This is a genomic window from Ruegeria arenilitoris (assembly GCF_013035425.1).
GTDB classification, from domain to species: Bacteria; Pseudomonadota; Alphaproteobacteria; order Rhodobacterales; family Rhodobacteraceae; genus Ruegeria; species Ruegeria arenilitoris_A.
The window spans coordinates 344424-399045 of record NZ_WQHX01000001.1 but is presented as its reverse complement, the minus strand read 5'-3'; the positions used below and the strand labels follow the sequence as shown (position 1 = coordinate 399045).

Sequence of the window (54622 nt, the reverse complement as noted above, 5' to 3'; positions counted from 1 at the left end):
CGCCCGCAAGACCCCGAGGACTTTCCTAAAGCAATGACCGTTTCGGCCGTGGAACAACACGGGTTAGACGCGGCATGGAAAGAGATGCAATCCCTTGTTCAGTGGCGTCGCGATAACGGCCATTGGCAGGCAAACCGAGCCGCGCAAGCCAAATATTGGTTCGATCAGGAAGTCCGCCATACCCTGTTGGCCCGCCTGGACACGGCAAAGGCCAAGGCTGACATGGATCGGTTGAAGGACGAAGTGGCGAGCGGTCGGCTTAGTCCGACAACTGCTGCAGAAAAGATGTTGGCGATGCTGAATTGATCAAACAAAAGTTCTATTTCCAAATGAATACAGGCGAACCATTCGCGTGAAGTGCCGACACCAAACATTGCCGGAAAGCAAACTTAAAGAATTCGCACTGTCTGTCTTGACCCTTTCGGCGATTCCCACTACACGCATCCAACCAGTTTTCGGGCGCGACTTCGGGTTGTGCCCCTTGTGATTTGGCCGAGGGTCTTGAGCCTGGCCTTCAGATACAAAGGAAGAAACAATGTCGCGCCGCTGCGAACTGACCGGAAAAGGCCCGATGACTGGCAACAATGTCAGCCACGCCAAAAACAGAACTCGTCGTCGTTTTTTGCCAAATTTAAACGATGTTACACTGCAATCTGAAACCCTCGGACGCGGTGTTAAACTGCGTATATCGGCGGCTGCCCTGCGCTCGGTTGACCACCGTGGCGGGTTGGACGCTTTCCTAGCCAAGGCCAAAGACGAAGAATTGTCGGATAACGCGCTTAAAGTGAAGAAGGAAATCGCTAAGGCGCAAGCGTCGGCCTGATCACCGATCTTACCGGATTTAGTGAGCCCTGTACCGTTCGGTGCAGGGTTTCTTTTTTATTTAGAAAGCTGATGATTTCGAACAGACAAAAATTCCCTAAAACGTGATGTTCTTCACATAAAGATCCCTCGAATTGAGTTATGTTTGTGGTTATTCCAATGGCGGAGACACATCGATGCCCAGAAAGTCGTTTCAATTTCTTCTGCTTGTACCGGCGTTTTTCAGCAAAGCTATCAGCACCTGCAGCCGAATGCAGCGGCGTGTTAACCGCCAGCATATCAGCCTGACCGTCGAATTAGATAAACGTCCCGGAACAGACGGTTGACGCAATGCCGCGGAGGGGTCATTCACGCTTGAAGGCCGGGGTTTCCCCGGCCTATATCCAACGCCAATATGATGGCTCTGCGACACATATTTCTACCTATTGCCCTGTCCGTTCTAATTGGACTAGCAGGCGTTGCCATGGCGATGTCACGTGGGCTGGATCGGACGGCGGCGCAGATTGTTCTGTGTACCGGAACAGGGCCTGTGGTTGTTTATGTAGACGATCAGGGCCAACCAACGCGACCTCCGCACTACTGTCCTGATTACTCCCTTACCCTTTTAGCGGCTCTTTTCGCTGAGTTTCCTTTGTTGCCGGGACCACCAGCCCGATCCGGTGGCGAGCCGGAGCGGGGTGTGTCCAGTTTGATTGCATCGGCCATACCGCTTCGACCGGCGAGGGCGCCTCCTAATTTCTTGTGACGAACGATCTCTGGAACAAACTATGGAATTTTAGGAGAGCTTTTATGTCGCTCAAATCTAACTTGCTGACTGCGATGATCTTTTCTGCACTTGGATCAATCGCCGTTGCCGACAGTTCAATCAAAGTAGATGATGCCTATGCCCGATCATCAAACAAACACGCCAAAGCCGGGGCAGCTTTTATGATGATAATAAATACCGGCGAGGAAGATGATCGTTTGATTGGTGCGATCTCTGACGCGGCCGACCGAGTCGAATTGCATACTCACAAAGTTGACGAAAACGGCGTAGCCAAGATGTTTCATGTCAAGGAAGGCTTCGTCATTCCTGCTGGTGAGACGTATGTTTTGCGGCGGGGAGGTGATCACGTGATGTTCATGGGGTTGACCAAGCCTTTTGAGCAGGATGCGACTGTTCCTGTCACACTTGTTTTCGAGCAGGCAGGAGAAGTCGAAATCGAAGTGCCTGTCGACCTGAACCGAAAGGGTAATGGTGCCAATTCGCATTGAACTGCGACTGAACTAAGCCCGTTTCGCGGCTATAATCCTTGCTTAAGACCGGAGTTGCCCGGTCTTAAGCACTTGAGTTGTTGTTTACCGGTTTATTGTACGCATCGACAGGCGGTCCCCTGCGCGTTTGAAGTGTGCTGTCAACCAGAACATAACCGCCGCTACTGCGAGCGCAGAAAAGGCGATGACCCAACCCAAAGCGAACAAGCCGATTCCTGGAGAGAAAATTAGCACAAGACCAATAGCGAGCGCGACAAACCCTGAATTTCGCATCGCATTCCGTTGGGGATCGCGCTCATGCATCTGCCGCCACGCGGCCAAAGACCCGATGCCTACAATCAGAGCCCACGCACCAAGCAGGAAAAAGGCGAGTTTCGCTGTCCCTTCCGGCCAGACCAGTAGGATCACACCAATCAGCATCGCACCTATTCCGACCCCGCCGACCAACCCACGACGGCCAAATCCAAGCAGCGTCAGCCCGCCATCGAAGATTAAAAGTATTCCGACCAGACGCAAAAGCAAAGAGATGCTCCCGCTTGGCCAAAATAGCGCGGCAATGCCAACACAAGCGGCCAACACGCCGCGGATCAGGAAAGTCCACCAAAGGTCGGCGAGCTGTTTACTAAGTTTATCACGTCGGTCGAGCTCAATATCATCGAGAACTTCGCCGGTTTTTGGATCCTGATCTGTCATCCTTCATCCTTATGTAGATGCTGATACAGCATAACCGAGATTTTTGGGTCTTGTCGCGCGGCAATACGATCAGCGTCGTTTCAGCAAATCATCCACCCATTTGGGAACTGTTTGAGTGGCTGGACCTGTCAATATATTATCAAAGTGTAAAACCCCCGTAGAAGGCTCGAGGTTAAGCTCAAAGGTTTTTGCGCCCGCAGCAATGGCTTCATGCACAAAAGCTGCTGCCGGATAGACCTGACCAGATGTTCCTATGGCTGCAAAGATTCGCGCGCCGGATAAATGATCATAAATCTCATCCATGAAATATGGCATCTCTCCAAACCAAACGACATCTGGCCGCACAGTTGGGCGACCACATCTGGAGCAAGGATCGGCTGGTGTCATTTGTTCGGCAGACTTCCAGCGATGACTACAACTGGAACAAAGTGCTCCAGCCAAAGTTCCATGCATATGAATTACATCTTGTGATCCACCTGCCTCGTGCAGGCCGTCGACATTCTGTGTGACGACTATCACCTCGTCAGGCCAATCGCGTTGCAGCCGGGCCAATGCTTGATGTGCCGCATTGGGCTGTGCCTTAGCGGCCTGCACTCGGCGCACGTTATAAAAATTGTGAACCAGCGCCGGATTACGTGCAAAGCCTTCGGGGGTAGCGACGTCTTCGATCCTGTGCTGTGCCCACAGACCGCCTTCGTCCCGGAAAGTCCCAAGCCCGCTTTCAGCGGATATTCCAGCCCCGGTCAGGATGACGATCTTTTCCATGTCCTCTCCATATATTAGAACCGGTGCTATGACACGCCGTATTCTATTTGTCTGTTTGGGCAACATTTGCCGTTCTCCTGCGGCCCAAGGTGTATTTCGTACTATTGTGCCGACACATACCGTCGACAGCGCCGGAACTTCTGGATGGCATATCGGTCGTCCGCCATACGCTCCTATGCAAGAGGCTGCATTGGCCCGGGGAATTGATCTGAGCGACTTACGGGCCAGGCAATTCTTGGCCAGCGACTTTGAGCTTTTTGATCTGATCATTGGCATGGATCGGGATAACATTGCCGATATCGAAGCGTTACGGCCACCGGGTATGGGCACTCCGGTCAGGTTGCTTACGGATTTCTCACCGCATATCGGGAAAGATCATATCCCCGACCCTTACTACACAGGTGATTTCGAAGGAGCGTTTTACTTGATCGAAACGGCAACAAAAGGGTTGCACGATCATTTGACATCTTAATTGTCGATAACAACCAGTTTATCAGCCAACCAAGGGACCTGCGTTACCGCTGGGTCGATAATTTGACGTTTCATCAACCTTCGGATCATATCAGCCACATCGTTTGGAACCTGATCCGACCAATCCGATCTCGTAAAAAGGGAAATAGTACGAGAAACTTCCCCAAACGGGGCAGGGTGGACCTCTAGTCCGTCGTGGAATCTTGCCGCGCGCATATATCCCAGTGGGGTTGTTACAGCCCAACCCAGCCCACGGGCGACCATTGCCATCAAAGCCATGTGCGAACCTATCTCGAACCGTTCTTCGAACTCCATGGCGTGCCGGGCCAACTGGCCCTCTATTTGACGGCTGATCAGTTGTTCGCGCGCGTATCGCAAAAATGGCAGGTCTTTTAACACTGCTTCGGCACCGCCCGATCCTTTAGGCGCAACAAGGATAAAGGGGTCGCGGACCAAAGGGTATTCGATCACGCCTTCAAGCACTTCGCCACTGTGGGCGGAAACGGCAAGGTGCAGGCGTTGGGATTCAAGTTCCTCGAATATCTCCAGACTGGGCAGAGTTATTAGTTTGAATTTGGAGCGGGTTAAACTGTCAGCCAGCAAGGTAGCCAGACGCGGGGTCAGGTCGTTGTCAAAGTCGTCGATAAGCCCGATGGACAATGTGGTAAGATGTCCCAAGTCCATAACTGTCAGCTCGCTTTGAGCCATTTGAAGTTCCGCGAGTATGGCTTCTGCGCGCGCAAGAAAACTGCGCCCTGCCTGCGTCAGGCGCATAGGGCGGCGCCCATGATCCACCAGATCGGTGCCCAACGCCTTTTCCAGGTTGCGAAGTTGCTGGGAAACCGAAGGCTGGCTAAGCCCTGTGATCTCGGCAGCTTGCGCCACAGATCCCGTTCTTGCCAGTGCCTCGAATACCTCGAGTCCACGCAGGGTCAGCCCTTTCATCACCATGCATAATCCTTTTCGCTGCGCCTTTTCTGAGGGGCAGCGTGGATCAGGTCAAGCTTTCCCGCCAGGGATCAGCCGCACACAGCCTGCGCCATCTGGCCGAAGTTTTGATACCGATCCCACAGCGCATCGTCTTGCGCAGATTGCGACATCTTGAGTTCCTGAGCCTGATGGGGGTCGGTGAACCACTTGGCTACGGTCTTCTGGTCACTACTAGTCAGCGCCTGATTGGCCACTCGCTGGATGCAATTGCACCTGTCCCGCGTTGCAGCGGCCCGGTCCGATGCCAAACACGCTCGCTTGATTTGCGCAGCTTCCGTCAGTGTCGGGGATACCGCCGTCAGCGAAGTCGCACAGAATGCGATTAAGAGAAACTGTTTCATGCCCTTGCCTCGTCTTTGCCTGACCGGAGAGTTCTATCGACCCTCTCGGCTTGCGCGCAATTATGAATCAAACTGGATTCCGGATCAATAAATAACCCTCTGTAAAGTGAAAACGTTCTCAAAACACTGAGTGGGTACTTATAATCCCTGCCGTTTTTCGCTCGATTTGAGTTTTAAACATTTACAAAAACGCTGTGAATGTTGCCGCTTGCCTATTTCTTTAGCACAAAATCGAGCATTAAATTCTTCTGGAATTGTTAGTTGTCAGCGGGTTCAGTTCGAGCAAAAAGATGGAATGGCAGCGAAAACTGCGCCTACGTTTAGGAGACTTAATTTGACGGTTGCTGATACGTACCTTTTAATTCCCTCATTTCGGGTGAATTTCTGTCGGTCCAAACAGGTCGATTTGACTTTTTAGTCAACGTTTCACTGCTTGACGAGGCCCCAAACTACGGACATATCCCACTCCATGACAGACCTCGCTCATATCCGCAATTTCTCCATCGTCGCGCATATCGACCATGGCAAATCCACTCTTGCCGACCGGCTCATACAAGAGACGGGAACGGTCAAGGATCGCGATATGAAGGAACAGCTACTCGATAGCATGGATATCGAGCGTGAGCGGGGCATCACCATCAAGGCCAACACGGTCCGCATCGACTATACCGCTGATAATGGCGAGGCATACGTGCTGAACCTGATCGACACCCCCGGCCACGTGGACTTTGCCTACGAGGTTTCTCGGTCCATGCGCGCTGTCGAGGGATCTCTGCTGGTCGTGGATTCGACCCAAGGGGTCGAGGCGCAAACGCTGGCAAATGTGTATCAAGCCATCGACGCTGATCATGAGATCGTGCCGGTCCTGAACAAGATCGACTTGCCGGCGTCCGATTGCGACCGCGTTGCTGAACAGATCGAGGATGTGATTGGTATTGACGCCACCGACGCCATTCAGGTTTCGGCAAAGACGGGGCAGGGTATCCATGAAACGCTTGAGGCTATTGTTCACCAGCTGCCCGCGCCACAGGGAACCGTAGACGCGCCGCTCAAGGCGATGCTGGTGGATTCATGGTACGACGCCTACCTCGGCGTTATCGTTCTGGTACGTATCATGGACGGCACGCTGAAAAAGGGAATGCGGGTTAAGTTCATGTCGAACGGCACCCTGCACCACGTTGACCGCATCGGTGTTTTTCGGCCTGAGATGGAGATGGTAGACTCCTTGGGCCCCGGTGAGATCGGCTTCCTGACCGCCTCGATCAAACAGGTCCGCGACACCCGCGTCGGAGATACCATCACCAACGACCGCAATGGTGCTGAAGACGCTCTGCCCGGCTTCAAACCTGCGCAGCCTGTGGTTTTCTGCGGCCTCTTCCCGGTGGATTCTGCCGAATTCGAAGACCTGCGCGACGCGATTGAAAAACTGGCTCTGAACGACGCCTCGTTCTCATACGAAATGGAAACTTCGGCCGCGCTGGGCTTTGGCTTCCGCTGCGGCTTTCTCGGCCTGCTGCATCTTGAGGTTATCCGCGACCGCATCGAACGCGAATATGATATCGAGCTCATCACCACTGCACCAAGCGTGATCTACCACGTCTTTATGAAAGACGGCGAGATGATCGAGCTTCACAACCCCGCCGACATGCCTGACCTGTCCAAGGTCGACCACCTTGAAGAACCGCGCATCAAGGCGACCATTCTGGTGCCTGACGAATACCTCGGCGACGTGCTGAAACTCTGCCAGGACCGCCGCGGTATCCAGCTGGACCTGACTTATGCGGGCAGCCGGGCCATGGTCGTATATGACCTGCCGCTGAACGAGGTCGTCTTCGACTTCTATGATCGTCTGAAATCGGTGACCAAGGGCTATGCGTCCTTCGACTACCAAATGACCGGCTACACAGAGGATAATCTGGTCAAAATGTCGATCCTTGTGAATGATGAGCCAGTGGACGCGCTGTCGACCATGGTTCACCGCGACCGGGCCGAGATGCGGGGCCGGGCGATGTGCGAAAAGCTCAAAGACCTGATCCCGCGCCACATGTTCAAAATCCCGATCCAGGCCGCCATCGGAGGCAAGGTCATCGCGCGCGAGACCCTCTCGGCCCTGCGCAAGGACGTGACCGCGAAGTGTTACGGAGGCGACGCCACGCGGAAACGCAAACTGCTGGACAAGCAGAAAGCGGGGAAAAAGAAGATGCGTCAGTTCGGGAAAGTTGATATTCCGCAGGAGGCGTTTATTTCCGCACTTAAAATGGACTCTTAGTCCATTTTAGGTGCGAGTGCGCGAAGGCGTTTGGCAAAGCCAAATGCGTGCGGCACCCGGTGGTGGTTTGGAAGCAGATGGACAGCTAGTAGCTAGTCATTTTTACGGCGGGTGGCCGAACGCGGTTGGCGTAGCCAGCTGCGTTTCTATAATGGTGGTCGTTGAAGATGAGTAGATATGAATGAGTGTAATTTCTCTTGTTCTGAACAAAGCTAATGGTGATTTAGCATTTTGGGCGGATTGCCTGATAACTTCTGATGAAGCGGACGAGGGTCCCCGGTTGGAAACTCCGGTTTCATTCGGAAGTCGGCAAGAACCGTTAGATACGCTAGGCCATATCCAAACACGTTTGCAGTCAAAGATCATACAGCTTGGTGACGGAAGTCGATTGCTCTGGAGCGGAGAGCTATCGTTAGCTCGGACTTGCGCTAATGAAATCGAAACAATTATGGAGACGTATAAAGGACCCTTAGCCTTAGAACGCATAGCAAGAAATTTTGAATCATATGAAGATTCTTCATTCATATTGGTGCTACATTGGGAGTCGGGGATTTCAATAATTCACCACCGATGCAACGTGTACCAATTTCATGGGTTTGAAGTTGTCTTTGCCGGTTCGGGATCTGGGCTGTTAGATGATCCAATCAAATTTGTGCGTGAACCAAGTGCGGCTTCCGTTGACGTCTCCAGCGCTGCCCATCTCTCCATGAGTTTCATTACGTTCGGAATTTTGAACGAAAGGACCTATCGCGCGCATCCCACTTGGAGATACGGGGGCTGGTACGAGCTAATTGAAGCTAGAGAAGGTAAGTTTATTCCTAAGTATTTTGTTCTGAACAATTTTTCTGTGACCGAGGAACTCGAGATTTGTCACAACACAAGCTGTGTTCCTTTCTCGTCAGAACATGGCGAAACCGTTTTTAGATTTGCTGCAGAGCAAGATTCTTTTGACTTCCAAGGGAACTTTTGGATTGCCGAAAGTGTCAACAGACCGCTCTTGCTGAACGAAATTAATGGTGAGATCAAGCCGGAACTGTTTTGGGCATTTGCGCGCGACTATTCAATAAATTTATTCGCAGTTGGAAGGAGAATCGAGGTGCGCTGGTGTCCTGAGCCGTACCCCATGATCGAATTCAAGGAAGGTGGGTTTTTGAAATTTCCGGGACCTCTGGTGAAGAAGCAATTCAACGATCTATTGGATGAGATCAAGAAAGACAGACCAGCGTTCTTCGAAAGAACAAATTAAGGACTTGGCAGTTTAGGAATTGCGTTTGCTGTCATTTGACATACCCTCACCCGCCCGGCGGCATCGCCGGGCCGCGCCGACCCGTCCCCATGGGGCGGCGCGTTTGCGCCTCCCCTCGGGTCGGCACTGCCCTCGGTTTTATTGATCAGTTGTTGCAAACGCGTTTGCTCCTCAGGGTTCCACACGTTCAGTCCTAAAACGCTCCGAATTAACTAAAATTTCATCGATATGGAACTTGTGGCGTCGGGTAAGACTGTTAGCGTTTATTAACTTGCAGTTTTTTATGGAAAATAGGATTTTCAAATGCGACATTTGTTTCTGGCGACGGTCTTTGCATCGCTGACCGCAACCACGGCTTTTGCCCACGGTGGAGGCTGTAGAAGTGATTCACCTCCGGGCCAGTGCTGTCACGCGGGCTCAAAGCCCTATCACTGTCACTAACCGAGTTGGGGTGGGCTGGTTCCCGCCAAGTAAAAGCCATTTATGAAACACTGTAGCGCGAACTAAAGCCCGCATTACGGGTCAAAATGGCCATAAAACATGCCGCCAGTTAACGCTAATCTAAACCAATTATGAAGTTTCCCTTAGGTAAGTTGTAACCCGCCAGCTCTCTCCCAATCTGTTCAAAAGGCCAGCAACGGCCCCATGAGATGGAGAGAGCCAATGACCAGATACATGACTGCCGGAGCAGCCGCTCTGGCCACAACCCTCGCCCTTGGCACGGTGGCTGCCGCTGATACCACGCCCGACCTTCGCGGCACTTGGACGGCCAGCCAAACGACGGTGTCGCCTTCGAATTCAGCCACCGGGGATGCACCGCGTTTTAACCAATCGGAATGGGTGCTCGACATCCAGACGCAACAGGACAACGTGTTCTGGGGGCCCAGCATGTGGCGGCGCAATGCCATGGATGACTGGACACTCTACGAGGCCACGGGCTCGATCAGTCAGGATGGTTCAGGCAAGATCGGCATCGTCGAAAGCTCGTCCGAACCCGCGGTCGGGGTGAACGCTCTGATTGATGCGCGGTACGAGGGCGGCAGGATCTATGCAGATTTCCGTAGCCTGCGGACCGGAACGACCTACAGCACCGTTCTGGAACGCCAGGTGAACTGAAGCGTTTTCGGCCCGTCCCGGATTATGGGTAATTTTAGCAGTTGGAACCAGATTGCGGCATTGCGTGTCAAATAACGCGGACGGGTCGAGGCGCTTTGGGAAACAGCCAGGTCTCCACAGGGAGGAAGGCGGGCCGGATGACCGAGGCATTCGTTTCGGTAATGGGTCGGACCAGAAAGTGGTATTCCCCGCCGCGGCTTGGTTTGATCCTCGCGAAACTTTGGCGCGGTGCCTGCGGTGCGAAAACGGTCGTCCGGCCCAAGCGGTTCTTTGTTGACGTGTCTGGCGCATAACACGCCTGCCACCCGTGCCGCACGTCAAATGTGTGGAACCGGCCACTTCAAAGCAATCGAATCTGATGCTGTCCAGATCGGATGTTTAGTGATTCTGCTGCGCAGGTATTGGGGACTCGCTGCCGAGTCGCTTCAAAACGCCTTTGCAGTTGCAGAAACCGCCTGGAAACCGGGCTATCAAACAAGTTTTTACTTTTCCACTTTCAAACCCGCGCAAAGACGACAGTATCAGAGTTATCCACATCGTTCTCCCGGCGGATATCAACAGTTTATCCCCGTCTAATTTTCATGCTGCAGTGCTATTTTCTTGTCCGATCAGGACGGTGATGTAAGAGTCTCATTACCGCAGCGGATCTTCGGAAAAGCGGCGGGACGCAAAGGCCAAGGGGGCTGCGGCGTCAGAAACAGTCTTAGGATTTGTTTCTTGATGCAATAGCTTACCGGTGGTGGATCAGTTGATCTGGATTTCGCATTCGGATTGGGTGATTGGCCTCTTACAAGGTCGATGTGTAGCTGCGAAACGACATAGCGCGTTACGTAGCAGCCAGAGCCCCTTAGGGGGTGAGGCAACTGGATCGAGAAGCTTTAGGGTGGATCGAACCGGCAAGGCGTCAGGGGTGTCCGAAAGGATGCATGCAAAGACCGCGTCTGAGCACCTGACGCCTTTTCCTATTTCAGAACCAAAGGTTCGTACAGGCTACCGCATACCGCCAATATGGATACGGGGTTCTTTGGCATAGGCCGAAGAACCCCGTAGAAGTGTCAGAAATGCAGTGCCGCGTCTATGCACCTGTGTTCGCTACCTTAGACAACTTACGTATGGCAAGCAACTACATATCGCAGAAAAGCGTTGCAACAGCGCAACATGATGAGCAATTATAGACTTTGCTGAACATCCGTCGCTGCGTTCTGAATGGCGTCGCCTGCTTTCTCAATGTCTTTACCCGCCCCTTTCGCTGTCTCACAACCGGTCAGGGAAAAAAGGGCCAGCCCAATCAGAATTGCGCGGATCATCAGCATCTCCATAATTACATGCAACAGTGGGGTTAGCAGCTTTCACATAGTGGAGCCACAAGTTTGTAATGTATGTAAACCGAGGTCCACCGGTTTCAGATCAGAAATAGCGCTATTGAGTGATGATGGGTAACGAGCATTGGAATAACTTTCCGTTTTCCGGATCGCCATGCCTTTGATACGACCGCTGATTGACTACGCTGTATGCGCGTTGTCATCCCCATTTCAGCAAAACAATTCATGAACGACTTTGAGTAAACGACTTGGACGTTCGTCGGCAAGGCGATAAAATATTGCCTTACCTTCACGACGCGGAGTAACAAGGCCCTCCAACCTCAGGCGGGACAATTGTTGTGACACCGCTGCCTGACGCGCCGATAGCAACTCTTCCAACTCTGTCACTGATTTTTCACCCGAGGCAAGATGACAGAGGATCATAAGGCGGCCTTCGTGGCTGATTGCTTTTAGAAAATTTGAAGCCCGCGCCGCGTTAGCAACTAAATCAACCAAATCTTGAGAGGGCAACTCTTGTGAAAGCTGGGGAAGAGCCATTGTTTTCGATTCCTTAACTTGCTCGATATCGCATAAGTTGATCGCACTTGTGCAACTTCAGTATTAAGTTGTCCACACCATTCGAAGTATAGAAGTCAAATATTTCCATATGTCGGGCTCAAATCGGCGCGAAATTTAAAGAAATTTGATAAATGTCATGCCTGTCATGGGCCTGTCCACTTTTGAGTTCTTACCGGGTTCGATCTTTTTCGCCATGCATACGGTGAGAGTGGAAGTGTTAAGTTTCCGATCAATCGATCAAAACGGACCGCAAGGCGTCAGGCGACCCGCCGATCCGCTTAGCCCCCCTTGCAGCCCCCCGGCGGCGGCACTAAGACTCGGGTAACACATTTACGGGTAGTGTCCCGATCCACAGCAAAGCAGGCAGGTTCCGAATGTTCGATCCAGTAGATACCTATATGAATACGCTTGTTCCGATGGTTGTCGAGCAGACCAGCCGGGGTGAGCGCGCCTATGACATTTTTTCTCGTTTGCTGAAAGAACGGATCATCTTTATCAATGGTCCCATCCACGATGGGATGAGCCATCTTGTGGTGGCTCAGTTGCTGCATCTTGAGGCAGAAAATCCGAACAAAGAGATATCGATCTACATCAACTCGCCTGGTGGAGTTGTGACAAGCGGGCTGTCGATTTACGATACAATGCAATACATTAAGCCAAAATGTTCGACTTTGGTAATCGGTCAGGCGGCGTCGATGGGATCGGTTTTGCTGGCCGGTGGCGAAAAGGGCATGCGATTTTCGCTGCCCAACAGCCGGATTATGGTGCACCAACCCAGTGGCGGATACCAGGGCCAGGCAAGCGACATCATGATCCATGCGGCAGAGACGCAGAAACTTAAGGATCGCCTGTATGACATATATGTCCGTCATACCGGGCAGACAAAAAAGGCCGTTGAAAAGGCTTTGGACCGCGACAATTTCATGAGCCCTGAAGAAGCCAAAGAGTGGGGCCATATCGATGAGATTGTGGAAAACCGTGCCAAAATGGATGAGGACGAATCCTGAATTCTAAATCCCGCAGTCATTCGTAAAGTGTGATTTTGAGATTGTAGCCGCTACAACGCTGGCCTAAGCTACAACAACAGGCGGAAAGCGCGGCCCGGTCAGGGCCGCAGGGACGGAGCCCGAAAGGTACAAAATGGCGACGAATTCAGGCGGTGACGGTAAAAACACGCTCTACTGTAGTTTCTGCGGTAAAAGCCAGCATGAGGTACGTAAGCTGATCGCGGGGCCAACCGTTTTCATCTGCGATGAATGCGTTGAATTGTGCATGGATATTATCCGTGAGGAAACCAAAGCCAGCGGATTGAAGTCGTCGGATGGGGTGCCTACGCCCAAGGATATTTGCGAGGTTCTGGACGACTATGTGATTGGTCAGGCAACTGCCAAGAGGGTCTTGTCTGTAGCGGTGCACAATCACTACAAACGTCTGAATCACGCTCAAAAAGCCGGCAGTGATATTGAGCTGGCGAAGTCAAATATTCTGTTAATCGGCCCGACTGGGTGCGGTAAAACCTTGCTGGCCCAAACGCTCGCGAGGATTTTGGATGTGCCGTTTACGATGGCGGATGCGACTACCCTGACCGAAGCCGGTTATGTGGGAGAGGATGTCGAAAACATCATTCTCAAGTTGTTGCAGGCCAGCGAGTACAATGTTGAACGTGCACAACGCGGTATCGTCTATATTGACGAGGTCGACAAAATTACACGTAAGTCAGAAAACCCATCGATCACACGCGATGTATCGGGTGAGGGCGTTCAACAGGCTTTGCTTAAATTGATGGAAGGTACCGTTGCAAGCGTCCCGCCACAGGGCGGCCGTAAACATCCGCAACAGGAATTCCTGCAAGTTGACACGACCAACATCCTTTTCATCTGCGGTGGTGCCTTTGCCGGATTGGACAAGATCATTGCTCAACGGGGCAAGGGATCTGCAATGGGTTTTGGCGCAGATGTCCGTGACAATGACGAGCGTGGTGTGGGCGAAATCTTTAAAGAACTTGAGCCAGAAGATTTGTTGAAGTTCGGCCTGATCCCTGAATTTGTTGGCAGACTACCCGTTCTGGCCACATTGGAAGATCTTGATGAAGACGCTTTGGTTACGATCCTCACCAAGCCTAAGAATGCTTTGGTAAAGCAGTACCAACGTCTATTCGAACTGGAAGACTCCGAGCTGGCGTTTACGGACGACGCACTCAAAGCGATTGCCAAAAAGGCAATTGAACGAAAGACCGGTGCGCGCGGCCTAAGATCGATCCTCGAGGATATACTGCTGGACACAATGTTTGAATTGCCTGGGCTAAAGAACGTCGCTGAAGTTGTAGTAAATCTCGAGGCCGTGACTTCGGACGCTCAACCTTTGATTATATATGCTGATTCAGCGCAGGAATCCGCTTCGGCAGGTTAAAAACTAAACGATTTGATAGCTTCGGCGCGGTACATCCCGCGCCGTTTTTATGTGAGGGTAAATTGACGATTCAAAGAATATCTTCTGGCGGTGAATTCGAGGTCAAAGTCGGGTATTGTCGCGCCGTAGTTGCTGGCGGCTTTATTCACGTTTCTGGTACCGTCGGCCAGGGGGACGATGTTGTAGGGCAGTGTCTGTCTGCATTGGAAATTATCGAAGGTGCTCTTGCGAAAGCTGGCGCAAGCTTCGCTGATGTAGTGCGCGTGACATACATGCTGCCCGACAGAAAAGAGTTTGAACCTTGCTGGCCTGTTCTTGCGAAAACATTTGGCGACAACCCGCCTGCGGCTACAATGATTGAGTGCGGTTTGATCGATCCGAAATACCGCATCGAAATCGAAGTGACGGCGTTTCTACCGGAACAGAAGGCAACCTCGACGTGACACTGGACCTCCGCCCGCCTTTGGTTCATATCTGCAGGAACAAAATTGTCGGAGGTTACCGATGGGAATCCTGAACACTCTTTTGCGGGCCGTGACCTGGTGGAATGGGGCAACCTTGAACACTCAGATTTACACCGCACGCAAGGGCGTCAAGGTAGGCGAAGACGACGAAGGAAATGTGTTCTATCGCACGGCGGACGATAGCAAGCGCTGGGTCATATTCAATGGTGAAGCCGAGGCAAGCCGCATTGACCCTGATTGGCACGGATGGCTACATCGCACTTGGGATGAACCCCCGACAGATAAGCCACTGCCACATAAGTCCTGGGAAAAACCACATCAAGAAAACCTAACGGGTACAGCGTTAGCTTATACCCCAGCAGGTTCCTTGCGCCGCGTAGACCCTGTCGAACGCAAAGACTACGAGGCGTGGAGCCCGGAATAAGCGAGGCGAGCAATGTCGACTTACAATTTAACCGAAATTCTTGTCGGTGGGGTCGTTTTAGCAGGTGCCGTGGCGTTCGGTGTCTATGCTAGCCAGTCGACTGGTTTTTCGCAGAACCGAACTGGTTACGAGCTTGGGGCGTCGTTCCGGTCTTTGGAAGGTGTAGGCGTGGGTACCGATGTTCGTTTGGCCGGTGTCAAGATCGGCACGGTTACAAATGTTTCCCTGAACCCTGATACCTATCGCGCCGATACCAATTTTTCCGTGGCCGAAGGTGTTCTTATTCCGGACGACAGCGCTATAATCATCTCATCCGAAGGGCTTTTGGGCGGGAATTTTGTAGAAGTTATGCCCGGCGGATCACCATTCTACTTTGAAGCCGGGGATGAGATTGAGGATACGCAAGGTGCGGTAAGCCTGATCTCACTCTTGGTCAAGTTTGTGGCCGGAGACGATAGCGAATGACACGCGCATTGGCGGTATTATTCGCGTTAGCCGTGACGGGCGCATTTGCCCAGCAAAGGGCAGAATCTGGCCCTGGGGCTGCTATGCGAGGCTTGGACAAGGTAAGCGGCCAAACAATGGATTTTGAAATCCGGACCGGCGAAACGAAGGCCGTTTTCGGATTGGACGTGGCGTTAGGGGATTGTCGCTATCCGGCTGATAACCCAACCGGGGATGCGTTTGCTTATCTGACGATTTGGGAACAGGACAAGGCCGAGCAGCTGTTCGATGGATGGATGATTGCCACGTCCCCTGCGCTGAACGCACTGGATCACGCACGTTACGATGTTTGGGTAATCCGCTGTATCACTCCTTGAGGCGTCTGGGACAGCTGGGCAGTGAAGTCTGCACTCAGATCAAGGGCTTGCTTTAGTTCCGACTGATAAACGGCCCGTGAAATTTCGATCGCTCCGAGGGAGGCGAGATGAGCAGTCAGGAACTGAGCGTCGAATAATGTGAATCCTGTTCGGCGCAATCGATCCACCATGTATGCTAACGCAATTTTTGATGCGTCCTTGCGAAGGGAGAACATACTTTCGCCGAAAAATGCCGCCCCGAGGGCAACGCCGAAGACGCCTCCGACCAATTCTTCATCCTCCCAAACCTCCAAAGAATGCGCATGCCCGGAATGGTGCAGTGAGCGGTACAATCTGCGCAATTCGGGATTGATCCAAGTGTCGCTGCGATCGGCACAACCATCCACCACACCGTCAAAATTCTGATTGATCGTTATTGTATAGCCACACTTGCGAATGCGCCGGGCAAGGCTGCGTGAAATGTGAAAGCCATCCAAGGGGAAAACACCACGAAATTTAGGGTCGACCCAAAATAGCTCGGGATCGTCGCGGTGTTCGGCCATCGGAAAAATCCCAATGGAATAGCCATGCAAAAGAAGTTCAGGAGAAAGACTCATGTCGGGCGACCTGAAACCGGGGGGATTGCTCCCCCCGATCCGATTTTCTTACTGGGCCATATGCTCCGCAAGCCAGCGCTCCAGCCAGTGGATGTTATAATTACCGCTATGAATGTCTGGTTCCTGAAGCAAAGCGTGAAACAGCGGAACGGTGGTATCAATGCCATCCACAATCAGTTCGCCCAATGCGCGTTCAAGACGGGCTAATGCTTCGGCCCGGTCACGTCCCTGAACGATCAGTTTCGCGATCAATGAATCGTAGTAAGGTGGGATCGAGTAGCCGTCATAAAGTGCTGAATCCATTCGCACTCCCAGACCGCCGGGTGCATGATATGCTGTGATTTTACCTGGGCAGGGTGAAAAATTCGGAAGCTTTTCAGCATTGATCCGTACTTCGATGGCATGACCGTTGATTTCCAGATCGTCCTGACCGAACGACATCGGCTCGCCAGCGGCAACGCGAATTTGTTCGCGAACCAGATCAACGCCAAAAATGCCTTCGGTCACTGGGTGTTCCACTTGCAGACGGGTGTTCATCTCAATGAAGTAAAATTCACCATTTTCGTACAGGAACTCGATGGTTCCTGCGCCAATGTAATTTATTTTGGCAACTGCATCCGCGCAAACCTTACCGATTTTGGCGCGTTCCTCCGGGGTGATGCAGGGTCCGGGGGCCTCTTCAAACACCTTCTGATGGCGGCGCTGCAGAGAGCAATCGCGCTCGCCCAGATGCACGGCGTTACCTTTTCCATCACCGAAGACCTGGATTTCAATGTGGCGCGGTGTGGTCAGGTATTTCTCGATATACACTTCATCGTTGCCAAAGGCAGCTTTACCCTCGGCTCGGGCGGTCATGAATGCGCTTTCCATTTCGTCAGCACTCATGGCGACTTTCATACCGCGACCGCCGCCGCCTGCTGTGGCTTTAATTATAACGGGATAACCAAATTCCTCGCCGATTTTCCGTGCCGTTGCGAGGTCAGGCACACCACCGTCCGAACCCGGAACGCATGGAACACCAAGTTCTTTCATCGTATCCTTGGCAGTAATCTTGTCCCCCATGACGCGAATATGTTCGGCAGTCGGGCCAATAAAGGTGATGTCGTGGTCTTCGACGATCTGCACGAACTCGGCATTCTCGGACAAGAAGCCATAGCCGGGGTGGATTGCCTGCGCACCTGTTATTTCACAAGCTGAAATGATCGCAGGTACAGAAAGATAACTTTGCGGGCTGGGCGGAGGACCAATACAAACAGATTCGTCCGCCATGCGTACATGCATCGCGTCGCTGTCGGCGGTAGAGTGGACGGCGACCGTCTTAATCCCCATCTCGCGCGCGGCGCGTATCACACGCAGGGCGATCTCGCCTCGATTGGCAATCAGGATTTTGTCGAACATTGGCCCGCCTTACTCAACGATCACAAGAGGAGTGCCGAATTCCACGGCGTCGCCATCTGAGACAAGAATGCGTTTGACAGTACCGGACTTGGGCGCGTGAATATGGTTCATCGTTTTCATGGCTTCGACGATCAACAATGTGTCGCCTTCGGAAACGGAAGCACCGACAGTGATGAAGGCGGGTGCCCCTGGTTCAGGCTGCATGTAAACGGTGCCGACCATGGGTGAAGTCACTGCACCAGGGTGGCTGGCGGGATCTTCCGAAGCCACAGGAGCTTCGACCACGGCAGGTGCTGCCGCCGGGGCGGCGACCGGTGCGGCAGGGACTGCGCTTGGCACTGAAACCTGAACCGGAGCGGCTGGCGCTGTTTGCGATAGGCGGCTTACGCGGACATTAAGGCTGTCCTCCTCTCCGTATTCCCGTTTTACCTGCAGTTCAGTCAGATCGTTTTCGCGCAACAGTTCGGCCAGTGCCTTGATGAACGCTACATCCGCTTCGTGTTTGGTATCTGTCATGAGTGTCCTCGAAGGTTCCCCTTTGGCCCGTTTGTTTTGCCCAGGCTTTGATTTGATTACGCAGCGTTATAAGCGAAGCAGTTGGTCAAGAAAAGCGTCGTCTGACCCTGAAAAGCAGGGGCTTTCCCACAAATTTCTGCGCAAGTTTCGTTTATAAGGGCATTCCTGACAACTTGGCCACCAGCTCTGGCAGTTTTCGCGCGCCGAATTTTTCTAGCAGGCGGGCTCTGTACGCCTCGATTGTGCGATAACTCAACCCTAATTCCGCGCCGATTTCCTTTGCGGACAAACCTCTGCACGACAGGATCGCTACCTCGCGTTCACGGGTCGTCAACTCCACAAGCGGCCGCTCTTCGGAGATGTCGGAAAAGCTCCAGATTCCATGGCGGAAGGGGTCGTCCGGAGTCAGCGACCTCCCCCTGGCGCGGCACCAAAACAAATTGCCATTGCGCCGTCGCATCACACGTTCGTCCGAGTAATAGCCTGTGTCCCGCATTACCTCTAAACTGCGGGCACCGATCCGTTCCCAATCGGCGACGGACGGATAAAGGTGCAGCAACGGCATGTTGCGGTATTCCGCTTCTTCGCCACCGAAGGTCCGCGCAAACTGTAGGTTGCATCGACGGATGATACGGTTTTCCAACTCGACAAGGCCGATGGGGGCATATTCGAAAGCAGGGTCGCTCATATACGTATGGTGACTGGTATTTACTGCAATGAGAAGGGGTAGCTTGCGTTTAGGTAACTCAGCTGCTGCCTCATTTCTGTCAACGGTGTAAAGATATGTTGGAAACACCGGGGTAAAATTTTATAATTAATAAGAAAAACTGAAAACTTCTCTGAAATTACCGGTTTTTCACTTTAGGAAGTTTGATCATGCGGGACACACTGACAGGCAGCAGAATACGCGAACGGCGGCAGATTTCGGGTCTGCGCCAAGCAGAACTGGCGCGTCAAGTGGGGATTTCTGCATCGTATTTGAACCTGATCGAACACAACCGTCGCAGGATTGGCGGAAAATTGTTGATGGATATAGCCGGAGCGCTGTCGGTTGAGCCTTCTTTGCTGACCCAGGGTATCGAAGAAACGTTGATCTCGGCGCTTCGCGAAGCTGCCGCAGACGCAGTTGGTCAACAGCCTGAACTTGACGGAATGGAAGAATTCGCAGGGCGTTTTCCCGGATGGTCAGCTGTTCTGGCGCAAATGCACCGTCGGGTTGTATCCTTGGAGCGCACGGTTGAAACATTATCTGATCGCCTTACGAATGATCCGCATCTGGCGGCATCAATGCACGAGGTTTTGTCGACGGCTGCGGCCATTCGCTCGACTGCCGCCATTTTAGCCGAGCCAGGTGAGATAGATGCGGCTTGGCGGGATCGTTTCCATCGAAACCTGCACCAGGATGCCGAACGGCTGGCGGAAAGTTCTAAGGCATTGGTGACATATCTGGACGATAGCGAAGGGCAGGGGGAATTACGCGTTGCCCCGCTAGACGCGGTCGAAGCGTTTTTCAATAAGATCGGCTTCCATTTCCCCGATCTAGAAGTCGATAGTGATATCATCAGCGTTCCACTGGAAGATCTTGATACGGCGGCTGCTCGTACGATCGCGTCTGATGTCCTCGATCTTTATGTTAGAGATGCACGGGCCTTGCCGCTTAGTGAATTGGCGGAAGTGTTTGATCCAGCAAACCCGGATCCGCTGGCTCTTGCCCAAATGTTTTCGGTAGATCTTCCGACAGTATTGCGTCGGATTGCCACTTTGCCCGAAAAAATGATGTCACAACCAGCAGGTTTGGTGATCTGCGACGCTTCTGGCAGCGTTTTGTTTTACAAGCCGACACCCGGTTTTGCCATGCCTCGACATGGCGAGGCGTGCCCACTTTGGCCAGTATTTGCGGCACTAAACCGCCCACTCGTGCCGATCCGAAAGCGTGTTGTGCAACTTGGGAGAAATGCAGCAGAATTCGACTGTTACGCGGTTGCTTGGCCGCAACCTGCCTCGGCCTTTGGGACGGATCCCGTTTATCGCTCGGTAATGTTGGTTCTACCGGTTGATGACAGTCCTCAATCAGGGTTAGCACCTTTGCAAGTCGGAACCAGCTGTCGGATTTGTCCAAAAACTGAATGCTCTTCGCGTCGCGAACCATCAATTCTGAGCGAAGGCTTTTGACAGTTTCCTGACAGAGCGCTTAATCTATCCCTGACGGGCGGTCCTGTGCGCCACCGGTCATGGGGAGGGATTGCAAATATGAGCCGTAAGGTTCTGTTGATTGAGGATGAGCCCAACATTACCGAGGCGATCCGATTTCTGCTAACTCGTGAAGGTTGGCAGGTTGAAACGCACGCTGAAGGCACAGACGCTGTTCAGGTGATCAAGGCAGCCGAACCGGATTTGGTTATTCTGGATGTAATGCTGCCGGGCAAAAGCGGTATGGAGATCCTTCGCGATCTGCGCGAGCACCAGGATATGCAGCGATTGCCTGTTCTGATGCTGACTGCGCGGGGACAATCACGGGATCGGGAAATGGCGGAAAAAGCCGGTGTTAGCCGGTTCATGACCAAGCCGTTTTCGAATGCCGAAGTTTTGACTGCCGTGCGTGACCTTCATGCTCAGGCTTCGCGGTTATGACCCCAGAGGAACAGGGCGAGCACCGACGACCGTCTTTGTTTCTGGAAAGGCAAAGCTATCGTCGGCGCCGTTTGATGGACGCGGCGCGCTTGTTGCCGTTCCTTGGTGCTGCATTACTTGCCGTTCCGTTACTTTGGCCGGATGAAAGTGATGGGACCGGCGCAGTGCCGCTATCCGCGGCGATTTTCTATATTTTCGCCTGCTGGGCTGTTTTGATCCTGATCAATGTCGTCTTTGGCTTTGCGGCAAGGAGGCTTGCTGCGCGTGAAAAAGGTGATGCGGAGGCGGACACATGGCAACGCTGAATGTCCTGATACTTGTGTGTCTGGGCTATGTGGTGCTGTTATTCGGTGTTGCCTTTGCCGCTGATCGGCTAGCGGCAGCAGGGCGGGGTAAATGGTTACGCTCGCCACTGATTTATACATTGTCTTTGTCGATTTATTGTACAGCTTGGACATTTTATGGTGCGGTCGGAAACGCAGCCCGCTCGGGGTTGGAGTTCGTTACCATCTACTTGGGCCCAACCTTGGTAATGGTCGGTTGGTGGTGGGGTCTTCGAAAGCTGGTAAGGGTTGGGCGCAGCCAGCGCGTCACATCTATCGCGGACTTGATTTCTTCCAGGTACGGTAAGTCCAACACCTTGGCTATCTGCGTGACGACATTGGCGGTAGTGGGCGGAACACCCTATATCGCGCTGCAATTACAGTCGATTACGTTGTCTTTCTCGATTTTTGCCGAGGCAGACCCAACGGGTCTGTATCGAGAGGGATCCAGCGTGTTTTGGGTGGCCGCAGGCCTGGCGGTTTTTGCCATTCTGTTCGGAACACGAAACTTGGATGTGAATGAACGACATCATGGCGTAGTCACCGCGATCGCGTTGGAATCTGTTGTGAAATTGTTTGCGTTGCTGGCGGTTGGGATCTTCGTCGTTTGGGGTATTGCCGGTGGATTGGCTCCGATGATGGAACGCATAGACGCGTCGGAGATCGGCAAATGGAATGTAGATGCAAGCCGCTGGGCCACATTTACTTTCTTATCGGCAGCTGCATTTATCTGCCTGCCGCGAATGTTTCAGGTCATGGTCGTAGAAAATGATGATGAAAGCCATCTAAGAACGGCTGCTTGGGCTTTCCCACTGTACTTACTGCTGATGAGCCTGTTTGTCGTTCCGATAGCGGTAATTGGGTTGGACCTTATGCCCAAAGGGTCAAACCCGGATTTATTCGTGCTGACAGTGCCGCTGTCTCAGGGCAATGACTGGCTTGCAATGCTTTCGTTTATCGGCGGTTTTTCTTCTGCCACATCGATGGTTATCGTAACGGCAATGGCCTTGTCGACTATGGTTTCGAACCACGTGGTGATGCCGATCTGGTTAAGCACACATGAAGGGTCAGCCTCCGTTTCGGGTGATGTTCGGACGATCGTGTTGATGGCGCGCAGGGTCTCCATCGCAGTTATTATGGCGCTGGGTTACTTCTATTATCGCGTGTCGGGTGGGGGGGCCGCGCTGGCCTCAATCGGGCTGGTGGCCTTTGCCGGAATTTCCCAAATTCTTCCCGCGTTGGTGGGCGGACTGTTTTGGCGAGGCGCCACCCGAACCGGTGCGCTGGTTGGGCTGAGCATTGGATTTATCTTGTGGATATATACTCTGTTACTACCGGGAATGGGCGGTGGGATTATTCCGATCTCGGTCATTGAAAACGGGCCTTTTGGGTGGGGTTGGCTAAGGCCACAAGCCCTGTTCGGGATTGAAGGAATCGATCCTATGGTCCATTCCGTGATGTGGTCCCTATCTTTGAATACAATCGGGTTCTGTGTTGCTTCGCTGTTAAGTTTTCCCAGTCCGTTGGAACGTTTGCAGGGTGCGCAATTCGTGAATGTTTTCGACCATTCTGTTGCACCGCAAGGCTGGACCGGATCGGTAGCCCAAAGCGAAGATCTGATGATCATGACACAGCGAATTCTTGGGGTAGTTCCGGCCCAGGAGTTCTTTCAAGCGGAAGCCGAAAGGCAAAACGGCCGTACAGGTCGACTGCCCGAACCCACCCCCGGCTTTTTGCAGCGGCTTGAACGTGAATTGAGCGGTTCTGTCGGTGCGGCGACAGCACACGCGATGATCGGTCAGATTGTTGGCGGGGCTTCGGTATCTGTCGAAGACCTGCTGGCCGTTGCAGACGAATCCGCGCAGTTGTTGGAATATTCCAGTCAGCTTGAAGCCAAATCAAACGAGCTGAGTCGGACTGCCCTGAAACTGCGCGAAGCAAACACCAAGCTGACCCAGGTATCAAAGCAGAAGGACGCCTTTCTGAGCCAAGTGAGCCATGAGCTGCGCACTCCGATGACATCAATCCGCGCATTTTCCGAAATCTTGCGAGACACTGACGGTTTAAGCGCAGAAGAGCAAACACGATATGCAGCCATCATCCATGACGAGGCTTTACGCTTAACGAGGCTATTGGACGACCTGTTGGATCTCAGCGTGTTGGAGAGTGGTCAAGTCAGCTTGAATACCGGCGACGGAAGTCTGAGTGCGGTTCTGGATCGTGCCATTTCCGGCGCGTTGGCGGGCGGCGACGGAAAGCTGAGCGTTCGGCGGGTTCGCGCGAGCGAACGCATCCAACTGCACACTGACCTTGACCGGCTAGGACAGGTATTCATCAATCTAATTTCCAATGCACAGAAATATTGCGATGCAGCTTTGCCAGAATTGACCATATCGACCCATGATGTCGGTGGACAAGTCGTGATCGATTTCGTCGATAATGGCAGCGGTATTCCAGCCGAGGCTCAGGCATTGGTGTTCGAGAAATTTGCACGGGTCGGCTCGGACAAAGCGGGTGGTGCAGGCCTGGGACTTGCGATCTGCCGTGAGATCATGCAGCGCCTTGGGGGCGACATTGCGTACTTACCGGGGCAGGGCGGAGCGGCGTTCCGGGTGAGTCTGCCGGTGGCCTATCAACAGGCTGCACAATAAATTGGTCATAAATACATTTGTAACCGTCTGCAGAGTACACTGGGTAACGGATCAATATTTTACGGCGACTCGATGCCATGACGGAAAAGGTCAACGCAGCCTTAGTGCGCAAGCTTTCGACTGGGCAAGACAATGCCGCGAGAGGCAATCGTTCGGTATTGCGGGCGCTTCGCTTAGCATGCGCGCGCGAGGCCGAAGACAAGTTCAACTTGTCACTCACTGTGATTGGCGCGAAACAAGCCACACGCATGCCGTCCGAACTGTGTAAATCTGTTCAGGACGATTGGTTATTGTTGCTGGTAGACTCAGATAACACAGGACCTGCGGCTTTTTGTCTGGACCCAGGTTGCGTTTCGGCAATACTGCAAAAACAGACGATTGGAGAGGTTTTGGCGAATCCGCCTCAGTCGCGTGTATTTACGGATACTGATGCCGCAATGACGTCTCCTCTGGCCGAAGGAGTGTTGCGACGCGCCAAAGAATTGGTGGACGCGCCAACGGATATATCAAGCCTGTCAGGACTGGAATTTTCCGCACGCGCAAAAGATTTGCGCTCGCTAACTCTGGCCCTGATTGATGCCTCATACCGCGTATTTGACCTGACTGTGGAGTTGGCGGGAGGTGCTCGGCAGGGTCACGTGTGCGTCGTTTTGCCGGAAAAACCGGTAACCGAAGATGCCGAGGCTGTGGAATCAGTCGACAATGGCCCAAATCTGGATCAGGCCGCCGGAGTGATTCGGGCCGAACTGCAATCTGTGATTTGCCGCATGTCATTACCACTGGCGGAGTTATCAAACCTGCAGATTGGTGATGTAGTGCCGTTGAACGGGGTCCGTCTGGATAATACCGAAATCACAACAATTGACAGGACGCGAATAGCTGTGGGGCGTTTAGGTCAAAGCGGTGGTATGCGCGCAATTCGTATCAATGAACAGGTGCGCGAGCCGGCGCTTTTGGCCTCTGATCAAAGCCTGCATGTGCAAAGCGGCCTGGCGCCCGAACCCCGAGACTGGCAAGCCGTAGAACCGACCCGTGAAGTCATCAAGCCTGTTGAGATGGACTCGACCGAACTGATCGTACCGGACCGTCAACAAGTGACATATGCGACACCGGAGCATAACTTGACCGATATCAGGCAATTCGCCGGTTCAAATGAAACCGACGAGCAGGAGCCCGTGGGATAAAATCAATTCAACTTTGCGACTTTTCCATCTGTTCCAAAGCCGGGCGCAGTCCTTCCAAAGCGTATCCAGCCTTGCTTGTCGCTTCCAAAATTTCTTCGGTACTCATGCAGTCGCACTGCCCAAGCGCCCATACGACCGAGCATCGGGTCCCGGAAGCGCAATAGGCGAGTACTGGGCCTTCACAGCTTTCGGCCAAACTCTTTTGGCGGGCGACGTTTTCCGGAGTCATCGTCTGATGTGTCAACTCCAGAACTTCGTATTCCATCCCCGCAGCGCGAACAGCCTCTCCGATCGCATCTGAATGCATTTCGGTTGGAACTTCTGTGTTTGGACGGTTGCATATCACCTTGACAAAACCAGCCTCTGCGATGGCTGGCACGTCATCAACAGTGATTTGCGGTGAAACGGCATAGCGGTGTGTTATTCGACGAATCTCCATGGCAGTTGATTAGGACGCGTTTGCGAGCCTGTCCAGTTGTCTGCCCAGAGGTGGCGCCGCCAACATGCCGGCAATCATTGCGATGAGAAACAAAACCCCGTTGATTCCGCCGTAGCTGAGCGATGCCATCGCCGGACCGGGGCACAACCCCGCCAAGGCCCAACCCATCCCAAATAAAACAGATCCCACAACGAGACGACGATCGATTTCCATACTTGGCTTGGCCGGGAATTGGCCGCCGACTAAAGGCGTTCTGCCGCGGGTCAAGCGCCAAGCCAGCAACATCGGTATGATCGCCCCCGCCATTACAAAGGCCAACGTAGGGTCCCAATTACCAAAAATGTCCAACCAACCCTGAACCTTGCGCGTATTAGTCATCCCCGAGATCAATAGCCCGGTTCCAAAAAGTGATCCGGCGACAAAAGCAAACAAACCGCGCATCATATCAACCCCAAAACATTTCGGAACAACGCCAGAGTCAGAGCACCGGCCAGAATATAAATCACCGTCGCAACGATCCCGCGCAAAGAGAACCGGGAAATACCGCAAACACCGTGTCCTGAAGTGCAGCCGTTAGCGACACGAGTTCCAACCCCCACCAATAGTCCAGCAAGAATAACGATCGAGATGTTGCTTGTCAGATGCGTTTGAGCGGCAGGTGCAATCAGCGGGCGCAGCAAAAGGGGCATCCCAATCAACCCTACGACAAAAATCAGACGTTCCATCTTTTTGTCCAGCGGCCCACGCTCGACCAAATTACCCAAAATACCGCTGGCGCCCATGATGCGCCCGTTGCAAAGCAGGTACACTGCCGCACCAAGCCCGATTAGCAATCCACCAATCAGGCCCCATATCCATTCAACGTACATTTTGCTTCCCCTGACGCCCCTTAGGCCGATTCAAAGTTTATTTACCGGCAGCTTCATCATCACGTCGCCATGTTCGTCAGGTGGCGGCATTTGTCCCGCGCGCATATTTACTTGCAGCGACGGCAGGATAAGGCGCGGCATGGCTAGCGTCGCATCGCGTGCATCACGCATTTCGACGAATTCCTCAATACTGCGACCCTGGCCGATGTGAATGTTTAATGCCTTCTGTTCACCCACGGTCGTTTCCCACGCATATTCATCGCGACCCGGCGCTTTGTAGTCATGGCCAACGAAAATCCGCGTTTCGTCTGGCAGCGACAGAATCTTTTGAATTGAATCATACAGGGTTGCTGACGATCCGCCCGGAAAATCGCAGCGAGCCGTACCGAAATCCGGCATGAACAACGTGTCGCCGACAAAAGCCGCGTCGCCAATAACATAGGTCAAGCACGCTGGTGTATGCCCCGGCGTGTGCAGAACGTCCCCTCGCATTTGCCCTATATGAAAGCTGTCGCCTTCCGAAAAGAGGGCATCAAACTGGCTTCCGTCGCGCTGAAATTCAGTGCCTTCGTTGAATACTTTTCCAAATGTATCCTGAACAACGACTATGTTTTTCCCAATGCCAATTTTACCGCCCAACTCCTGTTGAAGGTAAGGCGCCGCTGACAAATGATCGGCATGAACATGGCTTTCCAAAATCCACTGAACCTTGAGTCCGTTGTCTTTGACATATTCAATGATCTGATCCGCGGCCTGAGTTCCCGTGCGCCCCGAAGCGTGGTCGAAATCCAGTACACTGTCGATAATCGCGCAGGCGGTACCTGCTGGTTCCTGCACGACGTAGGACACTGTGAACGTCTGCTGGTCGAAGAAAGCTTTCACTTTTGGGGTCATGGTGTCCTCCATCAGAATGCTATCATATAGAAATAGTGGAATATGATAGGTTATTCAATTCACGATTTGATGTCAGTCAAAGCATCACGGGTAAATTTCGCACAAGAGTTAACCGTGCGGCATACAATCGGCAGGATTTTGCACCAATCGGCAAGAAATTGCGAGACGTTCATCAAGTCTCATGTTGGTCTTAATGTTGTTACCTATATCAAGCACAGTCGCATCACATGGGAGGAAGCAGATGACAGCTCAGGATCTCTACTACGAGGCGGAACAGCTCGAAAAAATGCTGCATGGTGCTTGTCTGGACACACGATTGGAATTGCAGCCAAGTGTCAGCAAGGTGCTTGACAGAATGCGTGCCCAGCGCGTTCAGATACCGTCCCGGCTACGGCGTCTGGATGCCGCACTGTGTGAAGACGCAATCGAAGCGCAATTCGATAACATTCCTGTCTGACCAACTTGGTTATCCGAAGGAAATCCCGAGGATGACCAGCATAAGACCCAAAACGGACAGAAATAACGATGCAAGGTTCCAGGGTAACACGCCCTGAACGGTTGCACGCAACTCTTCGTCTGAAAGACCGGCCTTGCGTGCTTTCATTACCCGAAAGATGCACCAGACAAGACCAAATAAGCCGGCAAGTGACAGGGCGGCTCCGCCCCAAACGATAATGTCGAACATGGATTCTCGTGTTTGCCAGTACAACTACGTCTGCGCTTAACGGATCGACGCCTTTGGCACAAGGCCGAGGCCTGGATTGTGCGCTTGCGCCTTGCGCTGTAGCGATGTATCCGGCGTGTTGCCCGATTATCTTGCATCACATATCAGTTCAGGGAGAGACGCAAATGGAAGACGTCACCGAAGATCAATCTGCAGTTAACTACCGGGTGACCGCAGGCGAGTTGCGTCAGTTCGTTGAACGATTTGAGCGCCTTGAGGCTGAAAAAAAAGACATAGCGGATCAACAAAAGGAAGTCATGGCCGAAGCAAAGGCGCGCGGTTATGATACGAAGGTGATGCGCAAGGTAATTGCCCTGCGTAAGCGGGATAAAGATGATATTGCCGAAGAAGAAGCGGTACTGGAAATGTACAAAGAAGCTTTGGGAATGTGAATCTATTCGCAAAGCGTTTTGCCACGCCTCCTGATCCTGTATCGCGTTTAACCGAGGACTTCGATCACTATCGACTGTTTCGAAGAGACAGGCCATCGTGAAACAAGTGCACTTTGGCCGGGTCAGCGTTAAGTTTGACGTTTTGCCCACGCAGGTTCTTTTCGATCCCGGGAAATTTTGCGACTATGTCCTCGGCACCTGGGCGACTGGCGAAGTACAACAGAGTAACCTCGCCTAAGGCTTCGATGAAATCGACGTTCCCTTCAAGAAACGTGGATTTGTCGTCAGGGAAAAAATCCTCGGGTCGTACGCCAACATTTACACGCAATCCCATTTGGTCAGATTTTGTAGCGATCGAAGATACAGCCACCCCGCCTGAGTCGAGAGTGATCGAGGTCATATCGCCCGTTTCAGAAATTACGCCTGGCAGCAAATTCATCGCAGGGGAACCAATGAATTGCGCTACGAATTCATTATCAGGGGTTTCATATAGTTCCAGAGGCGTACCGACCTGAGCAATCCCTTTGTTTGCCAGAACGACGATCCGGCTGGCCAACGTCATCGCCTCAACCTGATCATGGGTAACGTAGATCATAGTACTCTCAGGCATCGCCTCTTTAAGACGTGCGATTTCAATTCGGGTGGCAACACGCAAGGCAGCGTCCAGGTTCGAAAGCGGTTCGTCGAAAAGATAGACTTTTGGGTCGCGCACGATCGCCCGTCCGATAGCAACCCGTTGGCGCTGCCCGCCTGAAAGTGCCTTGGGTAACCGATCGAGAAAAGGTTCCAACTGTAAGATTTGGGCTGCGCGCTCGACTGCGGAATTTATCTCGGCGTTTGGCATTTTTGCGATTTTCAGTGCGAAAGCCATGTTCTCGCGTACCGTCATATGTGGGTATAAGGCATAGGACTGAAACACCATGGCGATGCCACGCTGTGCGGGCGGGACATCGTTCATAACTTGCCCTTCGATTTCAAGCATGCCGCCTGAGATCTTCTCCAACCCCGCAATCATACGTAGCAAAGTGGATTTCCCACATCCCGATGGACCGACGAAAACGATAAGCTCGCCTGTTTCAATGTCGAGGTTAATATGCTTCAGAACATCGACAGAACCGTAGGTTTTGGCCACATCTGTTAGCTTGAGTTCCGACATGGCTTACCTCGTTTCCCTGACCAGAAGACAGAATTGAGCGGCGTCCAATTTGACGGTTCCAATCCCATAAACACTTCCCAATTCCCCGCCGATCGAACGCCATTCACCTTGGGGGAGTGAGGCTTCGATAGCGCTTGAGCCTAGATTAAAGGCGCAAAATATCTGTTCAGCATCGTCTTCGCGGAAAAACGACAGAACCGAGCCATTCTGCGTCATTTCGGTCTGCGTGCCGGACCTCAACGCAGAGTGTGCGTGGCGCAGGGCGATCGCACGGCGATAGTGATGCAGCATTGAATTTGGGTCGCGTTCAGATTGGTCGACGGCGCGTTCTGCTTGCGCAGTGCTCACCGGCAACCATGGGCTACTGGTACTGAAACCCGACTGTTCGTCTTGTGCCATCCAAACCATTGGCGTGCGGCAGCCATCCCGACCTTTGAATTCGGGCCAGAATTCAATGCCATAAGGGTCCTGCAAGTTTTCAAACGGCACATCGGCTTCAGGCAGTCCAAGCTCCTCGCCCTGATACAAACAGGCCGAGCCGCGCAAACACATCATCAGGACCGCGTGTTGACGAAGGGCCGTCTCATCCAAATTCCAACGCGAAGCGTGGCGTTGGACATCGTGGTTGGAAAAGGCCCAACAAGGCCATGCGTCGCCAGCTTTTTCTTCCAGTTGATCAAACACGTGCTTTGTATAAGCAGCGGTTAGGGCGCGTTTTTCAAGAAATTCAAAGGCATAACACATGTGCATTCTTTTATCGCCGGTAGTGTAATCCCCCATAATCTCTAACCCGCGTTGCGCATCACCGATCTCGCCCAAACAGGCACGGTCCGGGTATTCGTCTGTCAGCGCGCGTAGCCGTTCTAGGAATGCGATGTTTTCTGGCTGGCTTTTTGAATGCAAATGATCCTGATGGTTATAGGGGTTGACCTGCGGCGCAATTGAGGAATTCCGCTGATCCATCGGCAATGCCGGGTTATCTCGCAACTGCTTGTCGTGGAAATAGAAATTGATTGTGTCCAATCGAAACCCATCGACACCCAGATCCAGCCAAAATCGCGCCACATCCAGCAATGCATCTTGCACATCGGAACAGTGAAAGTTCAGGTCAGGCTGTGAGCTAAGAAAATTGTGTAGGTAGTATTGTTGGCGACGCGAATCCCACTGCCAAGCAGAGCCGCCAAAGATCGACAGCCAATTGTTCGGCGCTGTGCCGTCCGATTTGGCATCGGCCCAAACGTACCAATCGGCTTTTGGATTTTCCTGACTTGCCCGACTTTCACTGAACCAGGGATGCTGATCAGAAGTGTGTGAGAGAACCAAATCGATCATTACCTTCAGGCCCTGTTCGTGCGCCTGACCAAGTAAGGTTTGAAAGTCCTCCATCGTGCCAAACATTGGATCAACGGCTCGATAATCACTGACATCATAGCCGAAGTCTTTCATCGGTGATTTGAAGAAAGGAGAGATCCAAATTGCATCCACGCCCAAGGATGCGATGTAGCCCAGGCGCTCAGTAATACCGTTCAGGTCTCCGATCCCATCGCCATTACTGTCCTGAAAACTGCGGGGGTAAATCTGGTAGATCACACCGCCGCGCCACCAATAGGACGAGACTTGCAAGGATCTGTTGAGTGTTGCGTTATTCTGCACGTTCATATCACGCCTTTATTTTACGGACCCGGCCAACAAACCGCGGACCAGATATTTCTGCATTGCAAAGAAGACAATCAGTGGAACGACGATCGATACGAATGCCGCCGTTGCAAGTATTTCCCAATTGCCGCCGCGCGTACCAAGCAACTCGACAATGCTGTTGGTCATAACGGTCGTCTGACCTGATGCGTCGATCAGAAATACTTTGGCGACCAGCAAGTCGTTCCAAGTCCACAAGAATTGCAGGATCGCAAAGGACGCCAACGCAGGAAAGCTAAGCGGGAGTATGAGTTTCGTAAAGATTTGGAACTCGGTTGCGCCATCCACCCGTGCGTTTTCGATCAGATCGCGCGGAAGGCCGGCCATGTAGTTTCGCAGCAGGTAAATCGCCAACGGCATCCCAAAGCCCGTGTGGGCCATCCATACACCGAGGTAGCCTTTGCCTATCCCGATCCCCAGATGAAATTTCAACAATGGGATAAGGGCCAGTTGAAGTGGAACAACCAACAGGCCAACAACTGCAGCGATCAGCAAGGCACGACCCGGGAACTCCATCCATGCCAGCGCGTAGGCCGCGAACGCGGCGACTAGAATTGGGATGATAGTGGCGGGAACCGTTACTGTCAGCGTGTTGAAGAATGCCCGTGTCATGCTGTCCGTGCTATCTTCTGCCAACAGTACTTTGTGATAGTTATCCAGCGTGAACTCTGGTGGAAGTTCCGCGGTAACGAATACACGTGCGCCCCGAGCGCCGGTGAATTCTTCTGCGTTTTCCATCCTGTAGTTGCCGCTGGCATCCACTGTGATGGTTCCACCTCTGCGCAATTCGGCTGTCTGTCCCGGCTCAAATGCGTCCACCGCACGTGAACTAACGCCCCATTTCGAAATTGTAGCTTTTTGACTAGCATCAAAAAGGTTGCCTTCGATCACATACATTCCGTCTTCGAGCACTTGGTTTTCTGCCGCAGCAGAACGCAAGGTCAGGTTCTGTTCAGACGGGAACAGAGATTTCCACCATCCGCTGGTCGCAATCTGATCGGCGGTACGGAAAGACGAGATAAACAACCCCAGAGTCGGCACCACCCACAGCACCACTAGAAAAATAACGGAGAGATGGACGACCCAACGCAGGGCGGGCTTGGTTCCTGCAATATCACTCATGTCAGGCTCCTACTTCATCTCATTGCGTGCATTACGCACATTCCAGACAAGGATCGGGGTAACCAGCAGCATTATGACCATCGCCGAGGCTGAGCCTACGCCCCAGTCATTGGCCCGAAACAGCTTGTCATACATGTAGTTGGCAAGAACCTGTGTCTCCCACTGGCCATTCGTCATCGCGAACACAATGTCGAAGACTTTGAGAACCAGGATGGTAATCGTGGTCCAGACGACAAGGATAGTCGTCTTGATTTGCGGTACCTTGATCTTGAAAAAAATCTGAAATGGGTTCGCGCCATCCAAAATTGCGGCTTCTACAGTTTCTTCCGGGATACCACGAAGCGCCGCCGACAGAATGACCATGGCAAAACCGGTTTGTATCCAGATCAAAACAACCATCAGGAAAAAGCTGTTCCAGAAGGGTATGGTCAACCATGTTTGAGGTTCGGTTCCGCCAAAGAACATGTATAGGGCGTTCAGTATCCCGATTTGATCCTGTTCAACCGGACGGGTGTCATAAACCAACTTCCAGATCACCGATGCACCTACGAAAGAGATCGCCATCGGCATGAAAATCATGGCCTTGGCGACGTTTCCCCAACGTATGCGGTCGGTTAGCTGAGCAACGAGCAAGCCGAAAAACGTCGACAAAGCCGGAACCACAATAAGCCACAGCATATTGTTTCGCATCGCTTCCCAAAACTTCGGTTCGGCCACCATCTGTTTGTAGTTTTCCAGGCCGACCCATTCATACCCGCCACCAGGTACACGATCAGTCAGCGACAACCGCATGGTTTCGATGACTGGGTAAGCCAGATAAAGACCCAGCGCCGCGACTGCGGGAAAAAGAAACAGCCATGGCCGAATTATGTTCGCCCGGTTTATGTTGCGGCCAGCATTTGGTCCGCGCGGTGGGAACAAAACTTTGTCCAGAAACTGGTTGGATAAGTAAAAATAACCCACACAACCTGACACGCCGATGGCAATGGTCAGCAGGCCCTGAAATGCCGGATGCATGACGCTCTCCGTTGCGAAAAGGGAAGGCGGCCAAAACCAGAAGGCCGCCCTTGTTCAATTGCGATTAGTCCAATGCATCCCATGAGGATTGGATCTCGTCGGCAACCTCTTGCGCGGGTTTGCCACCGGTGTAGTCGACCATGCCGGTCCAAAATGTCCCTGCGCCGACACCTCCGGGCATTAGGTCAGAGCCATCAAAGCGGAATGTCGTTGCGCCAAGAAGAATCTCGTTCATCTTTTTCAGAGTAGGATCCGAGAAGACAGAAGTATCGACGCCCTTATGAGGTGTCAGAAAACCCGTCAGAGCCATCCAAATTTCATGCGCTTCAGGCGTCTGAAGGTAAGCGATTAAATCATGTGCGGCTGGGCTGTCATTAGTGATGGCCCAAAGAGTTCCTGCACCAAGTACCGGGCTACCCAAATCCTTGCTTTCATAAGCCGGAAAGTAAAAGAAATCTGCGTCTTCGCCAACCACGGTACCATCCGGGAAGAAGGCCGGAATAAACGACGCTTGGCGGTGCATGTAACATTGCGGAGGTGAACTGAACATCCCCTTGGGGCTATCGCGAAAGTCTGTTGTCGCAACCGCTCCAGCCCCACCTGCGACAAAGTCGTCATTAAGGGCAAATGCGCCAAATTCCTCGATCGCGGCGATCACCTTGGGGTCGTTGAACTTCATTTCATTCGAAACCCAGGCATCGTAGTCTTCTGGTGATTGAGTGCGGAGCATCATGTCCTCGACCCAGTCAGTGGCCGGCCAGCCGGTCGCACCTCCGGAACCCAATCCGATGCACCATGGCGTTTCACCGTCAGCCACGATTTGTTCTGTCAGCGCCTTCAACTCCTCCATGGTGGTTGGCACTTCGTAGCCTGCGTCTTCAAAGTTTTCGGGCACGTACCAAACAAGCGATTTTACATCGACCTTGTAAAAGAACCCGTAAAGATTGTCCTGCCCGTCCGGACCCGAGTAAGTGCCCAAGTCTACCCAAGACTGACCAGCTGCGTAATTGTCTCGAATCCAATCCGCAGTGCCATCGTTAAGCGGTGTCAGAAACCCGGATTTGGCCATATCTGCTGCTAATCCCGGTTGTGGAAAGACGGAAACATTTGCTGCAGAACCTGCCTCGGCATCAATCCGAATTTGTTGTTCGAAGCTGTCTGAGCCGACATAAGCATATTCATGCCCGGTAGCAGCGGCAAAACCGTCCAGGACCTTTTGGACGTTCTCTTGATCAGGTCCCAGCCACGGGCCAAAGACGGTGACTTTCTCGGCCTGCGCGGTGCCCGCCATCAGGGCGAACATGGCCGCGCCTGCGTAAAGCGAGTGTTTCATGGATTTTCCTCCCAACAGTATCTTGCGCCTTTTTGAATTTAAATTTTCAAAGCGCTTTGAATGATACGGTTTATCCGTCAATGATGCATTTCTGTCAATATTTCGTTTGCTAAATCTCAAAATATTAATAAAAAATGCCATAAATCAAAAACGAGTTGACTGAAGTGGCAAACCCAATAAATACAAGTTTTGCGAAAATTTGAAGGCGCTTTGAGGCCCATGAACCTAAAGAAACTCTCTGAAATCCTTGGCTTGTCGCAGACAACTGTCAGTCGCGCACTCAACGGGTATCCCGAGGTGAACGAGGAAACGAGAATTCGGGTCCAGGCCGCTGCTGCAAAGCACGGTTACCGCCCCAACAGTCGGGCAAAGGGGTTGGCGACAGGGCGGTCATTGGTGATAGGGCACGTAATTCCAACTTCTTCTCAGCACGAAATGGTTAATCCAATTTTCGGTGATTTTGTTGCCGGTGCTGCCCGTGCGTATGCTCAGCATAACTATGACATGATGTTCACGCACGCGCCCGACACATCAATAGAGGAATCTTATCGCAGCCTTTTTAACCGCGGTGTCGTTGACGGAATTGTCTTGCAGGGTCCCAAGGTGAATGAGCCGCGAATCCCTGTCCTGTCGCGATTGGGCGTGCCGTTCATTGTGCATGGTCGCTCGACCGGTACGCAGGTGCCCTATGACTGGATTGACGTCAACAACCAAAGGTCATTCGAACGGGCGACGCAGTTTTTGATCGATCTGGGGCACCGTCGCATCGCACTGATAAATGGTTTAGAAGAGATGGACTTCGCGTGGCGCCGCAGGAATGGCTACTTAACTGCGCTCAAAAAAGCAGAATTAACCCCTGATCCCGCATTGCTGCGCAGCGCAGAAATGACCGAAATCTACGGGTATCAAACTGCATGCGACATACTGAAATTGGATGATCCACCAACGGCAATTTTGGCTTCTTCGATAATCTCTGCGATTGGCGTCCGTCGCGCGTTGGAAGAGAGCGGTTTGAAAATGGGGCGCGACATCTCTGTCATTGCCCATGATGATGAACTGTCATACATGCGTAACGGTCAAGATGTACCGATCTTTACCGCCACTCGTTCTTCGGTAAGACATGCGGGTGAGCTTGCCGCAGAGATGCTGATAGAACGGATCAACGCCCCCGACGATCCCCCGAAATCGTGTTTGTTAGAAGCGGAGCTTGTGGTCGGAAACTCAACTGGTCCCGTTCGGCAAAGGTCTTGAAATGAAACACAAACGAAGCGACTTTCCGCAGGATTTCCTATTTGGAGTCGCGACCTCCGCCTATCAGATTGAAGGCCACGCCCAGGGCGGCGCGGGAAAGACACATTGGGATAGTTTCGCCGCTACTCCCGGTAATGTCGTAAACGCCGAAAACGGAGATCTTGCCTGCGACCATCTCAACCGGTTTGAGCAAGACCTGGACTTGATCCAGGAAGCCGGATTCGACTGTTACCGTTTCTCGACGAGTTGGGCACGCGTGTTGCCAGAGGGCCGAGGGGCGGTAAATCAAGCGGGTTTGGATTTTTACGATCGGTTGACTGACGGACTGTTAGAACGCGGCATCCGCCCGTGCGCTACGCTCTATCACTGGGAGTTGCCATCGCCGCTTGCAGATCTCGGGGGATGGCGTAACCGGGATATAGCAGGTTGGTTTGCTGATTTTACCGAGGTCATCATGGGTCGGATCGGTGATCGGATGTTCAGTGTCGCACCTATCAATGAACCGTGGTGCGTGAGTTGGCTAAGTCATTTTGACGGCCATCATGCCCCGGGTCTTCGTGATATACGTGCCACGGCACGCGCTATGCATCATGTTTTACTGGCTCATGGGCGCTCGATCGAGGCAATGCGCGGGTTAGGGATGTCTAATTTGGGTGCCGTGTTCAATTTGGAATGGGCTGAACCTGCCGATGACAGCGCGCAGTCAGAAAACGCTGCGGCGCTTTATGACGGGATTTACAATCGTTTCTTTCTTGGAGGCGTTTTCAAGAAATCCTATCCGGAAAACGTGCTGGATGGATTGGCGCCACATTTGCCGGCGGACTGGGAGGATGACTTCGAAACCATTGGCGCTCCGGTTGATTGGTGTGGACTGAACTATTACACGCGTAAGCTGATCTCTCACACGGATGCCCCTTGGCCCAGTTTAAAAGAGGTGCAAGGACCTTTACCAAAAACGCAGATGGGGTGGGAAATCGATCCTGACGCACTGTCCCGCTTCTTGATCCGTACAGCCCGTGAATATACAGGGGAATTGCCGATCTTTGTAACCGAGAACGGAATGGCCAGTTCCGAACGCCAGCAAGACAATGATCGCATCGATTACCTGGACCTGCACCTTTCCGCGTTGCAAGAAGCGCTGAACCAAGGTGTGCCGATAAATGGCTATTTTGTCTGGTCACTACTCGATAACTATGAATGGGCCTTGGGGTATGAAAAACGCTTTGGCCTTGTCGATGTGGATTTCAAGACATTGAAGCGAACACCCAAAGCGTCATACCATGCCATAAAATCGGCCCTGGCCTCTATTTAGCCCTAGGAAATTTTTGTGAGCTTTGGGATGGGAGGCCGTCTATGGCCTTAAAAACTTGATATCTGGCATGGCTTCTAACATTGCCAGATCCTGTTCGTACAATTCGGTGAAAGCCGAGACTATTTCGTCGCTCCAACCCTCCAGGTCAAGTTCTTCTTCTATGGCATCGGGCATGGCGTATTCATCAAAAATTCGACTTAGTTCCGAGCGAAGCGAAGGTTCGCAAGGCGCGGATTTCTGCTGCATTAAGTTCTGAATTTCTTGTTTGCCAGTTCCTGACACCAGTGATGATAACAGCGAATACTCTTCGGACAGCACAGCGTTTTCGGGTAAGCCAGCCATCGCCCGAGCAATGTCTCCCCAGACGAGTGGCGTATCTTCGTTGCTCCATACCGTGAAATTCACGTTAGGTGCGAGATCTCGAATGTTGTCGATCATGGCTAGCCAACTCAAGCAACTCAGGTCGGTTTGGCGAAGGATACGTTGTCGCTGTGACTCTGGTTGGCTCATTAACGCCCGGGGGATAAAACTGCCCGGGTTTCGCAGCCCAATGAACAGTTCGACTTCAAACCCCTCAAAAATTTCCACCAGACACGCGATGCGTTGTCCTGCAAGGGGATAGAACTGCCCGTCCATAATCGCTGTTTCAATTTCTCCAATGAATCGTGGGGTCGACAAGATTAGCCGATCAAAATTTCCATAATTTGGTATTTGTTTAAGAAATTCTTCTCGTGCCCGCTGAATGGACTGTCGATTTTCGAACGAGTCGAGAGCGGTTCGAAAGTAGTTCTTGTAGGTACTAAAACCCCGATAAGCCACATTCCACTGGCCAAGCACTTGGGTGTTGGCCTTCAGGAGATCGAGCAGCCGACCATCGTCGGAATGAGCAACGCCTGCGTGAACGACGACTTTCATGGTTATTTGTTCGCCTTCATTTTCAAAGCGTCTCAACTGGGTTACATCCTATGGAAATGACAGTCAAATCCGCGGATCGCTTCAAATTGCACCTACAAACACAAGATAATTTGCTTAAGGTGGATGATAGATGAAATTTCATACTTGCAGTCACTGTTCTGAAGCATTAATCGACTGTCCAAGCCCCTATAGCTCAGCTGGTAGAGCAACTGATTTGTAATCAGTAGGTCCGCGGTTCGAGTCCGTGTGGGGGCACCACTAAATCATGATAGATCTTTAAAAATCATAGATTTAGGTATTCCTATCGGAAATCTATCCACCCATCTGTCCACCTATGATGTTTTGCACTTTGACTGACGGAGCCAGCGTTCGGTCCAATCAATTTGTTTTGGCGCGAGTCGGTCGCCAAAGCGGACGTTCGAACGAATGGGCACCAACGACGGGTGTGCGGACAAAGTTGCCGTAGGCTCAATTGTTGCTGATGACCGGTCTCAGCCCAAAGAAGACATTCAAACGTAGACTTTGCAAATTCCTAGATGCCGACGAAGTTGCGTCTCGTCTTTCATAGACAGCGCCTCTGAATGACATTGCCTGACGTCATTCCCCGGTGCCAATGACACGTTCGAGGAACTCGGTAATCCGTCCTTCCACGGACATGCTCACTGCATCGCCGCCCAAACTGGCTGCACCAGCAGGATAGAAATGGCCAAAGCCCGGCACCCAGGCAAACTCGTGATCCACACCGACTTCTTAGTAGTGAGCGACAAGGAGGGGAACTGAAGACAACGCGCCCGGCAGATCATACTGACCCATGAACATGAGGATAGGCGGTCTGTCTGATGAAGCTGTAACCGCCTTGTTCACGTCAAACCCGGCGTCAGTTCCGGACAGGAGAAATACACCAGAGACCGGGACTCCCATGCCATGTGCAACATTCCAAGACGTCACTGCGCCTGCGGAAAACCCGCCAAGCACAATACGGTTCGGGTCGATATTGTAAGTGGCAGCGGATCCCCGGATATGCAGCACCGCTTCGCGCAAGTCTTCGGCAGCTGAGATCACGCCATCAACCATTGTCTTCTCTTGTTCGGGGATGCTGAAATCAAGCGGCGGCAGGTCCATAGTGCCCCGAATATGGTTGGCTTGGGGCAATAGTGGCAACAGACTTTCAGGTGCGATCCAATCTGCATGATAACCTTCCCCTGATGGCACAGGCCCTTCGGGTGTCAGCCGATAATCGATTGCAAAGCACGTATAGCCCCGCGCGGCAAACCGACGGCAATAATTGCCCATCGAGGTATCCTGAGCACCACCCGATTGAAACGTAAGCCGCGGACTGCCGCGATGGAATGCGCCGCCGAAGGTGAGGACTACAGCGGGCCGCGGCGTGGTTGTGGCTTCAGTCGGATGATAGATGTCCATCCACAAGTCGCGCGAAACCTCCTTACCCTCTTTCGTCACGACCCCCCGTCCATAAACCACGCCTGCTTCCAGCGAATAGGTCACTGGAGCTGCCTCTTGCGCATCAAGAGGGGCAGCAATCAGTGCATGTGAGAGGAAAGCAGCTGCCAGAACGCCTACGTTGATTTTGCTAAACTTTTGCAAATCGGAACCTCGCGGAAGTGTTGAGACAAGATTTTATGCAGAAGGATCATGTGATTACATTATAAGTGACATAAAGCGTAACCGCTCAATTGGAGAAAACTCAACCCCTCTAGTGATGGGCGAATTTATCTTCTGCCGTAAGATGGCAAAGTTTGCCGTTTGCACTTCCGCTCTGGGCTCGTGTTACATTTCTCTGCGACTTGCATGATGGGCCGCTCGCAGCCCAAACCGGAAATTCGCTCTAGACTGTGCAGTTTGGTAGAGCGCAACCTACCTGCCGTTCAACGGCCTTGCGTCAATGAAAGCAAGGTAACTGGAAACCGTCACAGTTCTGAACGACTCATAAGCTTAGTACAGGCCATCAATATCCCGAGCCGACTATTCGTCTTTCGGACTGAACGTCCTCTTTCAGCTCGGTTTTGTCCTAGTTTGCAAAGAGTAAAGGCACCTAGTTTTCCCGCTGCTTTTTTAGGTCACTCGGTGCCTTACCTGTCCAGCCACGAAAGGCATGAGCGAAACTGGTTGCGTCGGAATACCCTAGCACCTCTGCGACTTCTGCTACGCTGGCCTTCTGCTGGGAAAGAAGCATTTCTGCATGTTCACATTTCAATTCAGCAATCAACTTGCCCAAGCTTGTGCCTTCTTTGCGAAGTTTACGTGACAGTTGCTGCTCTGAAAGACCACAGATACCTGCGGCAATTTCATTGTTCATAGGCTGCACGCCAATGTGTGGTTTGAGAGCTTCTCGAACACTGACAATTACTCGCTTCGGAGGTAGCGACGTACCAGATCGTTCACTTGGCCCTTTGAAAAAGTCATCGGAAGAAAATGGCTCCGTTAGCCAGATTGCTGGAAAAGCAACGCGATGCCCACGTCGATCTCCAGCCAAAACCGAACATCCAAGAAATTCGGACGGAAGTGCGTTGGGGTCGCTTATAGTGACCATCACGTCATCGGGATTCCATTTTTCGCCGATGGATCGCTTAATAATTTCTCCGAACATCGCCGCAAAGAACCCATCTATCTGAGCTGGTACGAACGGTGTGTCGTAGTATCTGCGACCAAACAGGAAGCCTGATTTTCCGCTCACATCCAAGTGATGCTCGGTGGAACTCGAATGATCAGTTGCCACCACAACCAGTTTGGTGAGGAAAGATCCCAACGTAACAGCGCAGTCTGCGGCCTCGACTAAAGGGGGCCATTTCGATCCCGCTATCATTTTACCAATCCTTGCCAAAAAGAATGGGTCGTCAGCTGCGGAAGCTGCCTCCTCAAAGAACTGGTACATGACGATTGCATGAACGAAAATTTCAGGATCATCGAAGGACTCTCGGGCCAATCCAATCCGTGTGAGTAATTCGTCAGAGCGATCATAAACGGCATCCAGCGCGGAAAGCGCTGGCTTACCCGTTGAGAGCCGGATCAGGGGTTGCGTTGGGCCGCTCATGCCTGATCCTCGAAATATGCGAGGTCCATGATCCACATAGCCATTATGACATCGGAATGTGATGTATTGTCGCCGCCCTGACGATTTCCGTCAATAATCGCATCGCCTTGATTGGAATCGTCAGACTGAAAACGATCAGAACTGTCAGAGTGAACCCCATAAAATGTCTCGTTGCGGCTAACGCCAGCAACCCATTCCGACACTGCGTTATTCGCCAAATGGAGGGCTCACTGTGACCGAGAATCCCAACAACGCCAGCGACAAAAAAGTTCGCTTCCAAGAAATCAATGAGACCCCCGACGCGGATATTCGACCAGACGATGGGGCACCAAGTTCGCTCATCCGGCGCGATATTCTTAAGGCAGGAAGCGCCGCTGCGCTAGCTGCTGGGTTTGTCGCCGCTACCCGTGACGCTCAAGCACAAGCGCTCTATACCCCAGACCCACCGGCAGAGGCACCCGACTGGTACACCACCCCATCCGAACAATTGTCGCCACCGGCAGAACGTACGAGTGACTACTATGTTCCAGAGTTCACCGCTGGCAAAGACGCCAATATTGACTGGTGGTTCGGCAGGAATGTAGGGGGTGTAACAATCGGCCTTATTCAGGCACGAGCGTATTTGCCGATGGCGCCGGGCAACATGGGCAATGCAACAACATTCGATTTTCCGATGCTGTACCGGGAAGCCGTTCCCCCAAATGTCTATGACATTCTTGCCCCCGTACCGACCGAGTCTTTTACTGCTGAAATGGTTAAGGCCGCGAAGTGGCTGGAGCTTCAAGGCGTTCGTGCGATCATGGCGAACTGTGGGTTCTACGGAACTTACCAACAAGCAATCGCCGAGCAAATCGATACGCCTCTTTTCTCCTCCAGCCTACTCCAACTGCCTGCCATGATTGCGAGTTTACCGCCACGTTCAAAAGTTGGCATCGTGACTGCAAATGGCGAGGCTCTTGCTGCTTCACCGGCGATTGAGAACTGTGGCGTCACCCCCCAGCAGAAAGCGGAGCGGCTCGTTATCCAAGGGCTGGAAAATGGTCCAGAAATGCAAAACGTTCTGCAACTCACCGGTAGTTACAACATGCTAGCACTTGAGAACGAGATCGTGGAAGGCGCAAAGGCCCTGGTTGCCAGTAACCCGGAAGTTAAGTGTATCCTTTTGGAATGCACTGAACTGCCGCCTGCTGCTTATAAGGTTCAGGACGCAGTGCGCATGCCTGTCTGGGATTACACGACACTAACTAAGTGGGTCTACGAGGGTACGCTGCGCAAGCCTTTCCTCGGAATCATCTGATCAAAAAAATGCCCCCGGCGGTCGATTTGGTCGTTGGGTACAAAAGCAGGTATCTGATCGTGACCGAACTATTACGTACCCAAGAGCCAAATTCGGAAAGTGCAAGTGTGGCATCCTCGCGCATTTTCACACTTCTAACTCTGTTCACACTTACTCTGTTAGCTTCACCTTTTGAATTGAGAGCGCAGGATGCTGGAAACACCACCGATTCAGCACCGGTAATTCCAACTGCTCCGACCTCGGTAGAGGGAACGCTGGAGGAACTTGAAGCAGCCAGAGAGGCCGAATTCGATTTCCCTGCAATCGATAATGCGCTGAAACCGTGGTTGGATTGGAAAGCCCGTCTGGCCGAACGTTACGGCTTCAATCTAGGTTTCGATTACAGCTTCAACACGCAGTGGTCCGACAATTCTGTAGGTGACACTCACGCAACTGGTGGGATTTTCCGGGCTTTCTTTTCGTGGGACCTGTTAAACCGACACGATCCCTCCAGAAAAGGCACTTTGGACTTCAGAGCTGAAAACCGCCATCGGATTAGTACGGCCTTGCCGCCGGAGGCGCTGGCAGCCAACTTTGGTTGGGTCGGAACAAGCGCACCAGATTGGTCTAATCAACAATGGGGTATCACGGTTTTGAAATGGCGACAGCGATTAGACGCTGGCGATGCACCAATTGAGGTCAATGTCGGCTACATGAGCGCCTTCTCACAGTTCGACATTACGCCATACTCCGACAATCTTACGTCATTCCAGAACAACAGTATTATTTTGAACCCTACTATTGGCTATCCGTCAGCCGGTTCGTTTGGAATCTCTGGGTACATCGGTATTCCACGCACCAATTTCTATGTTCTCGGCATGGTCATGGATGCCAATGGACAATACGATAGCTTGAGCTTTGATACTCTTGATGACGGCGATTACTTCAAAGCACTTGAGTTTGGTTGGACCGATCAAAGCGTGTCCGATGCTTCGTTTTTGTTCAACAACGTTCACGTGGCTCTTTGGCACACCGACGATGACAACTACGGTGTGGGCCTAACAGGCAGCTATACGTTCGAAAATTCGCGCATTGGAACTTTTGCCCGACTTGCATGGGCAAACGAAGATGCCAGCACACCGTACCAAAGATACGCAGCCGCCGGTATTACGAAGGGCGTTTTCCGAGCGAGTGAAGTGGGGCTTGGTGCCAGTTGGGGCCGCCCACCGAATTCAGATGAAGACCAAGTCGCCGTCGAAGCTTTCTATCGCTGGCAGGGCGCTCAGAACTTCGCAATTACGCCAAGCATACAATACCTGGATAATCCGGCGTTCAACTCAAGCGACGGTGCAGTGACAGTTCTTGGGTTGCGAGCGCGACTGACATTTTGAATTGGCGAAGGCGCTGCATTCGGTAGTATGGCCTCGGAAATTCCGAATGCACTCGCTGCATCCAGCTCTCAAGGCTACTGTAGCTCGGGACGAGTTTTGCCAATGCCGTTCAGTGAATGATAGTCTGCTCTCGGGAAACGACTTGAACTTTGCAAAGTCCGCTTCCTGCGCATTGCTGTCATTGGGGCATCGAGCAGCATCGGTTGGTTTGGGCTCGAAGAAGTCATTCGCTGCGTTTTGTGTGAACGTCCGGGTAGCCTTTTCTACATGATATTTCCAATAGGGCTTGCCCTAGTGAGACAGGAGCGATCTGTAAAAAGGATGTCTCATTAGGGTGGGTATTGATTTTCGAGACAGTGTGTCCCATATTGCTTAAGAGCCATATGAGACAGGAATGCCAAAATGCTTATCGGCTATGCCCGAACTTCGACACTGGACCAAAAAGCCGGTCTGGAGCCACGGAGATAGCCAAAAGACTTGGGATCGGGCGCGCCTCAGTCTATCGCATTCTATCCACGAAAACCGGTGCCGAGCCCGTCTAGCGAGCGACTTGACGTAGCAACGCTTTCACTTGGGTGCGACAGGAGGCGTGGGGCTTTTTGAGGAGTGTCGTTTAACAAACCGGTGCGCGTTTTCGACAGTTTCAGGAAATCGAATGTTTCTTCCGCGGATGCCTTGAAGGACGATGTGTGCAATATCACTATTAGAATATTGTCCGGGTCATCTGGACTTGGATGTGTATCGAACACCCCGCCCGGTAGCGCGGCGATGCTGCCGTTTTCCAGATCACGATAGATGCTGGAACGGGACCGTCCCCCCAGCTTCTCGCTGAGTTGGTCCAGCGTGATGTAGCGGTTTGGTGCAAGATGCATTTGGTGGCTCCTGGGTCGATTTGGACCAAAGAAGCACACGAAAGGACAAAAGCATAAGCATCAAAACCCTATATTAACACGCACAAAAACGGTGAACTTGAGTGCACCGGACAGGATAGTGAAACAAAAAGGCCAATTATGAGTGATTGTTTCGGATGTCACGCCTTTGGTGAACGCTTGGCGAGCAGAGATGCGATTTGCGGCTCTAGTTGATCTGTCTTCGGCCCGAATATGCCTTTCGGTCCCCGCAGGCCGAGTTTTGCTTCCGCCTCTTCGCGCCCCCACATCATTGGAAATGGAAAAAGATATGCGGCTCTTCTTACGGTCGATGCATTGGCGAGGTATTCAGTGCTGTGCAGACTTGTGCTGGCCAATCGCGCCGCGTCACTAGCTTTCCGATATGACTGCCAAAGTGTTGGTTCTTTGCGCCATTGTTCGAATGTCTGAATTGGCAGATCATAGTAGCGGTGAGGGTCGTTCTGCCACGCACGGACATAGTGATATGCAGATGCTCGCACAGTTCGAACAAGGCACTTACGCAAACTCCCAAATGCAGAATTGCCTTTACCCTTGCTCCCACGCCTCTGCGTAAGAACTCCGACCATCGTATCCTCCAGCGGTTTAAGCACCCAATCCGGAGCATTGATACCGGTCTCTTGGACGAATTGTTCAGCTTGGATCAGTGCAATTATGTCCCCGGCGTCCAACGCTTTTCTGAGCGCCTCTATATGGGCGGCGGTATCGTCTGGAGGAGACATGGAAGGTATCGAATTCGTTTTAACCATCGTCGTGCTCGGCGTCGGGGTTGCTGGCAGCTACGAACCGGCTCCAGCGCTCCATTATCTCACGCCGCTGTTCGAGATAATCCGTCCGTCGATAGGCGCGTTCGACTTGGCTGCCAGTGGAATGGGCCAGACACGCTTCTGCTATCTCGTGCGGTGTGTCGGTCCGATCTGCGAGCCAATCGCGGAGGCTGGAACGGAAACCGTGCGGGCGATAATCCAGCCCTGTCTTTTTCATGTGCTGGCTCATGGTCATGTCGGAAATGACGCCCTTGCGGAGACCTGGGAAGAGAAAGCCATCGCGGTTGAAGGGTCTGCTAAGGTCTACGACATGCAAGGCTTCACTCGACAGCGGTACGCGGAAGTCAGATGTTTGGCCTAGTCGGCCTTTCATCTGATCTGCCGGAATGGTCCAGACATCGCCTTCAATCTGATCGTAATGCATGAAGCGCAGGGGACCTGAACGAACCGCAGTCAAGATCAGTATCCGAAGGGCCAGATTGCTTGTCGTCGGCACCTCCAGCGTTCGGTAGAATTCTGGAACCTCGATCCACGGCATGGCGGCAATGTGCTGAGGCTTGTGCCTGGACTTACCGAGCAACGCTTTCGCTTTCTCGGTCGCCTGCAAATCAACGTCAAGCCCGAGGGCCGCAGCGTGCTTGAGGACGATGCTGAGGCGATTGAGGGCTTTTCGGGCCGTTTCCCCTTTAGAATGCCAGATGGGCTTCAGAGCATCGCGTATGTCGATCTGATCAATATCTGAGACGGGAACTTTGCCCAGCTTCGGCAAGACGTGAAGTTCGAGCGGTGAAAACCACCGACCGGCCTTGCCGTCGCCTTTCAGTTCCGCTTTGCGGCTTTCAAATGCATCCGTGGCCACGTCCGCCAGACAGTTAAGATTGCGCTCGGCTTCTCGGCGTTCTTTCTCACGCTCCTTGATTGGGTCTTTGCCCTGCCGCGCATAACTACGCCATTGCTCAGCAGACTGGCGCGCTTCTTTCAGAGAAACCTCCGATGCCGAGCCAAGACCCATCTCTCTGCGGCGACCGTGCACGGTAACACGTAGGAACCACTGTGCCCCGCCATCATCTCGGCGATGCAGCCATAAACCGGCCCCGTCATTATATTTCCCGGGCGGCAATGTTTTGATTTGCATTGCCGTCAGCTTGTGCTGGCCTCGTCCCAAGCGTCCACCCCTCTATCCACCTTTTCTTATGCGATAGAGTGGCACATGGTGCTACATCATGGAACAGGTAAGACATTATTAAGGCGCGCTATTTCGGCCTAGGTGATGCGTCATGGGGTATAGTGATGCAGGGTTCAAATGCCGTGTGGGGGCACCACTAAAACACCAGCTGAACACTAGTGAAACAAGAATTGTCCTCAATTACTTGAGGTGCTTACGCGTTTCTCGGTTGGGTTTGATATGAGCTAGGCGTAACATGAGCATATTATCGCAGCGGCCATTACAAGGATAGCACCCCGCCACATATCAAGTTCACAGGTACGGTTCTCAAGACGTTGTTGGCGACAAGACGACGTAGTTCACGGAGCTGAATTTCAAAGGATTGCGACTTTGCGTCACCAAGGGCGGGGTCAAGACATAGTGCGTGACGAAATGTGCCACCGATCTGTCAGCTGCTTCCAAGTTGATGACAGCATTTTGACCTCGGCTGTTCGCTGCGGCACGAAGGAACTCGGTCCGGGTCTCTACGAACAATGTGAGGCCAGAGAACGAGGTAGCACGTGGATAGCACTTTCAAAAAAGCGCGGCGGCTGCAGGTATTAAGTCATTGATATTATTAAATCCCGCCTAGGGAGGTGTGACAAAATCAATAAATGCGTGGCTTAAAGTACTGCGGTTGGCGAATGCCAATAGAATCGAAATGCGCCAAGGGCAGCTTCAGAGTGACAAGCAGACTTCCAGCAAAGTAGCTCCGGCGATCGTTCTAAGCCCGAAGCTGGCGGTTCCTCGAACTCCGGCAGAAAAGTGTTTACAGTTTGATTGCGGGGCTGGATTTTCTATTTTCGAAGCAAGTTTGAGGATAGGAGTGACGTTATGCGGTCGTTCTTTGGTGGCAGGAAAAGGTTCACCGATCTTTCTGAAAGCGAGATATTGGGATTGGCAATTTCTTCGGAAGAAGACGATGCCCAAATCTACCGAGGCTTCGCCGAGCGGCTGAGGTCCGATTATCCTGCTACGGCCAAGGTTTTTGATGGGATGTCCGTCGAAGAAGACGATCACCGACGCCGCCTGATTGATCTGCATAAGTCCAGGTTCGGTGAAACGGTGCCATTAATCAGACGCGAGCATGTATCAGGTTTTTACGCAAGGCGGCCGGTATGGTTGTCCGAGCACCTACCGCTGGAACGGATTAGACAGATTGCCGAAGACATGGAGATCCAGGCGCAAAATTTCTACCTTGCAGCGGCGAAACGAGCGAAGGACGCGGACACGCGGAAACTGCTAGGTGACCTCGCGGCGGCAGAAGCAGCGCATGAGACCAGCGCAGCCGCGCTCGCCGAAGCTCATCTTACCCCTCAGGCCCTTGATGAGGAAAATTTTAGAGCGAAACGACAATTCATTCTGACTTGGGTGCAACCGGGGCTTGCTGGCCTGATGGACGGATCAGTTTCGACGCTGGCGCCGATCTTCGCCACAGCATTTGCCACAAAGGACCCCTGGACCACCTTTCTCGTTGGAGTTGCTGCCAGTATCGGCGCTGGGATCTCTATGGGCTTTACAGAAGCCGCTTCGGATGATGGTCAGCTATCGGGTCGTGGGAGCCCGATCAAACGAGGGGTTGCGTCCGGCGTTATGACCGCAGTTGGTGGACTTGGGCATGCCTTGCCGTATCTTATCCCAGACTTCTGGACAGCGACTACGATCGCAATCATTGTGGTTTTTCTTGAGCTCTGGGCAATCGCTTGGATACAAAACCGGTTTATGGATACTCCATTCTGGCGCGCGACGTTACAAGTGGTTGTGGGAGGCGGACTGGTTCTTGGTGCGGGTATTCTGATAGGATCTGGCTGAAACTATCTCGATCAACCAGCACCATCGCGTATTTACCCGCTTCAAGCGCAGTGCCGTAATTCCATCAGCGTCTATGAAAGTTCCAATTCTCTGCGGCCACGATACAGTCTTGTCGGAAGAACTTGTGTTGAGGCGGGCAGGGGGCTTTTGAAGCTTAAACCGACGAACGAAACGATCACCCTTCAATTGCTTCGAAACCAGTTCCGGGAACATTCGCCTGGCTGCGATGCTGCACGTCGGGTTCTCACTATTGCTTCGAATTTTAGAGGACCTGGTGAAAGAACGTGGCATCGAAGTTTGCCATGAAACCGTCCGGTATTGATGAAACTGGTTCGGCCCGATGTTTGAGTCGGGAACCCGCAATTGCATGCCATCTACTCTTCTCGCCAGTCGTATTTGCTCTGATTGCGAGAAGAACGCCCTTTTCGCATGTTAGTCAGCCAAAAAACTTTTTTAATGACGCATCTTGTTGGCACGACCATTAATGGAAATGCTATCAATCGTCGTAAAGACGATATTTTTCATTGTCATCGAACCACTTCGTAACTTGTTCCAATGAATAATCGCGCCCCGTATGATCGACATTGGCTTCCGCATATGTTGGCAATCCGTCAATTGGCACCGCCTTTTCGGGAACCCACAACGCCGCCCGAATTATTGCCTTACCGCAGTGATAAAAGGCTTCTTCCACGCTTACGAGAACCGCCAGTTCCGGTACTCGGCCATTGATTGCCATACTTTCTAATAAAGGCTGATCCCGTACCACTTGTGCAGTGCCATTCACACGAACTGTTTCATTGCGGTTTGGAACGAAAAAGATGAGTCCAACGCGACCGGTTTGCATAATATTGATGAACCCATCAAAGCGGCGGTTGCCGGGGCGATCCGGGATCGCGAGAGTTTTTTCGTCGATAACCTTAACAAAGCCAGCCGGGTCGCCTTTAGGCGAACAATCGAGCCGACCTGTCGAGTCCGATGTTGCTAAAACAAGAAACGGTGATCGTTCGATCCAGACTCGGCAGTGCTTGTCTATATGGTCAATTATTTTGACGTCCTGCGTTCCACTAGGCGGGTTGGGCACGATTGTTCGCAGTTCTTCTTCGGTCGTTACTACGTCTTGAGGTTCGTAGGGCATGTTTGCTCTCCGCTTTATCATTTGATTGTGCCCTTCGGCCGCGCAAATCTCAAACAAACAAAGCCCAGACAGTTCTGAAGCGTGGACTTGTCCGACCTGGACGTGGCTGCCAAACTTGCCTCCGGGACCATGAGTCAGCGAAAGTAAGGGTCAAAAGTCGGTGTTTACGCTAGGCGACCGTTCGCGCGGACCAAGCATGAAGTGGTGCAACCGACGGCGGCTATGTTCGCAAAACAGATGCTATCGATGTTTGGATGAATGTCCGGCTTAGACTCACAGCGGCCTCATTAATCTACTTTCTCTTTGTTGGAAGGCAGCGAAAGCTCAATTTTTAGATACGCCGGATCGGTTGTTGGTCGACTTAGATTGCTACGAACTTTGTTCGCAGTCTCGTGCGAGATTGATCTTTTTGATTTCAATCGGTTATCCTTGTAGCAGATCATTAAGAAACATGAGGTTCAAATGAACAGCTCTATTTCTGATGAGGCGATTGCAGCGCTGCCATTTTGGGTAACACCTCCGGGCGAGACCGACGGGTTTCTGATCGTTGTCGGCGTGTTGCTCGTTTTAATACTGCTGGGTTTCGGCGCGCTCTATTTTACCGTTCAGGCAATTCCCGACCGTATGGCAGCAGGTGCCCACAAGGTTCAAATGCAGCTTGTAGGTGTGCTAGGCTTAATCTCCCTGTTCACTCTGAACAATGCTTTTTGGATCGCAGCAATTTTAATTGCGGCGGTGCCTTTGCATGAGATTTTCCCACTCAAGACCGAAATCGACCTCTCGGAGAATGACGATGCTTGAGTTGGTGTTCTCTGCGCTAATCACAATTGTCCCTGATTACCTTTACAGGCGTTACAAACAGGGCAAGAGGTGGGGTCACGAAATAACTCTTTTCAACGTGTGGTATGAATTACGATGGGGTTTGACCGCTTGTGCTATTTTGGCCGTCACGTTGATAACTGTGATCTTTTATTTCCACCCGTCTACTCGAAACGTTTCAGCCGCGTTTCGTACTGTAACTATTCTCTCCGACCGTGGAGGCCGCGTCTCGGAAGTTTACGTGGCCAATAACGCGGCAGTCAAAGCCGGTGATCCCATTTTCAGATTGGATACCACACGGCAAGAGGCGGCAGCAGTAACCGCTCAACGTCGTATCGAAGAGGTTGAGGCAGCCTTGGGTTTAGCCGCAACGGAAGTAGCGGGCGCTGCGGCACTTGTCGAGGCGACCGAGGCAGATCTAGCTCAGGCCGAAAATGACTTGGAGCGACGTCTTGAACTCGCAGAGCGCAACGACACCGTCGTAAGCGAGCAGGAATTGGAACGACTGCAAACAGCCGTTTCAGGCGCGCAAAGCCAGCGTGCGGCCGCATTTGCGGCGCTCGACGGTGCCAAACTGCGCCAGACAACACTCCTTCCAGCGCAGCTTGAAAGCGCGCGTGCTGCTCTTAGTGAGGCAGAGAACGAAATATCAAAGTCAACTGTTTTCGCAGAGGTAGATGGGACTGTCACTCAATTTCTCTTGAAGTCAGGCGACATTGTTAACCCAATTTTACGTCCTGCTGGCATTTTGGTGCCCGAGGTCACGGGACAAGGGCGTTTTATTGCGGCCTTTGGTCAAATTTCAGCAAGCGTACTCAGACCCGGAATGTTGGTTGAAATTACTTGTGCTTCCAAGCCCCTGACCATAATCCCTATGGTGGTGGACGAAGTGCAAAGCGCGATTGCTGCTGGGCAATTTCGACCTGGGGACGCGCTGCTGGATCAACAGGATCGAGCTCGTCCCGGGACAGTAACGGCCTTCCTGGCGCCAATTTTCCCAAAACATTTAGAAGATATCCCACCAGGCAGTGCTTGTGTCGGCTTTGCCTATACTAGCCGCGCGAAAGAAATCGAGGCCGGCGAAATCACTGGGCTATCAGCTTTCGTCGCACGGATCGTCGACGGAATGGGAATTGCAAATGCAATTGTCTTGCGCGCCCAGGCCATATTACTGCCGGTAAAAGCATTGGTCTTCAATTAGGCCGCGCCTCGCGGAGAAAACATGTTCGCTGCGTTTATCGAAGCATCACCAATCGCTGTTGGCATTGTTCTTGCGACGCTGCCGCTGATAAGCGTGTCGCTGTTCCTGATACGCAGGCCAGAACGCAGCGCACACAATGCGTTTCTTGGAGGTTGGGCAGTAGGAGCGGTGTTCGTTGGGTCATTAGCCATAGCGATATCGGATATCAGCACCCCAAACCGGCAACCTCCCGCGCCGTGGGTGGTTTGGTGTCGTCTTTTACTTGGTCTATGCCTCGTCGCACTGGCCGCACGAAAGTTCGTTAGCCTCAGTTCATCAAAAGAAAATGGGCCACCGGAATGGATGGCCGCATTGGAAAGCTTGCAACCAGTAAAGGCGTTTGCGCTTGGAGCAGGTCTTGCGACCCTCAACCCTAAGAATGCAGCACTTTTTGTTTCGGGTGCATTGACGATTGCTGCCGCAACTTATGCCCCAGTGTCACAGCTGGTTGCGCTGGCATTTTTCGTCGCCGTTTCGAGCCTTGGTTTGGCAATGCCTTTGGTTTTTTCTTTGACGCTTGGGGAGCGTGCGGAGCGAATTTTTCTTGGGTTGAGCGAGTTGATGGAAAAATACAGTAAATTGATAGTTGCAATTGTGCTGGCGGTCTTGGGGGTAATGGTATTTGCAAACGCTGTCACTGATCTCTAATCGGGTCTTGTTATTGCAAAACCTCGCCCATTTAACCCAGCAGTCGGACCCTTCATCGCAACGGCATTGACCAGCGCCCAATGTCGTCATTGCCTGCGATAGGGAAACTCTAGCGTTGTCCACCCAGTCGCTCCAGATTACGTTTTCGCTATCTGACGGAAATCTCAAGCTCAAGGACTTCGTTCTTTGGTGATGCCGGCTGACAAACATCTTTCAAACTGCGAAGTGGTGTGGCAACGTTTAGCTATCCTGCGAAGCTGCGAGCGACTGTACAAACTTCCACCATGAATCTCATTAGGAGAAGACATGCTAATTAAACTTCTTGCGTCTGCATTTTTCTTGATTTTACCAGCCCTCAGTTTTGCTCAAACAGCTGAGCGCAGCGTGACCATCGAAGCTGATGCGACAGTTAAGTCGGTCGATCCAGACACTCGGCTCATCGTGCTGCAAAACGCAGAGACAGGCGAAGAAGAGACCATTCTTGCAGGTCCGGAAGTCGTAAACTTCGACCAAATTGAAGAAGGCGATACCGTCAAAGCGGTGTACACACTGGGTATAGCTGCAAGCATGGCATTCCCTGGCGAGGTTGACAGTATGGTTGAATTGGAAGGCCGGGCTTCAGAGGGATCAACACCGGGCGTGGCTGCCGGAACGATGGTCACCTTAATTCTGACTTTTGTTTCCTTCGATGAGGCGAGCTCTGTTGCCACTGTGACGGACAGCAGCGGCACAGAACAAATGATCGAGGTTGAAACGGAAGTTGGTCGAGAGTTTGTCGAACAACTTAGCGCGGGAGACAGAGTAGCCCTGAGCTTCACGGAAGGTCTTGCTGTAGGAATTGTCGAAGAATAGGCGCCGGATATTGGTGCTATGCATCGCCTATTGGATCCGCAAGAGGATCAATTCTCGTGTTGATTATTGCAATGGCGCGGAACTCTCGCTCAAGGTCTGCTACGGACTAAACGAGGTCATTCGCGGAAACGCGTCACGGGACCACTCTGCGGGACTTTGCTGCGATACGTTTTAGTTTCAATTTTGGCATTTCCTGCCAAACTGCTAATCCTTTTCAAAGGAGGAGCAAATTGCCACGCCGCTACCAAGATATATATCCTTCGTTACCCTTGCTTAACAGTGACGAACTGGAACATGTGTCTGCTGCTGGCTTGATGTCCTTGCGTTATTTTCAGGCTGCGCCGGATAGAATGCCTGAGAATGTTTACACCGAGCACCATGTTCTCTTGAACCTGCAGTCACGCCCGCATCGAGTTCAGAACACTCGAGATGGCATTCTCCATGACTTTGTTTTCCATAAAAACGAGATCGTTGTAACGCCCGCCGGCATGCGATCGGGTTGGCGTTGGTTCGATAAGTCAGATGTGATTGTTGTCACTTTGGACCCAGTCAAAGTGGAACGCTTTGCGCACACCGAGTTATCGATGTTACTGGACCCGCAACAGTTTCAGGACACGCCACTTTTTAAAGACGCCGATCTGTGCACAGCAGGGGTTATCCTGCGCGATGCGTTGGAAAACGATGACATAACATCAGGCGTTATGTATGAAGCAATGAGCCGTGTTCTTCTCGTAAAGCTTTTACAACGCTATGGAAAACGTCGCCACGAAGCGGTCGCGCTGAGTGCCCGTTTCACTTCTTCTCACTATAATCGTGTTTTACGCTTCATCCGCGAACGGCTTGACCAAACGATCGTACTGGATGAACTTGCACGCGAGGTGGGGATGTCGCCATCTCATTTTAGCCGTGTGTTCAAGGAAACCGTGGGCACAACGCCAATGCAATATGTACTGGCCTATAGAGTGGAGCAGGCGATCAAGATGATGGACGACACCGAACGTCCTCTTGGTAGTATCGCACTAGATTGCGGCTTTGCCGATCAGTCGCATTTCTCGCGAAGCTTTAAACAAGTGACAGGTCAGTCCCCTCGTGTTTATCGGGCAGCGCGCGTCGCTTGAGAGATACCGTACTAAAA

62 protein-coding genes, 1 tRNA gene and 1 pseudogene (1 of these 64 running past the window's edge) are annotated in these 54622 nt (G+C 52.3%); 35 read left to right on the top strand and 29 right to left on the bottom strand.

Annotated elements, in window-relative coordinates; all coding sequences use genetic code 11:
• The 4 genes from meaB to GOV45_RS01915 form a co-directional block, all read left to right on the top strand.
• Positions 1-306, top strand: partial view of a methylmalonyl Co-A mutase-associated GTPase MeaB gene (gene meaB, locus GOV45_RS01930; RefSeq protein ID WP_170475332.1) — the 3' portion only. 666 nt of this gene lie to the left of the window's left edge; only the last 306 of its 972 coding nucleotides appear in the window; its start codon lies beyond the left edge, outside the window; it ends in the stop codon at positions 304-306.
• Between the two features lie 229 nt (positions 307-535).
• Positions 536-823 (top strand): 50S ribosomal protein L28, encoded by a 288-nt coding sequence (gene rpmB, locus GOV45_RS01925; protein WP_170473488.1) that lies wholly within the window; start codon positions 536-538, stop codon positions 821-823.
• A 396-nt stretch (positions 824-1219) separates the two neighbouring features.
• Positions 1220-1567, top strand: a complete 348-nt coding sequence (locus tag GOV45_RS01920; RefSeq protein WP_254447881.1) for a hypothetical protein — start codon at positions 1220-1222, stop codon at positions 1565-1567.
• A 44-nt stretch (positions 1568-1611) separates the two neighbouring features.
• Entirely contained in the window at positions 1612-2076 is a 465-nt protein-coding gene (locus GOV45_RS01915; protein WP_170473484.1) for a copper chaperone PCu(A)C, read from the top strand.
• Positions 2077-2160: 84 nt separating this feature from the next.
• On the opposite strand, the gene GOV45_RS01910 is transcribed toward GOV45_RS01915, so the two are convergent.
• Together GOV45_RS01910 and GOV45_RS01905 are read right to left on the bottom strand one after the other, a co-directional pair.
• Positions 2161-2769: an HdeD family acid-resistance protein gene (locus GOV45_RS01910; RefSeq protein ID WP_170473482.1), complete on the bottom strand. Its 609-nt coding sequence runs from the start codon at positions 2767-2769 to the stop codon at positions 2161-2163.
• Positions 2770-2838: 69 nt separating this feature from the next.
• Positions 2839-3534 carry an NAD-dependent deacylase gene (locus tag GOV45_RS01905; protein WP_170473480.1) on the bottom strand — a complete coding sequence of 232 codons (696 nt, stop codon included), beginning with the start codon at positions 3532-3534 and terminating at the stop codon, positions 2839-2841.
• 28 nt (positions 3535-3562) lie between these two features.
• On the opposite strand from GOV45_RS01905, the gene GOV45_RS01900 reads away from it, so the two are divergent.
• A complete protein-coding gene (locus GOV45_RS01900) occupies positions 3563-4006 on the top strand; it encodes a low molecular weight protein-tyrosine-phosphatase (RefSeq protein WP_170473478.1) in 444 nt (147 codons plus the stop codon).
• Here GOV45_RS01900 and GOV45_RS01895 read toward each other — a convergent pair.
• Both GOV45_RS01895 and GOV45_RS01890 read right to left on the bottom strand, forming a co-directional pair.
• Positions 4003-4956 (bottom strand): LysR family transcriptional regulator, encoded by a 954-nt coding sequence (locus GOV45_RS01895; protein ID WP_170473473.1) that lies wholly within the window; start codon positions 4954-4956, stop codon positions 4003-4005. The genes GOV45_RS01900 and GOV45_RS01895 overlap by 4 nt on opposite strands.
• 68 nt (positions 4957-5024) lie before the next feature.
• Complete coding sequence (locus GOV45_RS01890; RefSeq protein ID WP_170473470.1) at positions 5025-5336, bottom strand: hypothetical protein; 312 nt, start codon at positions 5334-5336, stop codon at positions 5025-5027.
• 469 nt (positions 5337-5805) lie between these two features.
• Here GOV45_RS01890 and lepA point away from each other — a divergent pair, with 469 nt between their 5' ends.
• The 5 genes from lepA (at position 5806) to GOV45_RS01870 (ending at position 10260) form a co-directional block, all read left to right on the top strand.
• Positions 5806-7605 carry a translation elongation factor 4 gene (lepA, locus tag GOV45_RS01885; RefSeq protein ID WP_170473467.1) on the top strand — a complete coding sequence of 600 codons (1800 nt, stop codon included), beginning with the start codon at positions 5806-5808 and terminating at the stop codon, positions 7603-7605.
• A 43-nt stretch (positions 7606-7648) separates the two neighbouring features.
• The gene (locus tag GOV45_RS23430) at positions 7649-7780 is read left to right on the top strand and encodes a hypothetical protein (protein WP_302478434.1); all 132 of its coding nucleotides are present in this window, start codon (positions 7649-7651) and stop codon (positions 7778-7780) included.
• A 6-nt stretch (positions 7781-7786) separates the two neighbouring features.
• On the top strand, positions 7787-8851 hold the full coding sequence (locus GOV45_RS01880) for a hypothetical protein (protein ID WP_170473464.1): 1065 nt from the start codon (positions 7787-7789) through the stop codon (positions 8849-8851).
• Between the two features lie 663 nt (positions 8852-9514).
• Positions 9515-9967 carry a hypothetical protein gene (locus GOV45_RS01875; protein WP_170473461.1) on the top strand — a complete coding sequence of 151 codons (453 nt, stop codon included), beginning with the start codon at positions 9515-9517 and terminating at the stop codon, positions 9965-9967.
• Positions 9968-10104: 137 nt separating this feature from the next.
• Positions 10105-10260, top strand: coding sequence for a hypothetical protein (locus GOV45_RS01870; protein ID WP_170473458.1), 156 nt, complete (start codon positions 10105-10107; stop codon positions 10258-10260).
• Between the two features lie 876 nt (positions 10261-11136).
• On the opposite strand, the gene GOV45_RS01865 is transcribed toward GOV45_RS01870, so the two are convergent.
• Positions 11137-11274 carry an entericidin A/B family lipoprotein gene (locus GOV45_RS01865; RefSeq protein ID WP_170473456.1) on the bottom strand — a complete coding sequence of 46 codons (138 nt, stop codon included), beginning with the start codon at positions 11272-11274 and terminating at the stop codon, positions 11137-11139.
• Positions 11275-11499: 225 nt separating this feature from the next.
• On the bottom strand, positions 11500-11826 hold the full coding sequence (locus GOV45_RS01860) for an ArsR/SmtB family transcription factor (protein WP_170473453.1): 327 nt from the start codon (positions 11824-11826) through the stop codon (positions 11500-11502).
• 395 nt (positions 11827-12221) lie between these two features.
• Here GOV45_RS01860 and GOV45_RS01855 point away from each other — a divergent pair, with 395 nt between their 5' ends.
• From GOV45_RS01855 to GOV45_RS01830, 6 genes are all read left to right on the top strand, one after another.
• Entirely contained in the window at positions 12222-12854 is a 633-nt protein-coding gene (locus tag GOV45_RS01855) for an ATP-dependent Clp protease proteolytic subunit (RefSeq protein ID WP_170473450.1), read from the top strand.
• A gap of 133 nt (positions 12855-12987) precedes the next feature.
• Positions 12988-14256, top strand: coding sequence for an ATP-dependent Clp protease ATP-binding subunit ClpX (clpX, locus tag GOV45_RS01850; RefSeq protein WP_170473447.1), 1269 nt, complete (start codon positions 12988-12990; stop codon positions 14254-14256).
• Between the two features lie 62 nt (positions 14257-14318).
• Positions 14319-14699 (top strand): RidA family protein, encoded by a 381-nt coding sequence (locus GOV45_RS01845; RefSeq protein WP_170473444.1) that lies wholly within the window; start codon positions 14319-14321, stop codon positions 14697-14699.
• A 61-nt stretch (positions 14700-14760) separates the two neighbouring features.
• A complete protein-coding gene (locus tag GOV45_RS01840; protein ID WP_170473441.1) occupies positions 14761-15144 on the top strand; it encodes an NADH:ubiquinone oxidoreductase subunit NDUFA12 in 384 nt (127 codons plus the stop codon).
• 12 nt (positions 15145-15156) lie between these two features.
• Entirely contained in the window at positions 15157-15609 is a 453-nt protein-coding gene (gene mlaD / locus GOV45_RS01835) for an outer membrane lipid asymmetry maintenance protein MlaD (RefSeq protein ID WP_170473438.1), read from the top strand.
• Entirely contained in the window at positions 15606-15965 is a 360-nt protein-coding gene (locus GOV45_RS01830; protein WP_170473435.1) for a DUF2155 domain-containing protein, read from the top strand. The genes mlaD and GOV45_RS01830 overlap by 4 nt, the downstream gene beginning before the upstream one ends.
• Here the strand turns inward: GOV45_RS01830 and aat are convergent.
• The 4 genes from aat to GOV45_RS01810 form a co-directional block, all read right to left on the bottom strand.
• Positions 15929-16561 (bottom strand): leucyl/phenylalanyl-tRNA--protein transferase, encoded by a 633-nt coding sequence (gene aat / locus GOV45_RS01825; protein WP_170473432.1) that lies wholly within the window; start codon positions 16559-16561, stop codon positions 15929-15931. The genes GOV45_RS01830 and aat overlap by 37 nt on opposite strands.
• Positions 16562-16609: 48 nt before the next feature.
• Positions 16610-17959, bottom strand: a complete 1350-nt coding sequence (gene accC / locus GOV45_RS01820; RefSeq protein ID WP_170473429.1) for an acetyl-CoA carboxylase biotin carboxylase subunit — start codon at positions 17957-17959, stop codon at positions 16610-16612.
• Positions 17960-17968: 9 nt separating this feature from the next.
• The gene (gene accB, locus GOV45_RS01815; RefSeq protein WP_170473426.1) at positions 17969-18475 is read right to left on the bottom strand and encodes an acetyl-CoA carboxylase biotin carboxyl carrier protein; all 507 of its coding nucleotides are present in this window, start codon (positions 18473-18475) and stop codon (positions 17969-17971) included.
• A 151-nt stretch (positions 18476-18626) separates the two neighbouring features.
• The gene (locus GOV45_RS01810) at positions 18627-19163 is read right to left on the bottom strand and encodes a LuxR C-terminal-related transcriptional regulator (protein WP_170473423.1); all 537 of its coding nucleotides are present in this window, start codon (positions 19161-19163) and stop codon (positions 18627-18629) included.
• A 188-nt stretch (positions 19164-19351) separates the two neighbouring features.
• Here GOV45_RS01810 and GOV45_RS01805 point away from each other — a divergent pair, with 188 nt between their 5' ends.
• The 5 genes from GOV45_RS01805 (at position 19352) to GOV45_RS01785 (ending at position 25264) form a co-directional block, all read left to right on the top strand.
• Complete coding sequence (locus GOV45_RS01805; protein ID WP_170473420.1) at positions 19352-20647, top strand: helix-turn-helix transcriptional regulator; 1296 nt, start codon at positions 19352-19354, stop codon at positions 20645-20647.
• A 78-nt stretch (positions 20648-20725) separates the two neighbouring features.
• Entirely contained in the window at positions 20726-21106 is a 381-nt protein-coding gene (locus tag GOV45_RS01800) for a response regulator transcription factor (protein WP_170473417.1), read from the top strand.
• Complete coding sequence (locus tag GOV45_RS01795; protein WP_170473415.1) at positions 21103-21411, top strand: hypothetical protein; 309 nt, start codon at positions 21103-21105, stop codon at positions 21409-21411. Before GOV45_RS01800 ends, GOV45_RS01795 begins: the two co-directional genes overlap by 4 nt.
• Positions 21399-24080, top strand: coding sequence for a sensor histidine kinase (locus GOV45_RS01790; protein ID WP_170473412.1), 2682 nt, complete (start codon positions 21399-21401; stop codon positions 24078-24080). Before GOV45_RS01795 ends, GOV45_RS01790 begins: the two co-directional genes overlap by 13 nt.
• 77 nt (positions 24081-24157) lie before the next feature.
• The gene (locus tag GOV45_RS01785; protein ID WP_170473409.1) at positions 24158-25264 is read left to right on the top strand and encodes a flagellar motor switch protein FliM; all 1107 of its coding nucleotides are present in this window, start codon (positions 24158-24160) and stop codon (positions 25262-25264) included.
• A gap of 7 nt (positions 25265-25271) precedes the next feature.
• Here the strand turns inward: GOV45_RS01785 and GOV45_RS01780 are convergent, their stop codons facing one another.
• Genes GOV45_RS01780 through GOV45_RS01765 form a run of 4 tightly spaced genes read right to left on the bottom strand, consistent with a single transcriptional unit; the run spans position 25272 to position 27466 of the window.
• Positions 25272-25703, bottom strand: coding sequence for a TIGR01244 family sulfur transferase (locus tag GOV45_RS01780; protein WP_170473406.1), 432 nt, complete (start codon positions 25701-25703; stop codon positions 25272-25274).
• A gap of 9 nt (positions 25704-25712) precedes the next feature.
• Positions 25713-26144, bottom strand: a complete 432-nt coding sequence (locus GOV45_RS01775; RefSeq protein ID WP_170473405.1) for a DUF6691 family protein — start codon at positions 26142-26144, stop codon at positions 25713-25715.
• Complete coding sequence (locus GOV45_RS01770; RefSeq protein ID WP_170473402.1) at positions 26144-26572, bottom strand: YeeE/YedE family protein; 429 nt, start codon at positions 26570-26572, stop codon at positions 26144-26146. Before GOV45_RS01770 ends, GOV45_RS01775 begins: the two co-directional genes overlap by 1 nt.
• 30 nt (positions 26573-26602) lie before the next feature.
• Positions 26603-27466, bottom strand: a complete 864-nt coding sequence (locus GOV45_RS01765; protein ID WP_170473399.1) for an MBL fold metallo-hydrolase — start codon at positions 27464-27466, stop codon at positions 26603-26605.
• Positions 27467-27707: 241 nt separating this feature from the next.
• Here GOV45_RS01765 and GOV45_RS01760 point away from each other — a divergent pair, with 241 nt between their 5' ends.
• The gene (locus GOV45_RS01760) at positions 27708-27923 is read left to right on the top strand and encodes a hypothetical protein (RefSeq protein WP_170473396.1); all 216 of its coding nucleotides are present in this window, start codon (positions 27708-27710) and stop codon (positions 27921-27923) included.
• A gap of 9 nt (positions 27924-27932) precedes the next feature.
• Here GOV45_RS01760 and GOV45_RS01755 read toward each other — a convergent pair whose 3' ends face one another.
• Complete coding sequence (locus GOV45_RS01755; protein WP_170473394.1) at positions 27933-28151, bottom strand: hypothetical protein; 219 nt, start codon at positions 28149-28151, stop codon at positions 27933-27935.
• A gap of 164 nt (positions 28152-28315) precedes the next feature.
• Here GOV45_RS01755 and GOV45_RS01750 point away from each other — a divergent pair, with 164 nt between their 5' ends.
• Positions 28316-28582: a DUF2312 domain-containing protein gene (locus GOV45_RS01750; RefSeq protein WP_170473392.1), complete on the top strand. Its 267-nt coding sequence runs from the start codon at positions 28316-28318 to the stop codon at positions 28580-28582.
• A 67-nt stretch (positions 28583-28649) separates the two neighbouring features.
• On the opposite strand, the gene GOV45_RS01745 is transcribed toward GOV45_RS01750, so the two are convergent.
• The 5 genes from GOV45_RS01745 to GOV45_RS01725 form a co-directional block, all read right to left on the bottom strand.
• Positions 28650-29738, bottom strand: coding sequence for an ABC transporter ATP-binding protein (locus GOV45_RS01745; RefSeq protein ID WP_170473389.1), 1089 nt, complete (start codon positions 29736-29738; stop codon positions 28650-28652).
• 3 nt (positions 29739-29741) lie between these two features.
• Positions 29742-31397 carry an alpha-glucosidase gene (locus GOV45_RS01740; protein WP_170473387.1) on the bottom strand — a complete coding sequence of 552 codons (1656 nt, stop codon included), beginning with the start codon at positions 31395-31397 and terminating at the stop codon, positions 29742-29744.
• A 9-nt stretch (positions 31398-31406) separates the two neighbouring features.
• Positions 31407-32555, bottom strand: a complete 1149-nt coding sequence (locus GOV45_RS01735) for a carbohydrate ABC transporter permease (protein WP_170473384.1) — start codon at positions 32553-32555, stop codon at positions 31407-31409.
• 9 nt (positions 32556-32564) lie between these two features.
• Positions 32565-33572 (bottom strand): carbohydrate ABC transporter permease, encoded by a 1008-nt coding sequence (locus tag GOV45_RS01730; protein WP_170473382.1) that lies wholly within the window; start codon positions 33570-33572, stop codon positions 32565-32567.
• A 64-nt stretch (positions 33573-33636) separates the two neighbouring features.
• Positions 33637-34905 carry an ABC transporter substrate-binding protein gene (locus tag GOV45_RS01725; protein ID WP_170473379.1) on the bottom strand — a complete coding sequence of 423 codons (1269 nt, stop codon included), beginning with the start codon at positions 34903-34905 and terminating at the stop codon, positions 33637-33639.
• A 219-nt stretch (positions 34906-35124) separates the two neighbouring features.
• Here GOV45_RS01725 and GOV45_RS01720 point away from each other — a divergent pair, with 219 nt between their 5' ends.
• Together GOV45_RS01720 and GOV45_RS01715 are read left to right on the top strand one after the other, a co-directional pair.
• On the top strand, positions 35125-36156 hold the full coding sequence (locus GOV45_RS01720) for a substrate-binding domain-containing protein (protein ID WP_170473377.1): 1032 nt from the start codon (positions 35125-35127) through the stop codon (positions 36154-36156).
• 1 nt (position 36157) lies between these two features.
• Positions 36158-37468: a GH1 family beta-glucosidase gene (locus tag GOV45_RS01715; protein ID WP_170473375.1), complete on the top strand. Its 1311-nt coding sequence runs from the start codon at positions 36158-36160 to the stop codon at positions 37466-37468.
• Positions 37469-37507: 39 nt separating this feature from the next.
• On the opposite strand, the gene GOV45_RS01710 is transcribed toward GOV45_RS01715, so the two are convergent.
• Entirely contained in the window at positions 37508-38383 is an 876-nt protein-coding gene (locus tag GOV45_RS01710; RefSeq protein ID WP_170473372.1) for a hypothetical protein, read from the bottom strand.
• Between the two features lie 182 nt (positions 38384-38565).
• On the opposite strand from GOV45_RS01710, the gene GOV45_RS01705 reads away from it, so the two are divergent.
• Positions 38566-38641, top strand: a tRNA-Thr gene (locus tag GOV45_RS01705).
• A gap of 339 nt (positions 38642-38980) precedes the next feature.
• On the opposite strand, the gene GOV45_RS01700 is transcribed toward GOV45_RS01705, so the two are convergent.
• The 4 genes from GOV45_RS01700 to GOV45_RS01685 form a co-directional block, all read right to left on the bottom strand.
• On the bottom strand, positions 38981-39124 hold the full coding sequence (locus GOV45_RS01700; RefSeq protein WP_170473369.1) for a hypothetical protein: 144 nt from the start codon (positions 39122-39124) through the stop codon (positions 38981-38983).
• A 9-nt stretch (positions 39125-39133) separates the two neighbouring features.
• Positions 39134-39988 carry an alpha/beta hydrolase gene (locus GOV45_RS01695; protein ID WP_170473366.1) on the bottom strand — a complete coding sequence of 285 codons (855 nt, stop codon included), beginning with the start codon at positions 39986-39988 and terminating at the stop codon, positions 39134-39136.
• A gap of 448 nt (positions 39989-40436) precedes the next feature.
• A complete protein-coding gene (locus GOV45_RS01690; RefSeq protein ID WP_170473363.1) occupies positions 40437-41435 on the bottom strand; it encodes an AraC family transcriptional regulator in 999 nt (332 codons plus the stop codon).
• The gene (locus tag GOV45_RS01685) at positions 41432-41638 is read right to left on the bottom strand and encodes a hypothetical protein (RefSeq protein WP_170473360.1); all 207 of its coding nucleotides are present in this window, start codon (positions 41636-41638) and stop codon (positions 41432-41434) included. Before GOV45_RS01685 ends, GOV45_RS01690 begins: the two co-directional genes overlap by 4 nt.
• Before the next feature lie 29 nt (positions 41639-41667).
• Between GOV45_RS01685 and GOV45_RS01680 the strand changes: the two genes are divergently transcribed.
• Both GOV45_RS01680 and GOV45_RS01675 read left to right on the top strand, forming a co-directional pair.
• Positions 41668-42732: a hypothetical protein gene (locus GOV45_RS01680; protein ID WP_170473357.1), complete on the top strand. Its 1065-nt coding sequence runs from the start codon at positions 41668-41670 to the stop codon at positions 42730-42732.
• 8 nt (positions 42733-42740) lie between these two features.
• Positions 42741-44102, top strand: coding sequence for a carbohydrate porin (locus GOV45_RS01675; RefSeq protein ID WP_170473354.1), 1362 nt, complete (start codon positions 42741-42743; stop codon positions 44100-44102).
• Positions 44103-44611: 509 nt separating this feature from the next.
• On the opposite strand, the gene GOV45_RS01670 is transcribed toward GOV45_RS01675, so the two are convergent.
• The 3 genes from GOV45_RS01670 to GOV45_RS01660 form a co-directional block, all read right to left on the bottom strand.
• The gene (locus tag GOV45_RS01670) at positions 44612-44974 is read right to left on the bottom strand and encodes a helix-turn-helix transcriptional regulator (RefSeq protein ID WP_170472537.1); all 363 of its coding nucleotides are present in this window, start codon (positions 44972-44974) and stop codon (positions 44612-44614) included.
• Positions 44975-45132: 158 nt separating this feature from the next.
• Positions 45133-45759, bottom strand: coding sequence for a hypothetical protein (locus GOV45_RS01665; protein ID WP_170473351.1), 627 nt, complete (start codon positions 45757-45759; stop codon positions 45133-45135).
• Complete coding sequence (locus tag GOV45_RS01660; RefSeq protein WP_170473348.1) at positions 45752-46912, bottom strand: tyrosine-type recombinase/integrase; 1161 nt, start codon at positions 46910-46912, stop codon at positions 45752-45754. The genes GOV45_RS01665 and GOV45_RS01660 overlap by 8 nt, the downstream gene beginning before the upstream one ends.
• A 903-nt stretch (positions 46913-47815) precedes the next feature.
• Between GOV45_RS01660 and mbfA the strand changes: the two genes are divergently transcribed.
• Both mbfA and GOV45_RS23700 read left to right on the top strand, forming a co-directional pair.
• On the top strand, positions 47816-48793 hold the full coding sequence (mbfA, locus tag GOV45_RS01655) for an iron exporter MbfA (RefSeq protein ID WP_170473345.1): 978 nt from the start codon (positions 47816-47818) through the stop codon (positions 48791-48793).
• Between the two features lie 211 nt (positions 48794-49004).
• Positions 49005-49112: pseudogene (locus GOV45_RS23700) on the top strand (IS6 family transposase); the annotation flags it as partial.
• A 177-nt stretch (positions 49113-49289) separates the two neighbouring features.
• On the opposite strand, the gene GOV45_RS01650 reads toward GOV45_RS23700, so the two are convergent.
• Positions 49290-49928: a pyridoxamine 5'-phosphate oxidase family protein gene (locus GOV45_RS01650; protein ID WP_170473343.1), complete on the bottom strand. Its 639-nt coding sequence runs from the start codon at positions 49926-49928 to the stop codon at positions 49290-49292.
• Positions 49929-50390: 462 nt separating this feature from the next.
• Here GOV45_RS01650 and GOV45_RS01645 point away from each other — a divergent pair, with 462 nt between their 5' ends.
• From GOV45_RS01645 to GOV45_RS01625, 5 genes are all read left to right on the top strand, one after another.
• Positions 50391-50729: a hypothetical protein gene (locus GOV45_RS01645; protein WP_170473340.1), complete on the top strand. Its 339-nt coding sequence runs from the start codon at positions 50391-50393 to the stop codon at positions 50727-50729.
• Positions 50722-51948 (top strand): HlyD family secretion protein, encoded by a 1227-nt coding sequence (locus GOV45_RS01640; protein ID WP_170473337.1) that lies wholly within the window; start codon positions 50722-50724, stop codon positions 51946-51948. The genes GOV45_RS01645 and GOV45_RS01640 overlap by 8 nt, the downstream gene beginning before the upstream one ends.
• A gap of 21 nt (positions 51949-51969) precedes the next feature.
• Complete coding sequence (locus GOV45_RS01635) at positions 51970-52635, top strand: GAP family protein (protein ID WP_170473334.1); 666 nt, start codon at positions 51970-51972, stop codon at positions 52633-52635.
• 306 nt (positions 52636-52941) lie between these two features.
• Positions 52942-53487 (top strand): hypothetical protein, encoded by a 546-nt coding sequence (locus tag GOV45_RS01630; RefSeq protein ID WP_170473332.1) that lies wholly within the window; start codon positions 52942-52944, stop codon positions 53485-53487.
• 230 nt (positions 53488-53717) lie between these two features.
• Positions 53718-54605: a helix-turn-helix domain-containing protein gene (locus tag GOV45_RS01625; protein ID WP_170473329.1), complete on the top strand. Its 888-nt coding sequence runs from the start codon at positions 53718-53720 to the stop codon at positions 54603-54605.
• The last annotated feature ends 17 nt before the right edge of the window (positions 54606-54622 follow it).

What these genes read in the sequence shown, in the direction of transcription:
- rpmB (WP_170473488.1), top strand. Translation starts at nt 536, where the DNA reads ATGTCGCGCCGCTGCGAACTGACCGGAAAAGGCCCGATGACTGGCAAC.
- GOV45_RS01920 (WP_254447881.1), top strand. Translation starts at nt 1,220, where the DNA reads ATGGCTCTGCGACACATATTTCTACCTATTGCCCTGTCCGTTCTAATT.
- GOV45_RS01915 (WP_170473484.1), top strand. Translation starts at nt 1,612, where the DNA reads ATGTCGCTCAAATCTAACTTGCTGACTGCGATGATCTTTTCTGCACTT.
- GOV45_RS01910 (WP_170473482.1), bottom strand. Translation starts at nt 2,769, where the DNA reads ATGACAGATCAGGATCCAAAAACCGGCGAAGTTCTCGATGATATTGAG.
- GOV45_RS01905 (WP_170473480.1), bottom strand. Translation starts at nt 3,534, where the DNA reads ATGGAAAAGATCGTCATCCTGACCGGGGCTGGAATATCCGCTGAAAGC.
- GOV45_RS01900 (WP_170473478.1), top strand. Translation starts at nt 3,563, where the DNA reads ATGACACGCCGTATTCTATTTGTCTGTTTGGGCAACATTTGCCGTTCT.
- GOV45_RS01895 (WP_170473473.1), bottom strand. Translation starts at nt 4,956, where the DNA reads ATGGTGATGAAAGGGCTGACCCTGCGTGGACTCGAGGTATTCGAGGCA.
- GOV45_RS01890 (WP_170473470.1), bottom strand. Translation starts at nt 5,336, where the DNA reads ATGAAACAGTTTCTCTTAATCGCATTCTGTGCGACTTCGCTGACGGCG.
- lepA (WP_170473467.1), top strand. Translation starts at nt 5,806, where the DNA reads ATGACAGACCTCGCTCATATCCGCAATTTCTCCATCGTCGCGCATATC.
- GOV45_RS23430 (WP_302478434.1), top strand. Translation starts at nt 7,649, where the DNA reads ATGCGTGCGGCACCCGGTGGTGGTTTGGAAGCAGATGGACAGCTAGTA.
- GOV45_RS01880 (WP_170473464.1), top strand. Translation starts at nt 7,787, where the DNA reads ATGAGTGTAATTTCTCTTGTTCTGAACAAAGCTAATGGTGATTTAGCA.
- GOV45_RS01875 (WP_170473461.1), top strand. Translation starts at nt 9,515, where the DNA reads ATGACCAGATACATGACTGCCGGAGCAGCCGCTCTGGCCACAACCCTC.
- GOV45_RS01870 (WP_170473458.1), top strand. Translation starts at nt 10,105, where the DNA reads ATGACCGAGGCATTCGTTTCGGTAATGGGTCGGACCAGAAAGTGGTAT.
- GOV45_RS01865 (WP_170473456.1), bottom strand. Translation starts at nt 11,274, where the DNA reads ATGATCCGCGCAATTCTGATTGGGCTGGCCCTTTTTTCCCTGACCGGT.
- GOV45_RS01860 (WP_170473453.1), bottom strand. Translation starts at nt 11,826, where the DNA reads ATGGCTCTTCCCCAGCTTTCACAAGAGTTGCCCTCTCAAGATTTGGTT.
- GOV45_RS01855 (WP_170473450.1), top strand. Translation starts at nt 12,222, where the DNA reads ATGTTCGATCCAGTAGATACCTATATGAATACGCTTGTTCCGATGGTT.
- clpX (WP_170473447.1), top strand. Translation starts at nt 12,988, where the DNA reads ATGGCGACGAATTCAGGCGGTGACGGTAAAAACACGCTCTACTGTAGT.
- GOV45_RS01840 (WP_170473441.1), top strand. Translation starts at nt 14,761, where the DNA reads ATGGGAATCCTGAACACTCTTTTGCGGGCCGTGACCTGGTGGAATGGG.
- mlaD (WP_170473438.1), top strand. Translation starts at nt 15,157, where the DNA reads ATGTCGACTTACAATTTAACCGAAATTCTTGTCGGTGGGGTCGTTTTA.
- GOV45_RS01830 (WP_170473435.1), top strand. Translation starts at nt 15,606, where the DNA reads ATGACACGCGCATTGGCGGTATTATTCGCGTTAGCCGTGACGGGCGCA.
- aat (WP_170473432.1), bottom strand. Translation starts at nt 16,561, where the DNA reads ATGAGTCTTTCTCCTGAACTTCTTTTGCATGGCTATTCCATTGGGATT.
- accC (WP_170473429.1), bottom strand. Translation starts at nt 17,959, where the DNA reads ATGTTCGACAAAATCCTGATTGCCAATCGAGGCGAGATCGCCCTGCGT.
- accB (WP_170473426.1), bottom strand. Translation starts at nt 18,475, where the DNA reads ATGACAGATACCAAACACGAAGCGGATGTAGCGTTCATCAAGGCACTG.
- GOV45_RS01810 (WP_170473423.1), bottom strand. Translation starts at nt 19,163, where the DNA reads ATGAGCGACCCTGCTTTCGAATATGCCCCCATCGGCCTTGTCGAGTTG.
- GOV45_RS01805 (WP_170473420.1), top strand. Translation starts at nt 19,352, where the DNA reads ATGCGGGACACACTGACAGGCAGCAGAATACGCGAACGGCGGCAGATT.
- GOV45_RS01800 (WP_170473417.1), top strand. Translation starts at nt 20,726, where the DNA reads ATGAGCCGTAAGGTTCTGTTGATTGAGGATGAGCCCAACATTACCGAG.
- GOV45_RS01795 (WP_170473415.1), top strand. Translation starts at nt 21,103, where the DNA reads ATGACCCCAGAGGAACAGGGCGAGCACCGACGACCGTCTTTGTTTCTG.
- GOV45_RS01790 (WP_170473412.1), top strand. Translation starts at nt 21,399, where the DNA reads ATGGCAACGCTGAATGTCCTGATACTTGTGTGTCTGGGCTATGTGGTG.
- GOV45_RS01785 (WP_170473409.1), top strand. Translation starts at nt 24,158, where the DNA reads ATGACGGAAAAGGTCAACGCAGCCTTAGTGCGCAAGCTTTCGACTGGG.
- GOV45_RS01780 (WP_170473406.1), bottom strand. Translation starts at nt 25,703, where the DNA reads ATGGAGATTCGTCGAATAACACACCGCTATGCCGTTTCACCGCAAATC.
- GOV45_RS01775 (WP_170473405.1), bottom strand. Translation starts at nt 26,144, where the DNA reads ATGCGCGGTTTGTTTGCTTTTGTCGCCGGATCACTTTTTGGAACCGGG.
- GOV45_RS01770 (WP_170473402.1), bottom strand. Translation starts at nt 26,572, where the DNA reads ATGTACGTTGAATGGATATGGGGCCTGATTGGTGGATTGCTAATCGGG.
- GOV45_RS01765 (WP_170473399.1), bottom strand. Translation starts at nt 27,466, where the DNA reads ATGACCCCAAAAGTGAAAGCTTTCTTCGACCAGCAGACGTTCACAGTG.
- GOV45_RS01760 (WP_170473396.1), top strand. Translation starts at nt 27,708, where the DNA reads ATGACAGCTCAGGATCTCTACTACGAGGCGGAACAGCTCGAAAAAATG.
- GOV45_RS01755 (WP_170473394.1), bottom strand. Translation starts at nt 28,151, where the DNA reads ATGTTCGACATTATCGTTTGGGGCGGAGCCGCCCTGTCACTTGCCGGC.
- GOV45_RS01750 (WP_170473392.1), top strand. Translation starts at nt 28,316, where the DNA reads ATGGAAGACGTCACCGAAGATCAATCTGCAGTTAACTACCGGGTGACC.
- GOV45_RS01745 (WP_170473389.1), bottom strand. Translation starts at nt 29,738, where the DNA reads ATGTCGGAACTCAAGCTAACAGATGTGGCCAAAACCTACGGTTCTGTC.
- GOV45_RS01740 (WP_170473387.1), bottom strand. Translation starts at nt 31,397, where the DNA reads ATGAACGTGCAGAATAACGCAACACTCAACAGATCCTTGCAAGTCTCG.
- GOV45_RS01735 (WP_170473384.1), bottom strand. Translation starts at nt 32,555, where the DNA reads ATGAGTGATATTGCAGGAACCAAGCCCGCCCTGCGTTGGGTCGTCCAT.
- GOV45_RS01730 (WP_170473382.1), bottom strand. Translation starts at nt 33,572, where the DNA reads ATGCATCCGGCATTTCAGGGCCTGCTGACCATTGCCATCGGCGTGTCA.
- GOV45_RS01725 (WP_170473379.1), bottom strand. Translation starts at nt 34,905, where the DNA reads ATGAAACACTCGCTTTACGCAGGCGCGGCCATGTTCGCCCTGATGGCG.
- GOV45_RS01720 (WP_170473377.1), top strand. Translation starts at nt 35,125, where the DNA reads ATGAACCTAAAGAAACTCTCTGAAATCCTTGGCTTGTCGCAGACAACT.
- GOV45_RS01715 (WP_170473375.1), top strand. Translation starts at nt 36,158, where the DNA reads ATGAAACACAAACGAAGCGACTTTCCGCAGGATTTCCTATTTGGAGTC.
- GOV45_RS01710 (WP_170473372.1), bottom strand. Translation starts at nt 38,383, where the DNA reads ATGAAAGTCGTCGTTCACGCAGGCGTTGCTCATTCCGACGATGGTCGG.
- GOV45_RS01690 (WP_170473363.1), bottom strand. Translation starts at nt 41,435, where the DNA reads ATGAGCGGCCCAACGCAACCCCTGATCCGGCTCTCAACGGGTAAGCCA.
- GOV45_RS01675 (WP_170473354.1), top strand. Translation starts at nt 42,741, where the DNA reads ATGCCCCCGGCGGTCGATTTGGTCGTTGGGTACAAAAGCAGGTATCTG.
- GOV45_RS01670 (WP_170472537.1), bottom strand. Translation starts at nt 44,974, where the DNA reads ATGCATCTTGCACCAAACCGCTACATCACGCTGGACCAACTCAGCGAG.
- GOV45_RS01665 (WP_170473351.1), bottom strand. Translation starts at nt 45,759, where the DNA reads ATGGTTAAAACGAATTCGATACCTTCCATGTCTCCTCCAGACGATACC.
- GOV45_RS01660 (WP_170473348.1), bottom strand. Translation starts at nt 46,912, where the DNA reads ATGCAAATCAAAACATTGCCGCCCGGGAAATATAATGACGGGGCCGGT.
- mbfA (WP_170473345.1), top strand. Translation starts at nt 47,816, where the DNA reads ATGCGGTCGTTCTTTGGTGGCAGGAAAAGGTTCACCGATCTTTCTGAA.
- GOV45_RS01650 (WP_170473343.1), bottom strand. Translation starts at nt 49,928, where the DNA reads ATGCCCTACGAACCTCAAGACGTAGTAACGACCGAAGAAGAACTGCGA.
- GOV45_RS01645 (WP_170473340.1), top strand. Translation starts at nt 50,391, where the DNA reads ATGAACAGCTCTATTTCTGATGAGGCGATTGCAGCGCTGCCATTTTGG.
- GOV45_RS01640 (WP_170473337.1), top strand. Translation starts at nt 50,722, where the DNA reads ATGCTTGAGTTGGTGTTCTCTGCGCTAATCACAATTGTCCCTGATTAC.
- GOV45_RS01635 (WP_170473334.1), top strand. Translation starts at nt 51,970, where the DNA reads ATGTTCGCTGCGTTTATCGAAGCATCACCAATCGCTGTTGGCATTGTT.
- GOV45_RS01630 (WP_170473332.1), top strand. Translation starts at nt 52,942, where the DNA reads ATGCTAATTAAACTTCTTGCGTCTGCATTTTTCTTGATTTTACCAGCC.